Annotated in this window: 55 protein-coding genes, 1 tRNA gene and 1 pseudogene (2 of these 57 cut by a window edge); 35 read left to right on the forward strand and 22 right to left on the reverse strand. The window is 66.5% G+C overall.

What is annotated here, in order from left to right:
* Positions 1 to 888 carry the 3' portion of a metallophosphoesterase family protein gene (locus ACE37B_RS09525; protein WP_409923088.1) on the forward strand. The gene continues 219 nt to the left of window position 1, outside the view, so 888 of the gene's 1,107 nt are visible here — the last part of the coding sequence; its start codon lies off the left edge, out of view; its stop codon occupies positions 886 to 888.
* A 43-nt stretch (positions 889 to 931) separates the two neighbouring features.
* Here the strand turns inward: ACE37B_RS09525 and ACE37B_RS09530 are convergent, their stop codons facing one another.
* The 3 genes from ACE37B_RS09530 to ACE37B_RS09540 are packed head-to-tail and all read right to left on the reverse strand — an operon-like array spanning position 932 to position 6,057.
* On the reverse strand, positions 932 to 2,296 hold the full coding sequence (locus ACE37B_RS09530; protein ID WP_409923089.1) for an EamA family transporter: 1,365 nt from the start codon (positions 2,294 to 2,296) through the stop codon (positions 932 to 934).
* Positions 2,297 to 2,326: 30 nt separating this feature from the next.
* Entirely contained in the window at positions 2,327 to 5,743 is a 3,417-nt protein-coding gene (locus ACE37B_RS09535) for a GNAT family N-acetyltransferase (protein ID WP_409923090.1), read from the reverse strand.
* Positions 5,740 to 6,057 carry a hypothetical protein gene (locus ACE37B_RS09540; protein ID WP_409923091.1) on the reverse strand — a complete coding sequence of 106 codons (318 nt, stop codon included), beginning with the start codon at positions 6,055 to 6,057 and terminating at the stop codon, positions 5,740 to 5,742. The genes ACE37B_RS09535 and ACE37B_RS09540 overlap by 4 nt, the downstream gene beginning before the upstream one ends.
* 374 nt (positions 6,058 to 6,431) lie before the next feature.
* Between ACE37B_RS09540 and ACE37B_RS09545 the strand changes: the two genes are divergently transcribed.
* The 10 genes from ACE37B_RS09545 to ACE37B_RS09590 all read left to right on the forward strand — a co-directional run bounded on the left by ACE37B_RS09545 (position 6,432) and on the right by ACE37B_RS09590 (position 17,070).
* Positions 6,432 to 7,793 carry a DNA recombination protein RmuC gene (locus ACE37B_RS09545; protein ID WP_409923092.1) on the forward strand — a complete coding sequence of 454 codons (1,362 nt, stop codon included), beginning with the start codon at positions 6,432 to 6,434 and terminating at the stop codon, positions 7,791 to 7,793.
* 80 nt (positions 7,794 to 7,873) lie between these two features.
* Positions 7,874 to 9,262, forward strand: coding sequence for an exodeoxyribonuclease VII large subunit (xseA, locus tag ACE37B_RS09550; RefSeq protein WP_409923093.1), 1,389 nt, complete (start codon positions 7,874 to 7,876; stop codon positions 9,260 to 9,262).
* The gene (gene xseB, locus ACE37B_RS09555) at positions 9,255 to 9,479 is read left to right on the forward strand and encodes an exodeoxyribonuclease VII small subunit (protein WP_409923094.1); all 225 of its coding nucleotides are present in this window, start codon (positions 9,255 to 9,257) and stop codon (positions 9,477 to 9,479) included. The genes xseA and xseB overlap by 8 nt, the downstream gene beginning before the upstream one ends.
* 70 nt (positions 9,480 to 9,549) lie before the next feature.
* Positions 9,550 to 9,930, forward strand: coding sequence for a hypothetical protein (locus tag ACE37B_RS09560; protein ID WP_409923095.1), 381 nt, complete (start codon positions 9,550 to 9,552; stop codon positions 9,928 to 9,930).
* A 114-nt stretch (positions 9,931 to 10,044) separates the two neighbouring features.
* The gene (locus ACE37B_RS09565; RefSeq protein ID WP_409923096.1) at positions 10,045 to 11,106 is read left to right on the forward strand and encodes a polyprenyl synthetase family protein; all 1,062 of its coding nucleotides are present in this window, start codon (positions 10,045 to 10,047) and stop codon (positions 11,104 to 11,106) included.
* A 76-nt stretch (positions 11,107 to 11,182) separates the two neighbouring features.
* A complete protein-coding gene (crtI, locus tag ACE37B_RS09570; RefSeq protein WP_409923097.1) occupies positions 11,183 to 12,661 on the forward strand; it encodes a phytoene desaturase family protein in 1,479 nt (492 codons plus the stop codon).
* A complete protein-coding gene (locus ACE37B_RS09575; RefSeq protein WP_409923098.1) occupies positions 12,661 to 13,581 on the forward strand; it encodes a phytoene/squalene synthase family protein in 921 nt (306 codons plus the stop codon). The genes crtI and ACE37B_RS09575 overlap by 1 nt, the downstream gene beginning before the upstream one ends.
* Positions 13,578 to 14,492 carry a carotenoid biosynthesis protein gene (locus ACE37B_RS09580; RefSeq protein WP_409923099.1) on the forward strand — a complete coding sequence of 305 codons (915 nt, stop codon included), beginning with the start codon at positions 13,578 to 13,580 and terminating at the stop codon, positions 14,490 to 14,492. Before ACE37B_RS09575 ends, ACE37B_RS09580 begins: the two co-directional genes overlap by 4 nt.
* Positions 14,489 to 15,940, forward strand: coding sequence for a phytoene desaturase family protein (locus ACE37B_RS09585; protein ID WP_409923100.1), 1,452 nt, complete (start codon positions 14,489 to 14,491; stop codon positions 15,938 to 15,940). The genes ACE37B_RS09580 and ACE37B_RS09585 overlap by 4 nt, the downstream gene beginning before the upstream one ends.
* Positions 15,937 to 17,070, forward strand: coding sequence for a glycosyltransferase (locus ACE37B_RS09590; protein WP_409923101.1), 1,134 nt, complete (start codon positions 15,937 to 15,939; stop codon positions 17,068 to 17,070). Before ACE37B_RS09585 ends, ACE37B_RS09590 begins: the two co-directional genes overlap by 4 nt.
* A gap of 132 nt (positions 17,071 to 17,202) precedes the next feature.
* On the opposite strand, the gene ACE37B_RS09595 is transcribed toward ACE37B_RS09590, so the two are convergent.
* Positions 17,203 to 17,811 (reverse strand): glycerol-3-phosphate acyltransferase, encoded by a 609-nt coding sequence (locus ACE37B_RS09595; protein WP_409923102.1) that lies wholly within the window; start codon positions 17,809 to 17,811, stop codon positions 17,203 to 17,205.
* A 21-nt stretch (positions 17,812 to 17,832) separates the two neighbouring features.
* Here ACE37B_RS09595 and ACE37B_RS09600 point away from each other — a divergent pair, with 21 nt between their 5' ends.
* The 7 genes from ACE37B_RS09600 (at position 17,833) to mobF (ending at position 24,346) form a co-directional block, all read left to right on the forward strand.
* A complete protein-coding gene (locus ACE37B_RS09600; protein ID WP_409923103.1) occupies positions 17,833 to 18,528 on the forward strand; it encodes a spheroidene monooxygenase in 696 nt (231 codons plus the stop codon).
* 36 nt (positions 18,529 to 18,564) lie between these two features.
* Positions 18,565 to 18,640, forward strand: a tRNA-Thr gene (locus ACE37B_RS09605).
* Between the two features lie 97 nt (positions 18,641 to 18,737).
* Positions 18,738 to 19,862: a tyrosine-type recombinase/integrase gene (locus tag ACE37B_RS09610; protein WP_409923104.1), complete on the forward strand. Its 1,125-nt coding sequence runs from the start codon at positions 18,738 to 18,740 to the stop codon at positions 19,860 to 19,862.
* Between the two features lie 17 nt (positions 19,863 to 19,879).
* A complete protein-coding gene (locus ACE37B_RS09615; protein ID WP_409923105.1) occupies positions 19,880 to 20,128 on the forward strand; it encodes an addiction module protein in 249 nt (82 codons plus the stop codon).
* Entirely contained in the window at positions 20,125 to 20,445 is a 321-nt protein-coding gene (locus ACE37B_RS09620) for a type II toxin-antitoxin system RelE/ParE family toxin (protein WP_409923106.1), read from the forward strand. Before ACE37B_RS09615 ends, ACE37B_RS09620 begins: the two co-directional genes overlap by 4 nt.
* A gap of 146 nt (positions 20,446 to 20,591) precedes the next feature.
* On the forward strand, positions 20,592 to 20,966 hold the full coding sequence (locus ACE37B_RS09625; protein WP_409923107.1) for a helix-turn-helix domain-containing protein: 375 nt from the start codon (positions 20,592 to 20,594) through the stop codon (positions 20,964 to 20,966).
* 86 nt (positions 20,967 to 21,052) lie between these two features.
* On the forward strand, positions 21,053 to 24,346 hold the full coding sequence (gene mobF, locus ACE37B_RS09630) for a MobF family relaxase (protein ID WP_409923108.1): 3,294 nt from the start codon (positions 21,053 to 21,055) through the stop codon (positions 24,344 to 24,346).
* Between the two features lie 475 nt (positions 24,347 to 24,821).
* Here mobF and ACE37B_RS09635 read toward each other — a convergent pair whose 3' ends face one another.
* Positions 24,822 to 25,814, reverse strand: a complete 993-nt coding sequence (locus ACE37B_RS09635) for a hypothetical protein (protein WP_409923109.1) — start codon at positions 25,812 to 25,814, stop codon at positions 24,822 to 24,824.
* A gap of 79 nt (positions 25,815 to 25,893) precedes the next feature.
* On the opposite strand from ACE37B_RS09635, the gene ACE37B_RS09640 reads away from it, so the two are divergent.
* Entirely contained in the window at positions 25,894 to 26,079 is a 186-nt protein-coding gene (locus tag ACE37B_RS09640; protein WP_409923110.1) for a hypothetical protein, read from the forward strand.
* Between the two features lie 154 nt (positions 26,080 to 26,233).
* Here the strand turns inward: ACE37B_RS09640 and ACE37B_RS09645 are convergent, their stop codons facing one another.
* The gene (locus ACE37B_RS09645; RefSeq protein ID WP_409923111.1) at positions 26,234 to 27,130 is read right to left on the reverse strand and encodes a hypothetical protein; all 897 of its coding nucleotides are present in this window, start codon (positions 27,128 to 27,130) and stop codon (positions 26,234 to 26,236) included.
* Between the two features lie 896 nt (positions 27,131 to 28,026).
* Between ACE37B_RS09645 and ACE37B_RS09650 the strand changes: the two genes are divergently transcribed.
* The 8 genes and pseudogenes from ACE37B_RS09650 to ACE37B_RS09685 form a co-directional block, all read left to right on the forward strand.
* Positions 28,027 to 28,746, forward strand: coding sequence for a hypothetical protein (locus ACE37B_RS09650; RefSeq protein ID WP_409923112.1), 720 nt, complete (start codon positions 28,027 to 28,029; stop codon positions 28,744 to 28,746).
* A 423-nt stretch (positions 28,747 to 29,169) separates the two neighbouring features.
* Entirely contained in the window at positions 29,170 to 29,724 is a 555-nt protein-coding gene (locus ACE37B_RS09655) for a hypothetical protein (protein WP_409923113.1), read from the forward strand.
* A gap of 84 nt (positions 29,725 to 29,808) precedes the next feature.
* Complete coding sequence (locus ACE37B_RS09660; protein WP_409923114.1) at positions 29,809 to 30,324, forward strand: RNA polymerase sigma factor; 516 nt, start codon at positions 29,809 to 29,811, stop codon at positions 30,322 to 30,324.
* Entirely contained in the window at positions 30,321 to 31,058 is a 738-nt protein-coding gene (locus ACE37B_RS09665; RefSeq protein ID WP_409923115.1) for a hypothetical protein, read from the forward strand. Before ACE37B_RS09660 ends, ACE37B_RS09665 begins: the two co-directional genes overlap by 4 nt.
* Positions 31,059 to 31,257: 199 nt before the next feature.
* A complete protein-coding gene (locus ACE37B_RS09670; protein ID WP_409923116.1) occupies positions 31,258 to 32,988 on the forward strand; it encodes a peptidoglycan-binding protein in 1,731 nt (576 codons plus the stop codon).
* Entirely contained in the window at positions 32,985 to 33,680 is a 696-nt protein-coding gene (locus tag ACE37B_RS09675) for an ABC transporter ATP-binding protein (RefSeq protein WP_409923117.1), read from the forward strand. Before ACE37B_RS09670 ends, ACE37B_RS09675 begins: the two co-directional genes overlap by 4 nt.
* A 35-nt stretch (positions 33,681 to 33,715) precedes the next feature.
* Complete coding sequence (locus ACE37B_RS09680) at positions 33,716 to 34,888, forward strand: ABC transporter permease (RefSeq protein ID WP_409923118.1); 1,173 nt, start codon at positions 33,716 to 33,718, stop codon at positions 34,886 to 34,888.
* Positions 34,889 to 34,998: 110 nt separating this feature from the next.
* Positions 34,999 to 35,218: pseudogene (locus tag ACE37B_RS09685) on the forward strand (transposase); the annotation flags it as partial.
* Between the two features lie 120 nt (positions 35,219 to 35,338).
* On the opposite strand, the gene ACE37B_RS09690 reads toward ACE37B_RS09685, so the two are convergent.
* Both ACE37B_RS09690 and ACE37B_RS09695 read right to left on the reverse strand, forming a co-directional pair.
* Entirely contained in the window at positions 35,339 to 36,256 is a 918-nt protein-coding gene (locus ACE37B_RS09690; protein WP_409923119.1) for a hypothetical protein, read from the reverse strand.
* Positions 36,247 to 36,591 carry a hypothetical protein gene (locus ACE37B_RS09695; protein ID WP_409923120.1) on the reverse strand — a complete coding sequence of 115 codons (345 nt, stop codon included), beginning with the start codon at positions 36,589 to 36,591 and terminating at the stop codon, positions 36,247 to 36,249. Before ACE37B_RS09695 ends, ACE37B_RS09690 begins: the two co-directional genes overlap by 10 nt.
* Before the next feature lie 899 nt (positions 36,592 to 37,490).
* Here ACE37B_RS09695 and ACE37B_RS09700 point away from each other — a divergent pair.
* On the forward strand, positions 37,491 to 38,138 hold the full coding sequence (locus ACE37B_RS09700) for a class I SAM-dependent DNA methyltransferase (RefSeq protein ID WP_409923121.1): 648 nt from the start codon (positions 37,491 to 37,493) through the stop codon (positions 38,136 to 38,138).
* Between the two features lie 126 nt (positions 38,139 to 38,264).
* Positions 38,265 to 39,200, forward strand: a complete 936-nt coding sequence (locus tag ACE37B_RS09705; RefSeq protein ID WP_409923122.1) for an HDOD domain-containing protein — start codon at positions 38,265 to 38,267, stop codon at positions 39,198 to 39,200.
* 298 nt (positions 39,201 to 39,498) lie between these two features.
* Here the strand turns inward: ACE37B_RS09705 and ACE37B_RS09710 are convergent, their stop codons facing one another.
* The 5 genes from ACE37B_RS09710 to ACE37B_RS09730 form a co-directional block, all read right to left on the reverse strand.
* Complete coding sequence (locus tag ACE37B_RS09710) at positions 39,499 to 40,245, reverse strand: hypothetical protein (RefSeq protein WP_409923123.1); 747 nt, start codon at positions 40,243 to 40,245, stop codon at positions 39,499 to 39,501.
* Between the two features lie 84 nt (positions 40,246 to 40,329).
* A complete protein-coding gene (gene fliL, locus ACE37B_RS09715; protein ID WP_409923124.1) occupies positions 40,330 to 40,833 on the reverse strand; it encodes a flagellar basal body-associated protein FliL in 504 nt (167 codons plus the stop codon).
* A 231-nt stretch (positions 40,834 to 41,064) separates the two neighbouring features.
* On the reverse strand, positions 41,065 to 41,982 hold the full coding sequence (locus ACE37B_RS09720) for an OmpA family protein (RefSeq protein ID WP_409923125.1): 918 nt from the start codon (positions 41,980 to 41,982) through the stop codon (positions 41,065 to 41,067).
* Positions 41,983 to 41,991: 9 nt separating this feature from the next.
* On the reverse strand, positions 41,992 to 42,774 hold the full coding sequence (locus ACE37B_RS09725; protein ID WP_409923126.1) for a motility protein A: 783 nt from the start codon (positions 42,772 to 42,774) through the stop codon (positions 41,992 to 41,994).
* A complete protein-coding gene (locus ACE37B_RS09730; protein WP_409923127.1) occupies positions 42,771 to 43,058 on the reverse strand; it encodes a flagellar FlbD family protein in 288 nt (95 codons plus the stop codon). The genes ACE37B_RS09725 and ACE37B_RS09730 overlap by 4 nt, the downstream gene beginning before the upstream one ends.
* A gap of 215 nt (positions 43,059 to 43,273) precedes the next feature.
* Between ACE37B_RS09730 and flgN the strand changes: the two genes are divergently transcribed.
* The 3 genes from flgN to flgL are packed head-to-tail and all read left to right on the forward strand — an operon-like array spanning position 43,274 to position 46,075.
* Positions 43,274 to 43,765 (forward strand): flagellar export chaperone FlgN, encoded by a 492-nt coding sequence (gene flgN, locus ACE37B_RS09735; RefSeq protein ID WP_409923128.1) that lies wholly within the window; start codon positions 43,274 to 43,276, stop codon positions 43,763 to 43,765.
* 2 nt (positions 43,766 to 43,767) lie between these two features.
* Complete coding sequence (gene flgK, locus ACE37B_RS09740; protein WP_409923129.1) at positions 43,768 to 45,129, forward strand: flagellar hook-associated protein FlgK; 1,362 nt, start codon at positions 43,768 to 43,770, stop codon at positions 45,127 to 45,129.
* Between the two features lie 55 nt (positions 45,130 to 45,184).
* Positions 45,185 to 46,075 carry a flagellar hook-associated protein FlgL gene (flgL, locus tag ACE37B_RS09745; RefSeq protein WP_409923130.1) on the forward strand — a complete coding sequence of 297 codons (891 nt, stop codon included), beginning with the start codon at positions 45,185 to 45,187 and terminating at the stop codon, positions 46,073 to 46,075.
* 113 nt (positions 46,076 to 46,188) lie between these two features.
* Here flgL and ACE37B_RS09750 read toward each other — a convergent pair whose 3' ends face one another.
* Genes ACE37B_RS09750 through ACE37B_RS09760 form a run of 3 tightly spaced genes read right to left on the reverse strand, consistent with a single transcriptional unit; the run spans position 46,189 to position 50,039 of the window.
* Positions 46,189 to 46,533 (reverse strand): hypothetical protein, encoded by a 345-nt coding sequence (locus ACE37B_RS09750; RefSeq protein WP_409923131.1) that lies wholly within the window; start codon positions 46,531 to 46,533, stop codon positions 46,189 to 46,191.
* Positions 46,526 to 47,893, reverse strand: coding sequence for a hypothetical protein (locus ACE37B_RS09755; protein WP_409923132.1), 1,368 nt, complete (start codon positions 47,891 to 47,893; stop codon positions 46,526 to 46,528). Before ACE37B_RS09755 ends, ACE37B_RS09750 begins: the two co-directional genes overlap by 8 nt.
* Positions 47,868 to 50,039, reverse strand: coding sequence for a flagellar biosynthesis protein FlhA (locus ACE37B_RS09760; RefSeq protein ID WP_409923133.1), 2,172 nt, complete (start codon positions 50,037 to 50,039; stop codon positions 47,868 to 47,870). The genes ACE37B_RS09755 and ACE37B_RS09760 overlap by 26 nt, the downstream gene beginning before the upstream one ends.
* A 145-nt stretch (positions 50,040 to 50,184) precedes the next feature.
* On the opposite strand from ACE37B_RS09760, the gene fliW reads away from it, so the two are divergent.
* Positions 50,185 to 50,652, forward strand: coding sequence for a flagellar assembly protein FliW (fliW, locus tag ACE37B_RS09765; RefSeq protein WP_409923134.1), 468 nt, complete (start codon positions 50,185 to 50,187; stop codon positions 50,650 to 50,652).
* Positions 50,652 to 50,909, forward strand: coding sequence for a carbon storage regulator CsrA (csrA, locus tag ACE37B_RS09770; protein WP_409923135.1), 258 nt, complete (start codon positions 50,652 to 50,654; stop codon positions 50,907 to 50,909). Before fliW ends, csrA begins: the two co-directional genes overlap by 1 nt.
* A 90-nt stretch (positions 50,910 to 50,999) precedes the next feature.
* Here csrA and ACE37B_RS09775 read toward each other — a convergent pair whose 3' ends face one another.
* The 3 genes from ACE37B_RS09775 to ACE37B_RS09785 all read right to left on the reverse strand — a co-directional run bounded on the left by ACE37B_RS09775 (position 51,000) and on the right by ACE37B_RS09785 (position 53,965).
* Positions 51,000 to 51,821, reverse strand: coding sequence for an SDR family oxidoreductase (locus ACE37B_RS09775; RefSeq protein ID WP_409923136.1), 822 nt, complete (start codon positions 51,819 to 51,821; stop codon positions 51,000 to 51,002).
* Positions 51,818 to 52,744, reverse strand: a complete 927-nt coding sequence (locus ACE37B_RS09780; RefSeq protein WP_409923137.1) for a DJ-1/PfpI family protein — start codon at positions 52,742 to 52,744, stop codon at positions 51,818 to 51,820. The genes ACE37B_RS09775 and ACE37B_RS09780 overlap by 4 nt, the downstream gene beginning before the upstream one ends.
* Positions 52,745 to 52,957: 213 nt before the next feature.
* Positions 52,958 to 53,965, reverse strand: a complete 1,008-nt coding sequence (locus ACE37B_RS09785) for a helix-turn-helix domain-containing protein (RefSeq protein ID WP_409923138.1) — start codon at positions 53,963 to 53,965, stop codon at positions 52,958 to 52,960.
* 138 nt (positions 53,966 to 54,103) lie between these two features.
* On the opposite strand from ACE37B_RS09785, the gene ACE37B_RS09790 reads away from it, so the two are divergent.
* Positions 54,104 to 55,015, forward strand: a complete 912-nt coding sequence (locus tag ACE37B_RS09790; RefSeq protein ID WP_409923139.1) for a diacylglycerol/lipid kinase family protein — start codon at positions 54,104 to 54,106, stop codon at positions 55,013 to 55,015.
* 36 nt (positions 55,016 to 55,051) lie between these two features.
* Here the strand turns inward: ACE37B_RS09790 and ACE37B_RS09795 are convergent, their stop codons facing one another.
* The 3 genes in view from ACE37B_RS09795 to ACE37B_RS09805 are tightly spaced (at most 21 nt apart) and all read right to left on the reverse strand, a layout consistent with a single transcriptional unit that may run on beyond the window.
* Positions 55,052 to 56,188 carry a flagellar biosynthesis protein FlhB gene (locus ACE37B_RS09795; protein ID WP_409923140.1) on the reverse strand — a complete coding sequence of 379 codons (1,137 nt, stop codon included), beginning with the start codon at positions 56,186 to 56,188 and terminating at the stop codon, positions 55,052 to 55,054.
* A gap of 3 nt (positions 56,189 to 56,191) precedes the next feature.
* Positions 56,192 to 56,944 (reverse strand): flagellar biosynthetic protein FliR, encoded by a 753-nt coding sequence (locus tag ACE37B_RS09800; protein WP_409923141.1) that lies wholly within the window; start codon positions 56,942 to 56,944, stop codon positions 56,192 to 56,194.
* Positions 56,945 to 56,965: 21 nt separating this feature from the next.
* Positions 56,966 to 57,094 carry the final stretch of a flagellar biosynthetic protein FliQ gene (locus tag ACE37B_RS09805; RefSeq protein ID WP_409923142.1) on the reverse strand. Its footprint extends 144 nt past the window's final position, so only the last 129 of its 273 coding nucleotides appear in the window; its start codon lies beyond the right edge, outside the window — the gene reads right to left on this strand; it ends in the stop codon at positions 56,966 to 56,968.

The following is a 57,094-nucleotide window of genomic DNA, read 5'->3' on the forward strand; positions in this document are numbered from 1 at the left end:
CTGCCGGGTGAGCTGCTCTGCCGCTTCGCGACCGTCAACGACGTCCACTTCGGCGAATTGAGCGCCGGTCAGATCGACGATCTGCCCGAGGGTCCGATCAGACGAAGCGAGCCGGGCAGCGACCCCTATCCCGAGGTGATGAACCGAGCCGCCGTCGCCGAAATGCTGGCGATCGATCCGGCCGCCGTCATCGTCAAGGGCGACCTGTCGGTCGACGGCACCGACGACGAGTGGGCGGCATTCGAAGCCTGCTACCGCGAACCGCTCGGCGACCGGCTGCACGTCGTGCGCGGCAACCACGACGCGTACCGCCATCAGCATGCCTACGCCGGTGATCAGCGAATCGATCTCCCGGGTCTGACCGTGGCACTCCTCGACACGGCGATCCCCGGAGCGACGACCGGGGCGTTCCGACCGGAACAGTCGGAATGGCTCGACGACGTCGCCCACAACGCGTCGAATCCGATCATGGTGATGGGACACCATCAGCAGTGGATCCCCACGTCGAGCGAGAGCGCAGCGGCTCGCAGCCCCGACTACTTCGGGCTGCATCCGGACGGATCCGACCTCCTCGACGAACTCTGTGTGCGACATCACAACGTCCTGGCGTACTCGGCGGGCCACACGCATCGACACCGCCGTCGTGGCATGCGCCGATCGGGCGCACTGAGCATCGAGGTGGGGTGCACGAAGGATTTCCCCGGCACGTGGGCCGAGCACCGGGTCTACGAGTCTGGCGTGCTCCACGTCGTCCATCGCATCTCCGAACCCGCCGCGCTGCGTTGGAGCGAGTCATGTCGGGGCCTGTACGCGGACTTCGGCGTCGACTACGAAACGTACGCGCTCGGCGCGCTCGACGATCGCTGCTTCGTGATCGCGCTGCGCTGAGTCGAGCGTCGAGCGACTCGCGGTGGCCCCACGGCCAGCCCCCTCACAGCACCAGCAGTGTGACCGCGCCGCCGGCGAGCACGAGGCCACCGAGCTGGACCCGCGTGATGCGCTCCTTGCCGACGAAGCGGGCGAGCAGCACGGTGATCGCCGGGTACAACGAGGCGAGTACGGCACCGATCGACAGCAGGCCAGAACGTGTCGCCAGCACGAAAAACACCGCGGCTGCAGCGTCGAGCAGGCCAGCGAGAATCACCGTGCGTCGCGAGTCCCGATGCGGCATCACCGCCGACAGCGCGATGATGGCGCCGGCCGCGAACATGACCACCGAGATGAAACGCGCACCGACGAGCGGCCAATGGCCGGCCTCTTCCGACGTCCGGGCGATGAAGACGAAGAACAACCCGAACCCGAGGCCGGAGAACAGCGCCTCGATCACCCCCGGACGACCGAGCATCTTGCGAAGGCCGCCGCGCACGCCACCTGCACGCTCCTGGGCGATGCCACCATCGGACTCCACGACGGACGTCGTCGGAGCATCTGTCGGCGTGGTCACCGTTGCGGCCGTTGCGGCCAATGCGATCGTGGAGGCCGCAGAACCGAGTGCGAACGACGGCACGGGGGTCGATGGCGTGCGTCCCTGTGGGCTGAGCTCACTCGCAGACGCCGGTGAGACGTATGGGCGACCTGTGATCCGAGCGATCTCGAACGCATCGCGCTGTTCATGCACGGCGACGGCGAACTCGTTGAGCGAACGGTACGCGACCGGCGGCGTCACGTTGACCGGACCGCCGACGGGTGCCGACCACGACGCCGCAGCGCCCGCCGGCGCTCCGGCAGGAACCAGGCTCGGCTCCGGCACCACCGGCGCCTGGAACTGGGCTTCCATCGCAGCGATCGTGAGATCGTCGATCTCCACGATCGGCCCGCCACCGGGTGGTACCGGCGTCCGACCATCGACGTCGGGATCGACATGACCATCGACGAGCGTGGCTGCCTCGGGGCTCAACGAGACGAGCACGATCGCGACGAACGCGAGGAGGATGCCGAACATACCGAGCGTGCTCAGCGACTCACCTTGCAGCACTCCGGCGATCACCGGGATGATCGCCGCGCCGACCGCAGTGATCGGGGCGACGACCGACATCGTGCCCTTGCCGAGTCCGCTGAAGAGCAGCATCGCTCCGAAGCCGCCGCCCAAACCGGCGGCGAGCCCCCAGAGCAGATCGTTGACCCCCGGCGAACCGGTCTGACCGGGCATCGTCGCGATGACGATCAGCGCGATCAGCGACGCGAGGTGCGTGAGGATGACCACCGACACCGCCGACGAACGACGGCTCGCGTGACCACCTGCGTAGTCGGAGGATCCCCAACCGATCGCTGCGGCGAGGGCGAACAAGATGGCCATGTCAGCAGTGTCCCAGATCGAGTCCGACGATCAGGCCGACTCGAACAGATCAGCGGACGGATTCGGACGGCGTCGGCGTGACGCTGGGGCAACCCCTTCGGCGCCGGCTTCGGCAACCGTGAGATCGGGGGTGCCGCCGTTGACGGCATGCTCCGGAATGGGTTTGGGTTCGGGACGAGCGGTCGCTCGAGACGAGGCGACCAACTGCATCCGGCCTTCGTTGTGGTTCGACGTCAGGATCTTCTCGGCGGCGACACCCGCCATCCAGTCCAAGCCGTCGAAGCGAGCATCGACCATCGCACGTTCGAGCACGGCCGATTCGATGATGCGGCCGGGCGAGTATCGATGGAACTCGCTGTTGAAGTGTCCGTCGAAGACCCGATAGGCATCCTCGTCGAGGATCGCGACCACGTAGCCAGCGATCTCGCCATCGATCACCATCGACGAGATCTCGACCTGACCGGTCGCGCCGTGCGCGAGGATCAAACGACGCCAGAGTTCACCGACGTTCGGGTCGTCGAGATCGGAGTCGCGGCCGGTGTCATGGTCGCGTTCGACGTGGATCGTCTCGAGATTCGGCAGGAGCTGGATGATCTCGAACTCCGTGCGAGCGACGTTCATCTCGACGTTGCGCCCGTCGGTCTCCAGGCGATTCCACGCCTTCCTGATCTGGCGACGCATGTTCCGCGACAGGAAGTCACCGACCTTGGGTTCGTCACCGAACATCACCTGCGGCACCCAGAGGTCGGGGGCCATCTCCGCGTTGGGAAGCTGCTGAGCGAGCAGGCGGGCCACCGGGTCTCCCTCCGGAAGCTGCTGGAACTGCAGCGTCCACGGTCCGAGCTTGGCGAGTTCGTCCTTGATTCCCTTGGCGAGCAGCTTCGACGCGCGCTCGCTGCGTGACGGGAAACGAGTGCAGGCAACGGTGCCGTGGCCCATCGACACGACCTCGCTGCCGCCGAGCGTCTGGCGACGCGCCAAGAGCGCGGCCGCCTCGACCTGGCCGGTCACGCGCTCACGAACGAGGACCACCATCGGCGACCAGTCGTCGTAGACGTCGGCCCAGGTCTCCATCCATCGGGTGCGGGCCATGACCGGAACCCCGAGATCGGAGTGCAGACTGCCGATCTGGTGCACGATCTTGCGCAGGTCGGCAAACGATTCGATCACTTCGACGTCGAGCGGTGCGTTTCGGCGAGCTTGCGCGGTGTCGCGGACGGCCGTGAGCTTCTTTTCGATGTCGGCCGCGCTCATCGGACGGGCGAAGTGGTATCCCTGACCGTAGGTGCAGCCGAGTTGCTGAATGCGCGCCTTCTGGTCGGCGTTCTCGATGCCTTCGGCCACCGTTGCCACGCCGAGGTTGTGAGCGAGGTCGACGACGGCCTTCACGAGAGCGGCCGACGTCGACGACGTCTCCATCTCGGCGACGAACGACCGGTCGATCTTGATCGTGTCGACCGGGAAACGTTTGAGATATGACAGCGACGAGTACCCGGTGCCGAAGTCGTCGATCGCGACTTTGACCTTCATCGCCTTGAGCTGGTCGAGTGCACGAGACCCACGATCGGTCTCCTCGATGAGCATCGACTCGGTGATCTCGAGGGTCAGTGCCTCTGGCTCGAGGCCCGAGGCCGACAACGCATCAGCGACGTCTTCGAGCAACTTGGGGTCGTGGAGTTGACGCACCGAAAGGTTCACCGCAATGTTGCGCGGCGCGGTGTCGGGGTACTCGCGACGCCAGCGCATCACTTGCGTGCAGGCTTCGCCGAGCACCCAGCGTCCGATCGGAACGATCTGCCCCGTCTGCTCGGCGAGCTGGATGAAGCGATCGGGCAACACATAGCCGCGGGTCGGATGATTCCAGCGGATCAGCGCCTCGACGCCTCGAACCTTCTCGTCCTGCATGTCGACGATCGGCTGATAGTTGAGTTCGAACTGACCACGTTCGAGCGCGACCTGGAGGTCGGTCTTGAGATCGAGGCGTTCGATCGCCTCGAGGTGCATGCCCTGCTCGAAGAACTCGAAGCGACCCTTGCCCTTGTGCTTGGCGCGATACATCGCGACGTCAGCGGCGCGCAGGATCGTCTCGGCCCGCTCGATGTTGGCCCGACGCTCGACCGCGATGCCGACCGACGCCGAGATCATGATCTCGCGGTCGTCGATGATGATCGGCGATTCGAGGCTGTCCTGGACGCGCTGCGCGACGGCGACCGCGTCCTGACGGTCGACTGCGCTCTCGAGCAGGACGGCGAATTCGTCACCGCTCAAGCGGGCGACGAGGTCGTTGCTGCGGACACAGTCGGTCAGCCGGCTGGCCACCGCGACCAGCAACTCGTCGCCGACCTGGTGACCGAGACTGTCGTTGATGAACTTGAAGTCGTCGAGGTCGACGAAGAGCACCGAGACCACGCCGTCCTTACGTTGCGCGACGAAGCTCTCGACCCGTTCGCCGAACAATGCGCGATTGGCCAGGCCGGTCAGCGAGTCGTGAAGCGCATCGTGACGCGCCTCTTTCTCCTTCAGCTGAACCACGGTCACCAAACCCATCAGGCGCAGCAGCACGAGCGAGAACATGATCATCGACGCCGTCGTCGTGAGCACCTTGTCGAACGGCTCACCCCACATCAGATCGATCATCGGGACCGCGAGCACCACGAGGAACAACACCGCGAGCCGAGGGCGCGTGATCGCACCGGGAGTCACCGGGCGAGGGGCGATCTGCTGGCCCATCGAGGGGTGCAACGCGCCTGCAGCGATGAGCGAGTAGAACCCGAGCCAGAACGCGTCGGCGAAGCCACCGGTCTGGAAGTTGCCGGCGACGTTCAGGATCCCGTAGATGGTGTCTGCGACCATCAGGCTGAACAGCCCGGTCACCATCAGCGCGAACGTGGGCTGGCGAAGTTGGGCCGCGGCGACCAGGCGAGCGGCCACCGCGACCAGCGCGACGTCCATCACCGGGTACGAGATCGAGATCAGCTGCTCCATGAAGCTGATGCTGTTGCTCTCCAGATAGGTGTCCATCACGAGGATGCCCAGCACAGCGAACGTCGCCACGGTGATCAGCGCCGCGTCGATCAGGCCAGCGACATCTCGACCGGGCGAGACCGAGCGCAGCAGCATGATCAAGCCGACGATCATGATCGGGTACATCCCGAGGTAGAACGCATCAGCGATCGACGGGAACGGCGCGGTGTCCGTCGAGAGTTCGAGCAGGTAGTAGACGATGTCGGCGGTGAGGAACGACGAGAGACCGGCGGCGACGAAATACCAGGCCCGCTTGTTCGCGGGCTGGTGACGGCGAACGCCGTACAGAACCGCCACCACCGCCGAGAAGCCGATGCCGTTGTACAACACGATCTTCGACAGACCGGGCGATCCCCAGATGAAGTAGACGGCCGCTACCACTACGACACCGGCGAGATACAGCTTCCAGAGGTTCGACTTCACGGAAGGGCTTTTCGGACCCGATCCAACGCACCTTGAACAGTTTCGTCACTCACTCCGACGACACCGAGGCCGACCTCACCCTGCGCAGTTCTGCGCTGCACGTCGTCACCCTGGGTCGGCGACACGCCACGCCGAATTGCGGAGAACTTGACGGTCCTCGACGGCGGCAGCGGGCACGCAGGCCCGCACAGGTCGTCGCGACGAGTGTTCGCGGCGGCGATCAGAAGGACCTGTAGCAGCGCCGACGTGGAGTGGTTGCTCGTCGAGAAGACGACGACGCCGTTGCCGACGTGGATGCCTGCGGCGCCCGCCAACACCGCCGTGCCCGGTTTGCGGTCGGAAACGTCGTCCGACGTCGGACGACGTCGGACGCCACGACACGGTCCCCGGTTCCGCCGCGCCGCCAGAGGCTCCTGGCGACGGTGTGACGACCGCGGCGAACAAATGGCCGGCCGAGAGGTCCTGCGCGTGATTCGGCACGAACCGGTACCGACGCCCGACTGGGTCGTCTTCGGTGAGGTACACCTCGCCCAGAACGAGCGCGGGAGGGCAACGACCACGCCTGCTCCCAAGGAGGCCCCGATGAACTGCCGCCACTTCGTCAGCCCATGGAGCGACAGCGACCTCCAGTACGCGTCCGACCCTGTGACGTCCAACTCTGTGACAGGGGGTCGTCATGATCGGTCGCATGGACCTCGTCGCAGTCATCATCGCCGTCTGCCTGGCCCTCGGTATCGCTGCCGCGGCTGGCGCGATGGGGCGGCGCCAAGCCAATGCCGACGCCGCCCGACGCGAGATCGAACGTCTCGACCAATTCGCAACCAGCGGCGAGTCGATGCAGGCAGCGATCGGCGCCGCGGTCGCCGACGCGATCGAGCGAGTGCGACAGCAGGCCGTCGCAGAGCGCGACGCCGCGGTCGCTGCGGCGCTGCAGCAGTCAGCGGTCCTGCAACGAGCCCAGTTCGAAGCCACCATCGAACAGCACACTGCGTCGCTCCAATCGGCGGCCGGCCAGGTCAGAGAGCAGACGACGGCCGAACTCAGCTCCAAGAAGGATCTGATCGACTCGCGGCTCGACCAGTTCCAGGGCGACATGCGATCCGAATTGACGCGCGTCGCCGAGATGCTCACCGCCCTCAACGAGAACAGCGCTCGCAAGTTCGGCGAGGTCGAGACGTCGCTGCGAGCGCATGCGCAGATCACCGCGTCCCTGTCGGAGTCGACGCAAGCGTTGCGCAGCGCGATCGCCAACCCGCAGGCGCGTGGGCAGTGGGGCGAACGGATGGCCGAAGACGTCTTGCGGCTCGCCGGTTTCGTCGAGAACGTCAACTACGCCAAGCAGACGCAGATCGCAGGAGCAACCGGACGTCCCGACTACACGTTCCCGATGCCGAAGGACCACGCGCTCTACATGGACGTGAAGTTTCCGATGGCCTCGTACCTGAGGTACCTGGAGGCCGACAACGACACCGAGCGCGACGCACACCTGCGCCGATTTCTGAGCGACGTGCGCGCTCGGGTCAAAGAACTGGCCCAACGCGAGTACGGCGCCGAAGGATCGGCGCCGTCGGTCGACTACGTGTTGCTCTTCATCCCGAACGAACAGCTCACCGGCTTCATCCACGAGCACGACCCCGACCTGCTCGACCACGCCATGCGCCAACAGGTCGTCATCTGTTCACCGCTCACGCTGTTCGCGTTCTTGGGCATCATCCGCCAGGCCTTCGACAACTTCATGATCGAGCAGACCAGCGATGAGATCCTGCAGCTGATCGCCACGTTCGGCACGCAGTGGGCGAAGTACACCGAGCAGGTCGAGTTGGTCCAGCGTCGATTCGCTGCCGTCGACACGGCGTTCGACCAACTCGCCACCACTCGACGACGCGCCGTGGAGCGTCCACTGCGCAAACTCGACGCGCTCCGTCGCCAACGCGACCTCGCCATCGACACCGGGCTCGACACCGGGCTCGACACCGGGCTCGACGAGACGGGCGGCTCCGACCACGATCTCACTCCGTTCGACGGCGCTGCGCGGTCACGTGGCAGATGAGCGTTCCAGGCGCGCGAGCGCACTGCGGATCGGTACCGGACGGCGGTGATGGCGTCGTGCGCTCTAGTCTCGGTCCGGTCATGTCCCAGCCTGCCTTCGACTTCCCCGACGCGGAACCCGACACCACCGTGGCCGACCTCACGATGTCGGTGTCCGAACTCGCGGAGGCCATCAACGAACAGCTTCGCCACGGCTTCGGCGGTGGCGTCTGGGTGCGCGGCGAGATCGCCGGCCTGAAGCGCAGCGGTCCGCACGTCTACTTCTCACTCGTCGAAGGCTCCGAGCGAAGCCGCGCCAAGATCGACGTCAAGCTGTTCGCACCCGCCATCAAACGACTCACCCCAGCGCTCAAGCGCAACGGCATCGACCTGCGTGATGGGCTCAACGTCCGTCTCCACGGGTACCTCGACTTCTGGGCCCAGGGCGGCAGCGTCGGCCTGAAGATGGACGACATCGACCCGGCCTTCACACTCGGCGACATCGCACAGTCACGCGACCAGGTGCTCCGGCGACTGGTCGCTGGTGGGCTCGTCGATCTCAACCGCCAGCACCCGATGCCGGCGGCCCCGCTGCGAGTCGGCGTGGTCACCAGCCTCGAGTCGGCAGGGTGGGCAGACTTTCGCCACGAGCTCGAAGCCAGCGGTTTCGCATTTCACCTCACCGTCGCCGACACTCGCGTTCAGGGCGACGGCGTCGAGCGCCACATCGCCGGCGCGATCGGCACACTCGCCCGCGGCGCTCGAGCCGGCATCCTCGACGTGATCGTCGTGATTCGAGGCGGAGGCGCTCGCACCGATCTCGCGGTCTTCGACAGCGAGATCATCGCCCGAACGATCACGGAGGTGCCGATTCCAGTGCTCACCGGGCTGGGGCACGAGATCGACCGCAGCATCGCCGACGAGGTCGCGCACACGGCACTGAAGACGCCCACGGCCTGTGCCGGCGCACTGATCTCTCGCGTCGCCGAGTTCACCACCGCGGTCGACGCGACCTGGCAGGCCATCGTCCGGCGAGCCGGTGACGATCTGGCACGGCACGACCGGCGTCTGCTCGACGTCAGCAACCGCATCGTCGCTCGGACCCAGTCTGCGATCGACCGATCTCACGAGCGACTCGACCATCGCCGCGACGTGCTGTGTTCGCTCGCTCCGAGCGGTATCGAGCGAGCGTCTGCGCGCCTCGACGGAGCAACGACCCAGCTCCTCGACCGGACCGAACGCACGCTGGAGCGAGCCACCAGCCGCCTCGATCTGCTCGCCGCCCGAGTCGCCGCCGTCGACCCTGCCGTGCAGCTCGCACGCGGATGGTCGATCACACGCGATCATCGGGGTGCGGTCATCCGGTCGGTCGACGCGCTGCGCGTCGGTACCGCGATCACCACCACGTTCATCGACGGTGAGACGACGAGCGTCGTCGACGCCGTCCGCCACACCACCACTGCAACCGAAAGCGACGCCGACGATGACTGACGACATGCACTCGAAGGAAACCCCCGGCTACGCCGACGCGCTGCGAGAACTCGACACGATCCTGCGAGAACTCGAAGCGTCCGATGTCGACGTCGACCGACTCGCCGAGCGGGTCAGTCGAGCAGCCGAACTCATCGCGGTGTGCCGCGACAAGATCAGCACGGCGCAGATGCAGATCGATCAGGTGACCACCGACATCAACGCGGCCGCCGACTGACGAGCGCAGCTGGCGGACCTCGATGGTCAGAGAACCCGCGTGGCGCTCGGCAGTCTGCGAGAATTCGACGGTGCACGGTGGCGAGACCTCCCCTGACCGTCATCTGTTGCGAGCGCTCGACGAACTCGATCGGGCGATCGCTGCCAACGTGACCCGGAGCGAAGAGATCCGCAAGCGGGTCCGCCATCTGCACCAACGCGTGGCGGCCGGCGAACGTGTCGCCGATCTCATCGAGGCGGAGGACCAGCCGCGCACGGTCGAGATGCTGACCGAGAACATCGACACGCTGCACGGCATCGGCAGCCAGCTCCGGGCGGCGCAGGCTCGAGCCCTTCGCGACGAAGGGTTGACGATCGCAGCGATCGCCGAATTGTTCGGGGTGACCCGCCAGCGTGTGTCTGCGCTGCTCCGCCAGAAGTCGGCCGAAGTCGGCCGCAACGACGCGCACTGATCGCACTCCCGACGCGCTCGACCCGACACGATCGCACTCCGGCCACGCTGGGGCACGCTCGCAGTCACAGCACCACCCAGCGCACCTGTGCGGGCGCCAGTATCCTGCTCGATCATGCCTGCGAGCGCTCCCGCTTCACTTCTCGAGCTCGCCACACGGGTCGAGCACCGCCTCGACGACTTCCTCGCCTCGGAGCGTCGACGCTGGTCGGAGTTCGACGCCGACCTCGCCCATCCGATCGAAGAGATCCGGCGTCTGGTCCTGTCGGGCGGCAAGCGACTTCGGCCGGCGTTCTGCCACTGGGGCTACGTCGGCGCCGGCGGCGGTACCGACGACGACATCGAGCGCGACGCGGGAGCAGCGTTCGAGCTGATGCACGCGTTCGCGTTGTTCCACGACGACGTGATGGACGATGCCGACTCCCGCCGCGGTCAGCCCACGACGCACGTCGTCAGCGCCGCCGAGCACGCTCGCCGAGGCTGGGCGGGCGAGTCCCGCCGCTTCGGAGAGGGCGTCGCCATCCTCGTCGGCGACCTCGCGTTCGTCTACGCCGATCAGTTGCTCGAGGAAGCATCGCCCGCTGCGGCTCGCATCTGGAACGAACTGCGCATCGAACTCAACATCGGCCAGTACCTCGACATCCTCGGCGGGGTGAGCCGAACTCGCGACGTGACGACGGCCGAACGCATCTGCCGGTACAAGTCGGGCAAGTACACGATCGAGCGACCGCTCCACTTGGGCGCCGTGCTCGCCGCACCCGACCGGGCCGACGAACTGCTGCCACACCTCAGCAACTACGGCCTTCCACTCGGCGACGCGTTCCAGATGCGCGACGACGTGATGGGCGCCTTCGGCGATGAAGCAGTCACCGGCAAGCCCGTCGGTGGCGATCTGATCGAAGGCAAGCCGACGCCGCTCCTCGCGCGAGCGTCGCGGAGCGCCACGCCGGCCCAACTCGCCGTGCTCGAACTCGTCGGCGACCCGGCAATGAGGCCCGACACCGTCGCACGAATTCAGCAGGTCATCGTCGACACCGGCGCCCTCGACGAACTCGAGCAGCACATCAGCGACCTGACCGAGTCAGCAGTCACATCGCTCGACAACGCACCTATCACCGATGTCGCCAAAGATGAACTGCGGGCGTTGGCCGAGTTCGTCAGCCAGCGCACCGTTTGATCATGCAGACGCTCACCTCACCCCACAGGTCATCGTGCCAGGCACCATGCCACATCGTCCGGTGCAAGGGAGCGCGATGAACGTCGTCGTCATCGGAGCCGGACTGGGCGGGTTGTCGGCCGCCGCGCACCTGTCCAAGAGCGGGCACGACGTGACCGTCGTCGAACGCGAGGCGATCCCGGGCGGCCGCGCCGGCATGATCCGATCACACGGTTTCAGCCTCGACAATGGTCCGACCGTGCTGACCATGCCGAACCTGCTCGAGGAAGCCTTTCAGGCGGCTGGCGCGAACATGTCCGACTACATCACGATCAAGCCGGTGGACCCGATGTACCGGGCCTGCTACGCCGACGGCTCGACGCTGTTCGTCCGTCATGGTCGCGAGGCGATGACCGAGGAGATCCGCCAGTTCTCCAACGCCAAGGAAGCCGAGTCGTTCGGACGCTTCTGCGACTGGCTCGACAAGCTGTACCACGCCGAGATGAACTCGTTCATCGACGCCAACTTCGACTCACCACTCGACCTGGTCAAGCCGTGGCGCGACGGACTCGCGCTGGTGAAACTCGGCGGCTTCGGCAAGCTCGGCAAGAAGGTGGCGTCGTTCTTCGACGACGAACGCCTCCAGCGGATCTTCAGCTTCCAGTCCATGTACGCCGGCCTCGCCCCCTACGAGGCGCTCGCGCTGTACGCGGTGATCACCTACATGGACTCGGTCGAAGGCGTGTTCGTCCCCGAGGGCGGCATGCACCAGATGGCGGCTGGCCTCGCCGACGCGGTCGCGGCGGCTGGCGTCGAGTTCCGTTACTCCTCGCCCGTGTCGAAGATCGAACGCCACGCCAACGGTGTCGTCCGCGGCGTGAGGATCGGTACCGGCGACGGCAGCGAACTGCTCGAAGCCGATGCCGTCGTCTGTAACCCCGACCTGCCGGTGGCGTACCGAGAACTGCTCGACGATGTGAAGATCCCGCGGGTGGCCCGCAACGGAAAGTATTCGCCGTCGTGTCTGCTCTGGGTCGCCGGTGTGAAGGGGCTGCCTCCGGCCGAGGCGTCGCACCACAACATCCACTTCGGCGAAGACTGGGACGGCTCGTTCGAGGCACTCATCGAAGACGGCGTCCGCATGCCCGACCCGTCGATCCTCGTCACCTTGCACAGCCTCGATGACCCGACGCTCGCGCCAGATGGTTGCACGAGCCTCTACGTCCTCGAACCCACCCCGAACCTGAGCGGCACCATCGACTGGTCACGCGAGCGCGACCGCATCGTCGACAGCGTCAAGGCCAAGACGGCATCGCTGGGCTATCCGACCGACGTCGTCGTCGAGCAGGTGTACGACCCGCAGGATTGGGAGCGGATGGGGATGGAGCAGGGCACGCCGTTCGCGCTCGCCCACACCTTCTTCCAGACCGGTCCGTTCCGCCCGAACAACGTGAACAAGCGGGTTCCCGGACTGGTGTTCACGGGGTCGTCGACGCTGCCGGGTGTGGGCGTGCCGATGGTGCTCGTGTCGGGCAAGCTCGCAGCTGCCCGGGTCGACGCCTACGATCGTCGTTGATGCGTCGCACCTTCTTCTCTCGTCGCCCTCCGACGCCGACGACCCAACTCGTGCCCGACGGGCCGGTGACGCTCGACGAGAGCTACGAGTTGTGCCGCGAGTTCAACAAGCGGCACGGCACCACCTACTACTGGTCGACGAAGGTGCTGCCCAAGGTCAAGCAACATCACGTGCATGCGCTCTACGCCTTCGCCCGCTACGCCGACGACATCGTCGACGAGATCCCGTCGCAGGGCGGCCGAGACGTGCCGATCGAGACCCGGGCCGCCGCGCTCCAGTCATTCGGTGATCGATTCTTCGAGGACCTCGCAACCGGCCGCTCCGAGGATCCAGTGCTCAAGGCCGTCGTTCACACCGTCCGAGCCTTCGACATCGACATCGAGGCGTTCCGTCGGTTCCTGCGCTCGATGACGATGGATCTGACCGTCGAGACGTACGAAACCTGGGACGATCTCCTCGTCTACATGGACGGCTCGGCCGCGGTGATCGGCGAGATGATGCTGCCGATCCTCGAGCCGAGCGACTACGACGTGGCGTTGCCGCACGCTCGCGACCTCGGCAACGCGTTCCAGCTGACGAACTTCCTTCGCGACATCGACGAGGACCTCGATCGCGGGCGCCAATACGTCCCGCAGCACGACGTCCGCACGTTCGGCGTCGACCTCACGACCCGGGAGGTGACGCCCGACTTCGTCCGTCTCATGCAGTTCGAGATCGAACGCTGCCGCGAGCTGTATCGGTCGGCCGAGATCGGGATCTCGATGCTGCCCGAGCGGTCCGCCAAGTGCGTCGGCGCGGCCCACACCCTGTACGGACGGATCCTCGACAAGATCGAACAGCAGCAGTACGACGTCTTTTCGTCGCGAGCCTCGGTGTCGACGACGGAGAAGGCCCGCCTCGTCGCATCGCTCCTGCGATGAGCATCCAACCGGTGCCACCCGAGCGACAGAGTGGGTCAGACCCACTCTGTCGCTCGGTCCTCGATCGCGTCGCCGCCGGAGCCGCCGTGATCACGACCGCCGGAATGATCGCCACCCCGCTGTTGCCGCAAGCCGGTCGAGGGCGACGCTGGCTGTCGTCGGTCGTGGTCACGGCGATGTTCACCACGACGACCGCAAACGCAACACGTCGATGGGGCACCGGCCGAGCAGTTGGCGCGGCGACGCTCACCGCTACTGCGACGGCTGCCGTCGAACGCGTCGGCACGCGCACGGGGATACCGTTCGGTCGCTACTCGTACACCTCGGCGCTTCGCCCACAGATCGCGCACGTCCCCGTCATCGTGCCCCTCGCTTGGTTCGGCATGGGGCTCCCGTCCCGGGAAGCCGCCCACGCGGCGCTCGGAGCGAGGTCGACGCCGACAGGTCGGGTGCTGCTCGGCTCCGCGGCGATGACCGCGTGGGATCTCTTCCTCGACCCCCAGATGGTCGGCGAGGGATATTGGGCATGGGCTCGCCGCGGCCGATACCGCGGGATCCCCCTCAGCAACTTCGTCGGCTGGTTCGTGACCGGGCTCGGCATCATGGCCGCCCTCGAGGCACTGCTGCCGCCACGCCACGCCACCGAAGCCACCACGGGCAACACGGCCACCACGGTCACCGACGCCACCACGGTCACCGTCTCGGGCTCGTCGGACGCCGACGCCACCCGTCCTCGTCCGAGCCCGGTTGGCGACGCTCGCCTGATCGGGGAGTATGGATTCATGTCGGTGATGCAGACGCTCGGATTCGCCCGATTCTTCCGCGACCCGCTGGTCGCCGCCGTGGGTGGCGCGGCGATGCTGCCCATCGCGGCCGCCGCAACCGTCAACCGGATGCGGGGAACCCGATGACGGTGCGCGCTGCGGTGATCGGCGGAGGCGTCGGCGGGCTGGCCACCGCGATCCGACTCGCCACCAGCGGACACGACGTGACCCTCGTCGAACGCAACCCGCGAGTCGGCGGCAAGCTCGCCACGTTCGAGCGAGGCGGCTTCACGTTCGACATCGGCCCGTCGCTGTTGACGATGCCCCACGTGTTCGAGGACCTGTTCGCGCTCGCCGGGGTCTCGCTCTCCGATCGCCTCGAGTTGGTGCGCCTCGATCCACAGTTCCGATACTCCTGGCGCGACGGTTCCCACCTGGTCGTCCGCGACGACCCCGAGCAGACCACTCGCGAGTTCGATGCCTTCGCCCCGGGGGCGGGCGCGGCGTGGCGCGAGTTCGACGATCGAGGGCGCGCCATCTGGGACACGGCCGAGCGGACGTTCTTCGCCGGTCCGATGACGGGCTTGAGCGAGCTGTGGTCCCGCATGGAGTCGCCCAGGGACCTGCTCACGATCGATCCGCTGCGAACCTTGCGGACGGCGGCGCGCGCCACCTTCGACGACCCGCGCCTCCAACAGTGGGCCGGCCGGTACGCGACCTACTCGGGGTCGTCCCCCCTCGAGGCGCCGGCGACGCTCGCCTGCATCCCGCACATCGAGTCGCGCTTCGGCTGCTGGTACCCGATGGGAGGGCTGGGCGCGCTGCGAGACGCACTCGAACAGCTCGCCGTAGAGACAGGCGTGGCGATCCGGGCCGGAACCGCTGTCGACGGGATCACCTCCACGCCCAAACGGGTCACGGGTGTCGCCCTGGTGGACGGCAGCTTCATCGACGCGTCGGTCGTCGTAGCGAACGCCGACGCTCGACATCTCTATCGCGACCTGCTGCCCGATCCTCGTGCGCTCGCTCGCGTCCGCAAGGCCCGGCGCTCGACCAGCGGATTCGCGCTCTGCATCGGCGCTCGCGGCCGGACCCCCGACATCGAGCATCACAACATCTGGTTCTCCGACCACGCCGAGCACGAGTTCCGAGAGATCGCCGCGCGGCAGTTGCCGAGCGACCCGACGATCTACGGCTGCGTCTCGTCGGTCACCGACGCATCGCAGGCACCCGACGGCGACGAGAACTGGTTCCTGCTCGTCAACACCCCTCCCGGCATCGACGTCGACACGGTGGCCTATCGGGATCTGGTGCTCGACCGCCTCGCCTCGCACGGCGTCGACCTGCGTCGGCGGATGCGGTTCTGTGCTCGACTCGCTCCGATCGACATCGAGCGTCTGTATCGATCCCCCGGAGGCGCGATCTACGGCTCGTCGTCGAACGGCATGCGCGCTGCCTTCGCCCGGCCGGCGAATCGCGGAACGAAAGAGGGCTTGTACCTGGTCGGTGGGTCGAGTCATCCCGGCGGGGGGCTTCCCCTGGTCACGATGAGCGCTCGGATCGTCGCCGACATGGTCGAACACGACGTCGCATGACGACGAAGACCGCGAGGAGATCGAGCCCCCGTCGGATCGTGCGCTGGGCATCGGTGGCGTTGCGACTCGGCGCGGGTGCCGTCGCCATCTCCCGTCTCGCCACCGCCGCTCGAGCCGCCCCGCCCGTCGCAGCAAGGCGTATCGGTTTGTGTCAGACACAAACCGATACGCCTTCGATCGGGGTCGTGATCCCGGCGCGCGACGAGGAAGCCAGGATCGGCCCGTTGCTGCGCACCATCGTCGGTGCGCCAGGGGTCGCGCAAGTGATCGTGGTCGATGATCAGTCGAGCGACGCGACGGAAACGATCGCCCGCGAGGCCGGTGCCACGGTGCTCCCCGGCACCCCCCTCCCCGATGGTTGGGCTGGCAAGGCGTGGGCACTTCAGCAGGGCATCGAAGCGGCGACGACGGCCTGGGTCGTGACGCTGGACGCCGACGCTCGACCCGACCCCCGCCTTCCCGCCGCGCTCGTCGAGCGAGCCACGACGGACGGCATCGATTTCCTCACCGTCGGCGGCCGCTTCGAGTGTCCGACCGCGCCCACACGCTGGTTGCACGCGTCGATGTTGACGACGCTGGTGTACCGATTCGGCGCTCCCGGCACCACGACCCGGCCGGATCGGGCGATGGCCAACGGTCAGTGCATGACGCTCGACCGACGACGCTTTCTCGATGTCGGGGGTATGGCACTGGTGCGAGGCGAGGTCGTCGAAGACATCGCCCTGGCTCGACGCCTCGCGACCGCCGGCTGGAACGTCACCTTTCTCGACGCGCCCGATCTGTTGCGTGTCCGCATGTTCGAGTCGTTCGCCGACACCTGGCGCGGCTGGGGCCGCTCGCTCGCGCTCCCTGGCGTCGAACCCCGAGGACGACAGGTTCGTGATCTCGCCGTCGTCCTGCTCGCCCAGGCGTTGCCACTTCCACGACTGCTCGCCGGCCGAGGGGACGCGATCGACATCGCGATGGTCGCCGTGCGACTCGGCACGCTCGTGGGAACGCGCACGGCCTACGACCGAGCCGACGGCGCCTACTGGCTCAGCCCGCTCGCCGATCTCGCATCGGCGTGGTCCATCGGGGCCGGCATCCGACGGCGCGGCCGCCAAACCTGGCGCGGGCGCTCCTACTCCTGACCCCCCAACCCGTTCTCGACCCGATCCCGCGCCGTCTCATCCCGTTCTCGACCCCAGTTCGCGCCAGCGTCTGGTGCGAACTGGGGTCGAGAACGCAACGTGACGTGGAGGCCGGGGCGGGCTGGTGGGTGATCAACTGGGCTCGTGGCGGCGTTCGGCCAAGGCCGCTGCTGCGAACCGAAGCCCGATGAACGTCATCAACACGCCCGTCGCCGCGGTCCGATACGGGCCATCGACAACCAACTGGACGAACGGGAGCGCGATCATGCCCGCCCGCGCCGCCCACGCGAACGACCGCGATGCAGTGAACACGATCAGGAGCAGGCCGATCGAGAGCGCCGTTGCCACCGGAGTGGCCATCACGACCGTGCCGACGAACGTGAGAATGCTGCGACCGCCGACGAAGCGGGCGAACAACGGGAATGCGTGGCCGACCATCGCGGCGCCACCGGCGACGTAGGCGATGCCCCACACCCCGTCGCCGGCGAGGAGTACTCCAAGCCCGGCAGCGGCGAGACCCTTCGCGACATCGCCGACGAAGACCGGCACCGCCGCCATGCGACCGAGGCTCTCACGTGCGTTCCAGAACCCTGGGTTCCGGTCACCGACCTCACGGAGGTCGATCGCGGCGCGTCGTCGGGCGACCAGGTTCGCGATGGGAATCGATCCGAGCAGATAGCCGACGACACCAGCGATCACCACGTCGAGCGGTGTCGAGCTGAAGTCGCTGATCGCGTCCATTGCTGCCAGCATGTCGGATGCATGGCTCGCATCGCTTCTTTTCATCTGATCAGCGAGCCACGATGGAAGACGCCGCTCGCACTGGCTCGGCTCGGCGTCGATCGGCCGCAGCTCGATCGAGTCGACGGCCTGCGGTTCTGGCGCCTGCTCGGCACCGGCCGCGGCGCCGACACCGGGCCCGGCGCCGACCTGTCACGGACGGCGCTCTTCGCGGTCTGGGACGACGTCGCTGCGCTCGACCGCTTCGAGCAGACCCATCGGATCGCCGAGCGCTGGGCGAAGGCGCAGGAGGCGTGGCACGTGCGGTTGCGGCTGATCGGCGGACACGGGCGATGGCGCGGCATCGATCCGCTCGAGGGTCTCGAGCGCGGTGAAGCGAGCGGCCCCGTGGCCGTCATCACCCGCGCCGACGTGCGCCGCCAGGCCGGGCGCGCCTTCGGACGAGCGGCTCGCGAGGTGGACACCGAGCTGCATACGGCGCCGGGTCTGATCGATGTCGTCGGGGTCGGTGAGGCGCCGATCGGACGGCTCGCCACCTTCAGCCTGTGGGAGTCGGCCGCCGACGTCCGTCACTTCGCGTACTCGATGCCACGTCACCGCGAGGTCGTCGCCGAAACTCGTGACGGCGCATGGTACTCCGAGGAGATGTTCGCCCGCTTCGAACCATTCGCATCGGGCGGTCAGTGGGGCGGTCGTGATCCACTCGCCGGCCGATAGCATCGCTGGCGCTACATCCCTCGGGATGCAGCTGTCGCCCAGATAGCTCAGTCGGTAGAGCAACGCACTCGTAATGCGTAGGTCACGAGTTCGATTCTCGTTCTGGGCTCCACGAAACACCAGGTAGATCGGTGTTTTCGCAAACTGACCGGTAGCGCTGCCAGCGCCAACCAAGCAGCTAACCAAGAATTTGGTCTACGATTGCCCTCATGAAGGGCTCACTGCGTGAGCGCCAGCCTGGCAACTGGGAGCTGATCGTCCAGCTCCCACGCGACCCCGAGACCGGTCTGCGTAAACAGCTGAGCCGCACTCACTACGGCACGAAGCGCGAAGCGCAGCGGGCGCTCGCCGCACTCGTGGCCAAGGTGTCGGAGGGCAAGATCACCTCGACGGCCAAGACCCTCGGGCAGCTGCTCGACTCGTGGATCGACCACGTCGACGGGTCGCTGTCGCCCACGACGGTCCGCGAGTACCGACGCCTGGCGGAGCGGTTGATCAAGCCCGACCTCGGCCAACTGCGGCTCGGACGGGTCACGACGAAGCGGCTCGACGACTACTACACCATGCTCTCGAAGGCGCGCGGGCTCTCCCCCGCAACGATCCGCCACATCCACGCTGTGCTCCGCGGCGCATTCGGCCAGGCGGTCAAGTGGGGCATCGTGTCGATGAATCCGGCGGCCGCTGCGTCGCCACCGAAACTGCGCCGGCGCGAGATCAACCCGCCGGCGATCATCCACGTGAAGCGCATGCTCGAGGTGGCCGACGAGGACGACGCCGAGTACGGAGCCCTGCTGCGCGTGCTGACCGCCACCGGCGCGCGGCGTGGCGAGGTGTGCGGGCTGCGCTGGTCAGACCTCGACCGCAGCACCGGCACGCTGTCGATCACGCGGTCGATCGCCTCGGTCGCCGGCGGCACGGTCGTGAAGGACACCAAGACCCATGCATCGCGTCGGATCGCCCTCGATGACGCCACGCTCTCGGTGCTCGACGACCAGCGTCGCCGACTCGAGGAACGCGCCGCCGCATGCGAGGTCGAACTCGACCCCGACGGTTACCTGTTCACCGAGTCGGCCGACGGCGCCGACCCGCTCCACCCCGACACGATCACCGGTCGCTTCACACGAGTCCGCAAGCGGGCCGGCCTCGACGGCGTCCGACTCCACGACCTCCGACACCTCCACGCCACCCAGCTGCTCGCAGCAGGCGTGCCGGTCCGCACCGTCAGCGGCCGCCTCGGACACGCCAATGCGGCGACCACGCTGAACGTCTACGCCCACTTCCTCGAAGCCAGTGACCGGCAGGCCGCGGACGTCATCGGCGGCCTCCTCGATTGACGTTGTATCGTTGCGACATGTCCGCCCAGACCGACGCGCTGCGATCCGAAGTGCTCTCGCTGCCCGAGGTCGACCGGGCACAGCTGGCTGTGGAACTTCTCGACAGCCTCGATGATCGGCCAGTCGAGACCGACCCGGCCGAGCTCGAGCGGCTCTGGGCCGACGAGACGGCTCGACGAGCGAGCCAGATCGACTCCGGCGAGGTCACCACCGACTCCTGGGACGACGTCCTCGCGAAGGTGGACCGCGCCCGACGTACCCGGTGACGCGCGACATCCGGTTCCACCCGCTTGCGACCGCCGAGGTGGTGGAAGCGCAACTCTGGTACGAGGACCGTGTGGACGGGCTCGGCGGCCGGTTCCTCGACGCGGTCCGAGCCGCGACCGATCGCGCAGCGCGCTGGCCGGACGCCGGAACCCCGACGCGCCGAGGCGACAGCGACGACCCGGTCGAGCGAAAGGTGGCTCTGGCCGGCTTTCCCTACGTGGTCGTCTATCGAGCCGCCACCACGGAACTCCAGGTCCTCGCTGTTCATCACGAACGACGGCGCCCGTTCTACTGGGCCGCACGCGCCAACGAGTGACGCGGCGGGGCAGAACTCGACAAATCGTGTAACGAGGACGCTCCTCGACGGCCTTCGGTACGTGACCGGATGAAGATGGCGGCCTACCGGGTCGTCGCGATCAGTCCGGTCCACGAGTGGGGTGACCCGCTGAAGGACCAGATTCGATGCCGACTCGACGACAACTCGACCCCACCGCTCCGACCGGCGAACCGCCCGACTTACTGACGGTCGCGGAGACCGCCGCCGTCCTGCGCTGCGGGTTGACGTTCGTCTACGAGTCGATCCATCGCTACCGCGCCACTGGCGACGGCGACGAGATCCCGGGACTGAAGGTCGGTCGCAGCCTGCGTGTTCCACGCGTGGCACTCGAGCGCTACATCGGCGCGCCGATCTCATGGCCGATCGCCGATCACCCGATCATCGATCCCGGCCTCTGCGCCGCCGTCAGCAACGACACCCCGCCGCCGTCGCACACCACCACGCGCCATCCGCGCCGACGCACCCGCCGGCCCGCTGCCCCTCGTCTCTTCGAGGACTGACCCGTTCCCGGATCACCAATGAACACCACCCGATCACTTCCCACTTCTTCCAACAGACAAGTGCCCAATCGCCTGGGCGGGCAGTGATGCTCCGGGTCCGCACGATCTACGCCCGATCGGCCGCCGCTGCGGCGCAGTACTACACGCGCTACCTCACCGAGGCGCCAGGGGAGGTACCCGGGAGGTGGCTCGGCCGACAAGCGGCCGACCTCGACCTGATCGACGATGTCGTCGCCGACGACCTGCAGGCGATCCTCGAAGGCCTCCACCCCAGGAGGGGGAAAGCGCTCGGCCGCGAGCTTCGCGATCGGGAACTCGCCAATGGAACGACCGTGAAGGCAGTCGCCGGATTCGACGCCACCTTCTCCGCACCGAAGTCGCTCAGTGTGTTGTGGGCACTCACCCGCGACGAACGACTGCTCGACGCCCACGACGTCGCAGTCAACGCCACGCTCGCCCACCTCGAACGCTTCGGCTCGACCACCCGAGTCCGCTGCGCCGACGGCCGACTCCACCCGGACTCACGAGGTCTCACCATCGCCGCGTTTCGCCAGACGACGTCCCGCGCCGACGACCCGCAGATCCACACGCACTGTGTGATCTCGGCGAAGGTGCAGACCGAACCGGGCAGATGGCTGGCTCTCGACGCCCGGTACTTGAAGCGCCACCAGCGAATGCTCGGCGGTCTCTATCAGTCCGTGCTTCGCAACGAGCTCACCAACCGTTTCGGCATCGACTGGGGCCCGATCGATCACGGCCAAGCCGAGATGACGGCAATGCCCGACGACCTGCTGTCCGTGTTCTCGAAACGCGCCGACGAAATCGGCGACGCCCTCGCCGTCAAGATCGAGGACTTCGCGACCCGCCAGGGCCGAGACCCCAACCAGTGGGAACTCGGAGCACTGAAGCGCGAGGCCGCTGTCGACACGCGCGCCCACAAGTCCGGCAAGGGTGTCGCCGACCTGATCACACGGTGGGACGACGAAGCCGCGTCGGTCGGCTGGGACGCCCATGGTCTCGTCCAGGTCTTCAGCGCTGAGCGAGTCGACCACACCGAGCCACCACCGACGATCTCGGTCGAGCAACTGGTCGACGCCCTCTCGTCATCGGGCTCGACCTGGAACCGAGCACAGATCGTTTCCGCTCTCACGGACATCGCTCGGCCCGACCCGACACTCACCGGCACGCAGTGGGCTGAGCGCATCGAAAACTGGGCCGATGCCGTCATCGCCCACTGCACCGAACTCGACCCGATCGACGCCAGCACGCCTCGCCGCAGGTCCGATGGACGTTCGCTGCGGCACGAACCGGTCAGCCCGCACATCACCACCGAGGCGATCCTCGCCGAAGAGGAACACATCGCCTCGTGGGCGCTCGCCGCGCACGCCGACGAATCTCGGCCGTCCACCACGGTCGATGTCAGGCACCTCGATGTGCTCCAAGCCGACGTCGCCCGAGCAGTCGCCGGCCTCGACCAACTGGTCCTCGTTGCCGGCCCGGCTGGCACCGGCAAGACCACCACCCTCCGGGCCGCGATCGACGACCTCGACGGCCGTGGGCGATCAGTGTTCGGGGTAGCGCCGTCGGCCAAGGGTGCCCGAGTCCTCGAACGAGAGACCGGCATCGCTACCGACACCCTCGACAAGCTCCTTCACGAACATCTCCGTGGCGACCGGCCGCCGCTAAAGCGGTACCGACTCACCACCGGGACGACGGTGATCGTCGACGAGGCTGGCATGGTCGGCACCCACTCTCTCGCCAAACTCACCCGCCTCGCCGAGAGCAACGGCTGGCGCGTTGCGCTTGTCGGCGACCCCTACCAACTCCAGGCCGTCGGACGCGGCGGCATGTTCCACGAACTCACCCTCACCGGACGCGTGCATGAACTCGACCGCATCCACCGCTTCACCGAGCCGTGGGAAGCCGCTGCATCACTCAAACTCCGCCGCGGCGACCGCCGCGCGCTCGACGACTACTTCGCCCATGGCCGAGTCATCCCCGGCACCCTTGACGAACAACTCGCCACCATCACCGACCAATGGCGCTCGTCGCACGCCGCCGGCGAGACCCTCGCCATCACCGCGTCGAGCAACGATCACGTCGACCACATCAACCACGTCATCCAGCGCGCACGCGCCGACGCCGGTGACATCGACACCAGCTCCCTCGCACCGATCGCCGGCGGCGAATTCGCCTGCGTCGGTGACGTCATCGTCACCCGGCGAAACGACCGACGACTCGTCACCACCACCGACGAGCTCGTCCGCAACCGCGAAACATGGACGGTGACGCACATCGCCGACGACCGCACCATCACCGCGCTGTCCAACGAGGGAACCGGCACGGTCATGCTCCCCGCCGGCTACGCCACCACTCACGTCCACCTCGGCTACGCCGCCACGGAACACGGCAACCAAGGCGACACGACGACCACGGCGATCGAACTCGTCTCGGACCACACCTCCCGTCGCGGCCTCTACGTCGGTGCCACCCGCGGACGCTCCCAAAACCTCATGCTCGTGGTCACCGAGTCCCATGACCTCGACGAGGCCCGCGACACCCTCGAACGCGTCCTCGCCAACGACCGAGTAGACCTGCCAGCCATCGCCCAACGACGAGCACTCGCCGAGACCGTCCGGCCGGCAACACCGCGCCAGGAGACGAGACACCCACGTTGCACGATCCCACCCTGGGTCGATGCCCTGAGCACGACCATGACGGACCGTCTCGTACGAGCCCATGCCGCCGATCAGCGGATCGATGAGATGGAGAACGCTCTCAACCACGAACTCGGGATGTGGCGCCAGCGACTGACCCACGCCGAACATCTTCTCGACCCTCACCGTCTCGCCCTCGGCGAAGCGCGCGAAGGTGTCGAGGCTGCCCGTCGCCAAGTTTGGTCAGCGACTCAGTCATCGGAGACACGGAGAGGCGTCGGACGTCTCGGCCTTCGTCGCGCGGCCGCACGTGCGAGCGAGCAACTGACGCAGTCGGAGGCCCACCTCGCGCGAGTTGAGAGCGACGTTCGCCTGGAGATGGAAGCAGTCACCACTGCGGACGACGAGATCAGGCGCATCGAGGACGCGCTCCGGCGACTCCCGCTCCGTCGCACCCTCAGACGCGACAACCTCAGCACCCATCAGCTCCGCCAGACCGTCCAAGCGATCAGCACCTGGCATCGCTGGGCAAACGGCGACCCCGTCGATCCCGGCGAAGTGGCCACCACGCTCAGCACCCTGGCAAAGTCGCGCTGCCTCGACCAGGAGGCGGCGAACTCGCTCTTTGCACCCCTCAGGGACTGGGCAGCCCAGAACGGACTCGATGTCAAACCCCGTTCGCCACAGCGTCGTCAACCACGCGAGTTCGGCATCGAACTCTGAGTGCCTCGATCCGCCGAGAGACAGAGCACGAATCGCCCCGCGCCACGTGGCCAGCACCGCGCCCGGGCCCGATCCGGACGACGCCGTGGCGCTCTTCAACGGTGATTATGCGCTACCCGATCGGAGACCTGACCCCGCACAGTTCGCCGGTACTGCCACGCGGTTCTGTGCTGGCGGGACCGTGATTATCGCTCGGCTTCCAGCGGGTGTCGCGGTGCTTCCAGATCGGCTGACGGCGGAGAACTGACCGCAGCGAACGGTTCGTCCGGGCTCCTCTTCGAGGGAACCTTGAAACGAATCAGCTCCGGAGTGTGTCGGCGGGTGGTGTGTGAGCTGCTTTGAGGGCGGGGATGAGGTCGGCGGAGGGTTCCGGTGATGATGCCGATGATGGGGGCGGTGATGAGAATGGTGGGGTTGATAGTCGGTGGCCCGACACGGCCATCTCGACGGGCAAACAGCGTTCCTTCAAAGGTCATCATCCCGCTTCTGCATCGACGTCGAGTCCGCGGTCAGCAGCGAGCGAGGTCGCCACGTCTGCAAATACGGACTGTTGGACTGCGTAGAGCGCTTGAGTACATGGCAGCAAGTCAGTCGCCAGTCTCCGCTCGCGGTCTTGGGCAGAGGCAAGGTCCTCGGGCGGTCTTGACCTGGCTTCCTCACTCAGCTTTGCGACTACTGCATCAAGCGACTCTGCCACCACGCCAAGGTCAGCCGCGCATGCCGACCACTCAATGCTCGCTCGCTTGACACGATCGTCGGTAGCGGTGATTTCGGAGGCATCTCCGAGTACTGACATCAACTCGACAACGCCAAGCTGCTCATACGCGGTGTCACGACTGCCTGCCGCGCACTCATCGACGGTGCTGTACCAAGCGCTCGCTTCCGATTCGCTCATCGTGCCCAGCGCGTCAGCGTTGGGGTCATCGACAATGGTCAGAGCCGGAAACGGATCGGTAGAGATGCCAAACCCATATTTTGCGGCGTCCGCTGGGTCGGTCAAACTGAAAGCGCTACCGCTGTTTGCGCCGGTGTAGCCGACGGGCGAATAATCGAACCCCGCAAGTTCCATGCACCGGCCGATGACAGCCTGCTCGGCATCGAACACCACCTTGTCGAGCCGGGTGCGATCCGACTGTGTGAGTGTTCCGCGTATGTCGGCGGCCACCCACCCGTAAGGGTCAGAGGTATCGACTGCCGAGTCGTTGCTGCATCCGGCAATGGTGAGTGCAGCAACGACGAACGGCGCCCACTGGTTCAGGAACCCACCTGCCAGCCCCAGTTGTAGATGCCTTGGCCTGTCGGGCAGTTCCTTGTGCTGGTCTGGCTCAGCGTCCTCCAGCTCGCGCCACCGGCGGTTTTGCAACGGTTGACGGCCCGGCTGTGACAGTTCGGTCCCGTCGCCGTGGTCAAGGTCGAGTTCGATGAGGCCAAGAAGGCCTGCCCCGTGGCAGTCCCGCATCCGGTTCACGGTGTGATCGCACCGGCGCCAGCCGACACCGCAACTCCACTCAGGAGTCCGATGGCTGCCGCTGCTGCGATCCGACGAAATGCCTTGGTCATGGCTGTTCCTCCAATACGTCCAGGCGTGGCCGATTCGCCACATCAACAAAGTGTCCGCATGCCTCCGCTCGTTACAACGGGCCGGGCTGGAGCTGTCGGCCAACTCCGCCGAGCATCCCACGACGATCCGCCGCCTCCTCCACGTCGCCGCCAACATCCCCCGACTGGCGTGATCACCACTGACCATGAACCCACCTAGTCATCGAGGCCATTTACCGGGTCCGCACCACGTTCCGAACACTCGCTGTGCCGCGGCCCCAACGCCCAAGCAGCCCCGAAAGCTCCGGGCCAAGGACGGCCGTGCCGTCTGGCCGTTGTCAAGATCGCTCAGTCGAGGTATCCCTCGTACTGATCGACCTGCGACAGAAGAGATTCCCGTACCTTTTGCACGAGTCCTTGATCCTGGTCGATCTCGATCGACCAGTAGTGCTTTAGTGCGCCGCTCAGCACCGCATTGAACGGGGTGCTGCATGCGAGGAAGGCTCCCTCTCGTGGCTTCAGTACCTCGAGCTCCGCGCCAGCAGTCTCGCGGCTGACCGCACCGCTCTTGTACTGCTGAAGGATGGTCTGCACCTCCTGCTGCAGCACAGACTCAGGCTCAACGGGTAACCCGTCCGGTCCCGTTGCGCCACCGAATCCTGTCGATGCGATGCACTCCTGCCTTGCACGTTCGGCCTCAATGACAGCGCTATCGCCCTCAACCTCTGCCACCACGTCCTGGTTGAGCTGGTCCAGCAAGTCGAGCCACACCATGTTCGGGTTGGGTAGTTCCTCTGATGCGCTGTTGAAGCATTCCACCCAGATTGCATGGGTGACCTGGTCGTTGATGATCGGCTCCTCTGGCTGTGCGGTACTGAGGTACTGAATCGCGTAGGTGACTGGTCGATCCGCATCTACGTCCGCGGACTGGCGTTGCCCTTGGTAGATCCTGAGGGCGACTGAACCATCGGCGCCGCGATCATCCATGCATTGGCCGGCGACATCAGCCCGAGCGGCCTCGACGGCCCAGAAAACCTCGCCGGTGTCGTATCCCGCGATGAACTCGCCGATGCTCTCATCGTCAGTCTCGTCCGGTGACGTCGCCATGACCGGGTCCTCGGGGCGCGCCTCCTCAGGAGGCGCTTCGCTTGAAGCTTCCGACGGCAACTCCTGGCCGCCGTCGCACGAAACCACGGTAGCGAGAGCAGACGCCGCGGCGAGAATGCCCACTTTCAGGTTCTTCATGGCGTTCCTCCCGTTGGAACCGGCGTTGTTGCCGGCAAGGAACAGTGTCCGTGAACACCCTTCCGTTACAGCCGCTACACGAGCCGATCATCGCCTCCGCAGCACATGATCGTCGGTGTGATCGCCATCGCTGTCGGGCCGCGCGATGCACCTCAGCCTCTGACGCGACGCCACCCGACTCACCCCGACGGTGGATGACACCTCCCGTCCGTCGGGCAGATGCCGCGCCACAAATCCGACGTGACAGAACACTCTGCTCCATCGGGCAACGAGCGATCGACGAGCAATGTATCGCCGAGGACCTGCTTGGAGATCGCGACTCACGAGAGTACGCAAGCGACTGAGGACGGGTCATCGGCCGGAGGGCCGCCGTTAGTTCTCCCAACCCATTGGCTTGCGGGTGGCGGCTACGCACCCAGGTCGGCTCCGAAAATCTGTAATCGCTGTGCAGTCTTGGACACTCCTCAATATCGGCGCCAATGCCGTACATCAACACGAGGAGAAATCATGAAGAACACACCCGGCTGGCGTTGCATCATCGGCCCGTACTCGGTCTAGGGGTGCGCTCGGTGAGGTCTGGCTGGCCCGTTGCGACCGTCCGCTCGTGTGGACCGTCGCGACGGAGTCACACGCGACAGAGAAGGCCATCACGAGGCCATGGCGATGACTCTCTGAGCATGAAGAATCGGCTGATCGCACGAAGCCGGCGAGTCGGTTGGCCAGGAGTCGCCGCCATAGTCCTTTCCGTGTCCGCGTGCGGCGGGGAAGCTGGGGACGCTCGCGATCCGTTGCCACCCCGTGATCAGATTGCGTCGACGTCCTCGACAGCGTCCGGACTTGAAACAACCACGTCAAGTGCAGACGCCCCAGAATCAAGGTCCGAGGTACCGCCTGGCGTGGAGGCACTGCCCGGGTCGGATCAGAACGAGCAGCTCATCGACCTAGTCATCGCCCTGCTCGGCGTGGCCGATCCGAAAGACGCTGTCAGCGCGTTCGCCCCGACACCAGACCAGCAAGAGGTCAAGGAATGCGTGCAAGCGGCTGGATTTGAGTTCTTCATTTACGTCCCCCTCGCCAACGACCCGAGCGTCACCATGCCTGCGGATGACTACGCAACGACATGGGGACTCGGGATCACTGCTCAGGCCCTCGGTACTTACCCGCAGCCATCAACGGAGGATATCGACTACCTCGCGACGCTGTCGGAAGGTCAGCGTGAGGCGTACGAAGCAGTTGTCGATGAGTGTGTCGATGCCGTTGGTTTCGACCGGAGCCGCAATCCTGCAATCCAGTCTGCCGCGGAGCAGTTTCGGGGCACCTTGACCGTCGACCCTCGCCTGCAGTCCGCGACGGAAACCTGGAGCCGTTGCATGTCGACGATGGGATACGACTACGCATCGCCGGACGCAATGCGCCAGGATTTCTACTCAGCCGTCGTGGATCCCGACGTCGACCTTGAAGCGGTTTTCGAGCTGGAGGTTCAGACGAGCCTCTCCAATCTGACATGCGAGCCGGCGTATCGCACGGTCTACAGAGACCTCGTGGTTGAACGGTTCGGCGACTTCTTCGACATTCTCGATGATCCGTTGCCGCCGGGTGACGGAGCGAACGGCTAGCGGTACTCCGTTGGTGATCCGACGCAACGTCGAGCGGACGCCCATGGTTTATGGTCGGGTGGTACCTGGCTGACGACATCTACTGGCGTGCTTCGAAGCATGCCGTTGACGCCTCGCAGCGCACCGGGTCCAACTGCGCAAACACGCAGCTCGGATGGTGTTCGTGTCTCATCGGCTCGTGGGGTCGAGACCGCCGTGTTGGTCGCGTGGAACATTGGGGCTTCGCTTCGGGTATCGCCAAGACCGGCCGAAGGGCTGCCCGGTTTCGGAGTTCTGTAATCGAACGCGTTGGGCGGACACTGGTGGTTGATGGTCGGGGTGGTGCCTGAATCGACGAAGCCTTCGGCAGCGTCGAGGATCACCTTCACGGTCATCGTTCAACTCCGATTACACGACCGGGAGGGCTGATTTATGAGTCGGTTCATGATGTACAAATTCGCCGTGGTGTTGGCCGCCGTGGCGGTTGCTGGCGCCGGGCCGAGCGGGCTCGTGGAGGCGACGCCTCCGGACCAGGCGGGGGATCCGTCGCAGGCGGTGCTTGAGGGTCGGGTCGTCGATCTTGCTGACGGCTGGGGTTCAGCGGGTGCGTGTGCAGAGCTCGGTGAGCGTGTGGAGTGTTACCGGACGGAGCCCGAGCTTCTGGCTGCTCACCCTGCGTTGGTCGCTGGCGTTGCGTTCGGTGTTGACTCCAGGATGGTGGCGGCGAGTTCGTGTTCGTCGTCGCTTCGTTTGTATCGGTCGACGGGGTATGGCGGTAGTGCGCTCTATCTGACGACACGCTCGGTGGTCCAGAACTTGTCGTCGTTTGGATTCGACAACGACACCAGCAGTTACCGAGTGGGGGCGTGTTCGGCGGCGTTCTACTCGGGTGCGAACCTGGCAGGGTCGCAGTATCCGGGCTCGACCGGCGCGAACGCCTCGGCGTCGTTGATGGCTGGTGGGTGGGACAACGTGGTGTCGTCGGTCATCATTTTCTGATCGACGACCACTTCGTGCGGGGCCTTTGGCGTGCCACCTGGCTGTAATCCCTCTCTCCCTGTGGACACCTCTACCGTGAGCGGTGTGCACGCCGACGGTGACGCTGAGAGGAGGGCGCGATTTGAGGAAGTGTTCCGCGCCCATCATCGGTCGGTGGCGCGCTTTGTCGCCGCCCGTTATCCAACGGTCGACGGAGGTGACCTGGTGGCGTTGACGTTCGAGGTGGCGTGGCGGCGCCTCGATGACGCTCCGCTCGACGCGGTGCGTGGCTGGTTGTTCGGCATCGCCCGGAACCATGCCCGCAACGCCATCCGCCGTCGCGGTCGTCAACGTGTGTTGGGCGATGTGTTGGCCAACGAACCGGTTCGCAGGGTGGCCTGGTTGCATGACGATCGTTTGCCGGTGGAGACAGCGGAGCGGCTCGCCGCAGCGTTGGGCCAGTTGTCGGAGAGTGATCGGGACGTGATCGAGTTGGCGGCGTTCGAGGGTCTGAGCGGCGCGGATCTCGGCGCGGCGTTGGGTGTGTCGGCTGGGGCTGCGAGCGTTCGGCTGCATCGTGCCCGTGGTCGGCTCGGCGATTTGTTCGAGGCGGGACGATGACTGGCCAGGATCCCTTTGAGCTGCTGGTGTCGCTGCGCAGCGACGACACCGATGACTACATCAAGCCGGGTGACGACCCGACCGCGGACGCCCTACTGAAGCGGATCATGGACGGCACAATGGTCGCATCGCCGATGCTCCGTCCGGGCCGTCGACGTCGCCGGGTCGTTGCCGGCGCGGTAGCGGGTGTGCTGGTGGCGTCGGGGGCGGTGGCGGCGGCCGCGGTGTGGTTGGATCAGCCGGCGGACCCGGCCACGTTGTCGTGCTACTCCGAGGCGTCGTTGGATCCCGAAGTACAAGTCGGCCTGCCGATCGATGCCGAGTTGACACCAGTTGAGCAATGCGCAACCTTGTGGAGCGATGGCACGCTCGCCTCAGGCGACGCTCCACCGCTGACGGCGTGTGTCACTTCTGACGGGATCACGGCGGTCATCCCGGGCGATGACGGGACGTGCACCTCTCTGGGTCTGGCCCGCCGCGATCCCGGCGTCGATCCGGGTGAAACGGTGGCGGCGCGAGTCGTGTCGACGATTTCGGACCAGTACCCGACCGACTGCGTCGACTCTGTCGACCAGGCGGTGGCGATCGTGGAGGAGATTCTTGCCGACGTCGAAGCTGACGGATGGGAGATCCGCCCTACGGGCGCAATCAGCGACGAGCGGCCGTGTGCGTACGCCGCTGTCGATGCCTCGACGCAAGTCGTGTTGATCGTGACCGCGGCCGGAGCACCGTGATCAGGCGATGTCATCTCGGTGACCCCGCGGCGGCGAGCGGTCGGGGTGGTGACTCGACGCCCGCAGCCGCGAGGTCGTGGCGTCGCCGCGGCGACACCACGAATGTTAAGTGTCCGCGCGGCCCGGCCGGCTACACGGAGCCTCGACGAAACATTGTGGCTCGAAGGTGTGTGACCAAGTTCGACGCAAGCGAGGCGAGATGATCGACGCCGAGACCGGTACGACCCCGGTGACGGATGCTGCGACCGCCAACGTCGACGAACCCCACCTGCCGTTCTCGACATCATCGAGGGTTCGTCGGTGGGGTTCGAGTAGCACATTGTGGTTGGTGGCGGTCGTCGCGTTGTGCGCGGGCGCTGCTGGTGCGTGGTGGTTGGCGTCGTCGTCGCAGTCGCCCGAGCAGGCCGCTGCGCGTGCCGATGCACCGATGTCGTCGTGGGTTACGGCGACGGTGGAGCGGCGGGTGCTGTCGGCAACGGTGATCCAGCGCGGTGACGTGGCCGCTGAGGTGTCGGTGGCGGTGGAGCCGCCGGTCTCGGTGGAGTCTCCGGCGGTGGTGACCATCGCACCGCCGCCGGTCGGCGGAGAGGTCGTCGAAGGCGACGTCGTCGTGGAGGTATCCGGCCGGCCGGTGTTCGTGCTCGACGGAACTGCTCCGATGTATCGCTCACTGCGGCCAGGGATGAGCGGTGCCGATGTTGTTCAGCTTCAGGTGGCGCTTGCCCGATTGGGGTACGAACCAGACGCTGATGGGGTGTTCGGTGAGGCGACGAAGGCGGCGGTGACTACCTGGTACGGCGACGCCGGGTATGAACCGGTCGCGGCGTTCGACACCGCCGCAGCGGACACGGCGTCGGCCAATCAGTCGGTGGATGACGCAACGGTCGCCCTCGACGTGGCGGCGGCGGCTCTCAGGCAGGCCCAGCAAGGAGCGTCGACGTTGGAGGTGACCCAGGCCGAGGCTGCGGTCGATCAGGCCGAGCGGAGCCTCGGCGAGGCGCGTGCGCAGCGGGTCAACGAGGTGCGCTTGGGTGAGGAGACCTACAACGCGGCGATCCGCGAACGGGATCGCTTGGCACAGAACCCGGAAACTACACCGAGCGAGTTGGAGGCGGCAGAGCTGCAGATCCTTCAAGCCGCCGCCCAGCTCGACTCAACGCGGCGCTCGACGGCGGACGCTGTGACTTCAGCGGAAGAGGCGCTGCTGATCGCCACGCTCTCGCGTGACACGCTGCTTGCGCCTGCTGACCTGACCGAACTCCAACGAGGCGTGGACAGCGCGTCGGGGGCCCAGGCGCAGGCACAGGCGGCGTTGGCGGCGGTGATGTCGCAGAACGGGCCCACCATTCCGCTCGGTGAGGCCCTCTTCGTGCCGCAGTTGCCGGCCAGAGTGCGCACATCCGCAGGCACGAATTTCGATCCGGCCGGCGACACGGGCGACGGCGGGTCGGGGCCCCTGGTGGAGCTCGCTGGCGGCCGGTTGGTCGTGACCACATCGATGCGCCCAGGTGATGTCGACCTTGTCCGCGTCGGGATGCCGGTGTCCCTGCTCGATGAGACCACCTCGACCGAATATCCAGCGACGATTACCTCAATCGTGAAGGATCCGGTTCCCGGGCCGGACGGACAGCTCGTCCACCCCGCCGTGATCACCCCCGACGCCCCGCTGCCCGACGGTCTGGTCGGCGCCAATCTGCGTGTCACGATCACCGCAGCGTCGACCGAGGACCAGGCACTCGTGGTGCCGTTGGCCGCGGTCACCTCCGCCGCCGACGGCACGACACGCGTGTCGCTCGTCGACTCGGTGAACGACGAAAACCCGATCGACGTCGTCGTCGACGCCGGGCTGTCAGCCGACGGCTTCGTGGCCATCGTCCCCGTGACGCCCGAGGCGGTAAGCGTCGACGATCTCGTGGTGGTCGGCCGGTGAACGCTCGACCACCAGCAGTGTCGGTGCGCGGACTCGAGCGACGCTACGCCGGGCCACCCGACGTCGTTGCGCTGCATCCGTGCGAGTTCGACGTCGACCACGGCGATTTCGTGGCGATCACCGGGCCGTCTGGTTCAGGCAAGACCACCTTGTTGTCGCTGCTCGGCCTCCTCGACACCCCGAGCGCTGGCAGCTACCTGCTCGACGGTGCCGACACCGCGTCGCTCACCGATCGGCAACGCACGGCGTTACGCGCCTACCGGATCGGATTCGTATTCCAAGCGTTCCATCTCGTCGGCTACCGCAGCGTTACCGACAACGTCGAGCTCGGGCTCACCTACCAAGGCGTCAACCGTCGACACCGCCGCCGCGCCGCGCTCGAGGTCATCGACCAAGTCGGGCTGACCCATCGACGCGACGCATCGTGCACCACCCTGTCAGGAGGCGAGAAGCAACGAGTCGCAATCGCACGCAGCCTCATCCGTCATCCGACGTTGATGTTGTGCGACGAACCAACCGGCAACTTGGACACCGCCACCAGCAACCAGGTGCTCGACCTCATCGAACAAGTCCACCTCCACGGCGTCACGATCGTCATGATCACCCACGACCCCGACGTCGCCGCCCGAGCGACCCGCCGTCTCACGATCACCGACGGCGTCGTCGCCGAACCAAGCCCACTGATCGCATGACGAGGCAAACCGTGCCACGCTCCCGACTGAGCTGGGTGGACACGATCTCAGAAGCCGCCGCCGCGATCGCTCAACGACCCGTCCGGACGCTACTGACCGCCCTTGGCACCATTCTCGGTGTCGCCGCGTTCGTCACCACGACCGGCCTCGCAGACACCGCCCGCGCCCAGGTCTCGGCCCGTTTCGACGCTCTCAAAGCCACCGAGGTCCGTATCCAAGACGCAGCCCCCGACGGCACCAACCCGTTCCCCAGCGACGTCGACGCCCGCCTCGAAGCGCTCAACGGCATCAACCACGCCGGGCTGACCTACCCCGTCGACGACACCATCGCCCTACAACCGCGCAACACTGCCACCCGACCCACCGGCAACTACCAGCCGATCCCGATCACCGCCGCCACCCCCGGAGCCATGAGCGCGGCCCTCCCCGAACTATCCGCCGGCCGCCTCTACGACCAGTTCCACCAACAACGCGCCGAACGCGTCGCCGTGCTCGGCCGCGTCGCCGCCGACCAGCTCGGCGTCACCCGCGTCGACAACCAGCCCGCCGTGTTCATCGGCGACACCGCCTACACCGTCATCGGCATCATCGACGATGTCTCCCGAAACCCTGACCTCCTTCTGTCGATCACCATCCCCACCAGCACCGAACACCGCGACATCGGCACCGCGTCGCCCGCCTACGAAGTTCTCATCGACACCCAACCCGGAGCAGCGCCGCTCGCGGGCCGCCAAGCACCCCTCGCTCTGCGCCCACAACAACCCGAACGCCTCCAAGCACTCGTCCCGCCAGACCCCCAAACCCTGCGTAACAATGTCGAAAGCGATGTCACCGGCCTCTACTACGCCCTCGCGACCCTTGCGCTCCTCATCGGCACCATCGCCATCGCCAACGCAACCCTGCTCAACACCATCGAACGCCGACCCGAGATCGGACTCCGACGCGCTCTCGGCGCCACCCGCGCCCACATAGTCCGCCAGATCACCCTCGAAGCCGCAGCCATCGGAACCATTGCCGGCATCGCCGGCACCGCCATCGCGGTCTACGCAATCGCCGCCATCTCACACCAACGCCAATGGACCGCCACCATCAACCCGACCATCACCCTCATCGCACCCCTCATCGGACTCGCCACAGGCGCCATCGCCGGCATCGCCCCCGCACTCAAAGCCGCCCAAACCCCACCTGCGGTCACCCTACGAACCTGAGCAGCATCCACCCCATTGAGTTGAGCCTGCGCGCCACGCTTCATCCCCAAGATCGGCCCGCTCATGGAGGCTGAATCACCCTGGGAGGGTCTGTGAAGACCGAAGTGCTCGCCCTCACCTCGCTTCCGCGGGCGCACTGGCAGAAGATCTGGTCGACGAACCCGCTCGAGCGGATCAACAAAGAGATCAAGCGTCGGTCCCGTCTCGTTGGGATCTTCCCGAACGAGGCGGCCGTGATCCGACTCGTCGGCGCCCGAGCTGGCCGACATGCACGACGAATGGCAAGCCGGCGACCGTCGCTACCCCTCCGAAGTCTCTATGGAGCGGCTCTACCCCGAGCGCGAAACTGACCTCAGCGCCGAACTCAAGAGCGGCGACGAACACCGAGGATCAACCTCGAAGCCACATCATTCCGCGGGGCGCGGCCCCATAGGAAGGGGGGAATCCGCTCTACAAGGGCCGCTCGACACCTAAACCGTTGATCTGAACGTGCTCAAGCAATCGATCGACATAGCCCGCCTTGGCTGATTTGACTGCGTCGACGACGCCTTGATTCTCAGCGATCCACCGTTCGGATGCGTCAAGTTCCAGCAAGCCGAGCGTCTGTTCGTACGCCACCGCTGCTTGGCAATTCAGGTCCGCAAGACGCGTATCCACCTGCTCCTGAGTCAATTGCACGCCGACGAACTTCGTCAGGGCGTCGGCGGGCTTGGAGAGAAAGTAGCCCTGCTCAGTCATGCAGCGAGCCCATGACTCATCGAGAGCCACGTACTCCGGAAGGGACTCCAAGGAGGCAATGACTTCGATCTCCGCGCGCTCCACCGTCGCGTCGAGCTGCTGATACTCACCGTCCACAGGGTCCGTAACGAGAAGTGCTGCATCTCGACATCCGTCGGTGGGGTCGTCCTCGTCACCAACGAACGCGGCGCGATACTGGGTATCGCTTTCGACCTGCGAAACCACCTCTCGTGCAGCAGGTGGGAGCTCTGGCTCAATCGGACTGTATCCGTGAGCGCGCACCTCGTCGATCGTCGCAGGGAGGCGCGGAGCGGCGTTCACAGTCTCGAACGGGGCAATGAAGTAATCGAACCCCGCCTGCGCCATACACCGTTGAGCAATGGTCTGCCACGTCTCGTATACGAACCTCTCTTCGTCGTCGGACAGCCGAAGGTCATCAAGGATCGATGGTGCCCGTGGAGGCTGGGCGACAAGGCGTTGTTCGACACCAGCCGTCCCCACATCGCCGTTGGTCGCCGTAGCCGACGGACTACCCACTTGCGTCCGGTCACTGCCTGATTCGTCAGCCTGACACGCCGCAAGCGCGAGAAGCGGCAACGCGGCGAGCCGGCCGAGATGCCTCAGGGGCACGAGCCAGCGACGCCTCGAAGCGACGAGATGTCGACGGAACTATTGTCGAACCAACCCGGATTTGTATCCGCCACTGACGAGCGCAACACGACGTAGCCAGCATCCCGATAGAAGCAGAGGCGCTTCCAGTACGGTCCCGTGTTCCGATTTCGAATCGAGATGACTCGGTCGTCGACCTTGGTTCCATTGCTGTAGTAGTCGTTGGCGAGGTTGGAGTCGTCCTCGAAGGTGTACGCCTGGGGACTGGGCGTGACATACCCGCTGACGTTCTGCGATGTGACACAACCTGAACCCGCAGCGCACCCCGACAGCACCGCTCCCGCCGGTTGCGGCATGACAACCGAACTGAGCGCTGCGAGGACAGCTATTCCTGGAAGGAGTCGACGAGCGTGCATAGTGGTGGTCTCCGTTCTGAAGGTTGCTGCACCTTTGGTGGCTGTGATCCCAGGCCGGGGCCGGGCTGGTCACTGCAGAGGGGTGTCCGCTCGTCGCCGGTCGTTACACGACAACAAGACACACCCTCAGCGTTCTCCCCCTCGGGACGCGATGAAGGGCCCATCAGACACCGGGCCCCATCCTTCAGGTTGCCCACGATGTCCGCCGGTATTCCGTGCCAGGTCGCGGACACTCTGAGTCGGTACAGGAACGGCCTGCCGGAGATCGCCACCGACGGCTGCAGCCCAACACAGATGGCAACGACCTGTGGTCGACCACACACATAACGCGAACGCCATAACCCGACCTCGGCTCACCGGAGACCAGCACATATCGGCCCAAGTAGCGCACCCGATAATCGCACCGCCCACTACGGTTCGATAGACCCGTACGACGCTTGCGACCGCCCAAGGCATCGTCGCAGGGCAGCGCCACAGGCCTCGTGGCTGTGTGCACTCAACCAAGAATCCAACCAAGAAATCTGCTTGGTTGAGGAGGAATCGGCGGCACTCGACGGAACGGACGACTCACAAAACCCCAGCTCAGAGTACCTGCAGGGCAGTCGGCGAAGCGTCAGGATCTCATTCGTAATGCGTAGGTCGTCGGTTCGATTCCGATTCTGGGCTCTGCGAAACACCCGCTCCAGGGAAGTCGTTCGAGCGCTTCCGAGCACTTCCGAGGAGCTCCCTCCGGGCGAGACGTGAGCGCTGCCCCACCGACCGGCAGGTCGGTGAGCCCATCGTGTCAGGCGTTCGGGACGCGCCCGACTCGTCGTGCGTGGTTGGCATAGGGTCGAGCGATGCCAGAGGGCCGGGCCGTGACGAGCGTGAGCGACAGCTACGACCGGATGGCGCAGCAGTACGTCGACCATGTCGGCCGCGAACTGCAGTATCCGTCGCTCGATCGGGCGGCGTTGCGGTTGTTCGCCGAGTTGGTCGGCCCGGGCGCGAACACGCTCGACGCCGGCTGTGGACCCGGGCATGTCACGGCCTTCCTCGCTGCCACGGGTTCGAGCATCTCGGGCATCGACATCTCGCCGGCGATGATCGAGTTGGCCCGGAGCTCGTTCCCCGAGATCGACTTCCGTATCGGTCGGCTCACGGACCTCTCCGTCGACCGCGGGTCCGTTCAGGGCGTCGTTTCCCGACACTCGATCATCCACACCGACCCACGAGATCTCGACGAGGTCGTCTCCGAGTTCGCTCGCGTGCTGGCTCCGGGCGGCCGGCTGTTCGTGTCGTTCTTCGCGGTGCCCGATGGCGGCCACCATGGCCAGCCCTTCGACCACGCAGTCTGCACGGCCTATCAACTCGATACGTCCGCCGTCTCGGAACTGCTGGCCTCCCACGGCCTCGACGAAGAGATCCGCCTGCTGCGTCAGCCGTGCGCTGACGAACGTCGGATTCCGCACGCCACGCTGATCGCTCGCCGCGTCGACCGAGACTGAACACGACGACGGCAGGGCAGGCCGTCACGGCCCACCGGGGCCAGGCATCAGCAGCGCGCCTCGCAACGCCTCGCAGGCGTGGCAGACTCGAATCGTGCGAGCGGCCGATCCTCAGAACGTCGAACGATGCGACGTCGAACGATGCGACGTCGCCGATGGGCGATCCGGCCGCCGCCCATGACCGAAACCCCGAACCTACGACGACTGATCGGGCGCATATCGGAGCTGCCCGTGTTGCCGTCGGTGCTCGTCGAGTTACTCGTGCTCGACCCGCAGGCCGACTCGTACCCGGATCAGGTCACGGAGTTGATCTCGATCGACCCGGGCTTCTCGCTGCGCGTTCTGCGCGCCGCGAACTCGGCGGACAGTGCGCCGATCGCGCCGATCGTGTCGATCAGCGCGGCCATCGCTCGCATCGGAACGGTCCGTGCCGCTCGCCTCGTCCTCGCCGGCGGCGTCGTGCGAGCGTTCGTCCCGAGGGATGCGTGGGAGCGAAGCCTGTGGCTGCACGCCCTCCAGGTCGGCGCGATGTCCCGCGAACTCGCCCACGCCAATCCTTCGCTCGGCGTCGCGCCCGAGCACGCCTACGCGGCTGGCTTGCTCCATGACGTCGGCCGGTTCATCATGTTTCAAGAGGCGCCGGAGCAACTCCGCGACATCGACGAAGGCGAGTGGGGAGACGCCGCCGGTCTCCTCGAGATCGAGCGCTCCGTATGCGGTATCGACCACTGCCAGGTCGGCGCGATGGCGTGCGAGCGGTGGGGCCTCCCCATACCGCTGATCGCCGCTGTCGAACTCCACCACGGAACACCCGGCGAGCCGCACAGCACCGACCCGCTCGTCAAGGTCGTCCGCGCCGCTGACCTCTCGATGTTCCCTTCGTCGATACCCGGCCAGCCCAGCTTCGCCGAACGGTCCGACGCGGAAGTCGACGCGACGCTCATACCGTCGCTTCCTGCGGGTATCGACCACGATGCCCGCAGCCTTCGCCGACTGATCGATCAGGCCGTGATCGAAGCCGACGCCGCCGCGCGGCATCTTCATCTCGCGGGAGATCTCTGATCAGGAGTCGCGCTCCGGGCAACGGACTCGATGAACGTTCACCGCCGGCGAACAATGACTCGCCAACAGCGAGTGCCGCAGTGCAAGGCTTCGGGCTCCGCCCGTCACGATGCCCTGCGCCACGGAGAAGGAACCGAAGTCAGCACGAAGGAACCTGCTGCCTCGGTGAGATGTCTCCCCGGACCGCCCACCAGGAAGGTCATGGTGCCTGGCACGATGACCTTTGGCACGATGACCTTGAGCCCACCAGGAAGGTCATGGTGCCTGGCACGATGACCTTTCGCGGGGGTCTGGAGTGTCAGAGGGTCCGGGGAGCTCGGACGGAGGTGAGCTGCGTGCCTTCTGCTCGTTCACCGAGCAGCGCTGCAACCCGAGCGGGCGACAGCGTGCCGACTCGCCGTGGGCAGTAGGTCGGCCAGTTGGCGATCCCCGAACCGTCGGGGTCATAGAGCAATCGGCCCACGAGAATCGCTTCGTCGCGATCGTCGCCCACCGTTGCGAGACGAGCTTCGACCGCCGTTGCAGCGTCGTCAGCGGCGCGCACCGCTTCGTCGAGTTGACCGACGACGTCGGCGAATTCGAAGGGCGACGATTGCGCGATTCCCTCGAGCACGAAGACGAGGCGGGGCAGCATGGTCCCCGCGACCGGTGCCCGGAGGTCGAAGACATCTGGCGTCGGATCGGCGACGATGTCACGCCACGCGTCGGCTGCGTCGACACGCAACGCATCGAGATGGTCATAGGCCGCTCGCAAGCGAGTCGCGTCGAGACCGGGAGCTCGTTCGAGCAGCTGGTCGACCGTGAGGCCACAACGCAGCGCGTTGAGCACTGCGGTGATGTCTCGGCGACGGACTTCGGCGGTGCCGGTACCCGCCAGCGCGTCGAGGCTGGCGCGGAATGCGGCCTCCTCACGCGTGGTGGCCGGGCGGCGTGATCCCGCCCAGGGCATCCAGGTCGGGGTCGGAACATGGGCCGACGATGCGTCGTCAGGCCGGTCGGTTGGTGTAGTTGTCGAGGCGATGGCGCCGTCGGTCAAGTAGCTCATCTGGACTCCTCCATGAGTCATCTGGTGCTGTTGCGGACTTCGTGTCGGGGGCACCCTCCTGGTGTCCCCACGTCGAGCGGAAGGTCACTGCATGACGAACTCCGTGAAATAGATCGCGACGACGGCGCCGTCGTACTTCTCGGACACCTTCTCGAGGAGTGCCTCACGAGCCTCGTCGCGTCCTTCGATGGTCGAGAGTTCCTCGATCGATGCGCCGACGAACTGACGAAGCACGAGGTCTGCCGCCGGAGCCGTCTTGAACTCGACCTCCTTGCCATGACCGTCGTCGAGCGACACTTCATGGTCCAGGCCGAGCGAGACGGCGACGCGCAGATAGTGGCCTTCGGCGAGGTTGATGTTGACGGCCTCCATGTCGATGACCTTGCCGACCTCGATCTCGGCTTCCTCATCGGTGGCTTCGGCTTCGGCTTCGGTCTCCTCAGCGGGGGCCGCTCCGCCCATCATGCCGCCGACGAAGTAGCCGGCCCCGAGGAGCACGACACACAGTCCGATGACGACAGGCAGCTTGAGGCCGCCCTTCTTTTCTTCTTCGTCCGATTTTCCGCCGGATGACTTCTTGTCAGGCATTGTGCAAACTTCCTGTTCGCGCCGTGGTTGGCTGTGATGATCTGGTCGACGCTGCGTCGAGCGTCGTGGTGGTGACAGTCCGGCGCACCGAGCTGCAGGCCGGAGGCTCACTCGGATTTCTCCGCGTCCCCAGGCACTCGGAGCTCGGCGGGTCGAGCCGGTGCACGGGCAGCAACAGCACCGGCGCGGCGCCGCCCAGGGGCGACCGCTGCGACACTGTGGGAGCCGGCGCTACGCGGTGGCAAGCACGACGATTTCGACGCGTCGATTGCGGGCGAGTGACTCCGCGTCGCTGCCGTCGGCAATCGGACGGGTGTCGGCGTACCCGGCCGCCGCGACGCGGTCAGCGGGCATCCCCTGCTCCTCGACGAGGTAGCGCAGCACCGACGTCGCGCGGGCCGTTGACAACTCCCAGTTCGACGGATACCGCGCCGTCGAGATCGGCCGCGAGTCGGTGTGGCCTTCGACGATGAGCGAATTCGGGAGCTCGCGTAGCGAGTCGGCGATCACGCCGAGGATGGTGATGCCATCCGGTTGCACCGCAGCTTGGCCTTCGAGGAACAGCACGCTGTCGGACACGATGGTCACGACCAGTCCGCGCGATTCGCGTCGGGCGCCCACCACGGTGTTCAACCCGCTGCCGATCGCGTTCTCGCGAATCGTCCGTTCGACTTCGCTGAGGGGATCCCCCAGCACCTCGCCAGAGTGATCGATCGGATCGAACACGACCGGATCGAGCTCGAAGACCTCTCGATCCCCCGGCGACGGCAATCCATCCGCATTGAGGACCTCATCCTCACCGTTCTCGTTCTGCGAGGCGCCCAACGCGTTCGGGTCGCTCTCGGCACTCATCGGAGCCGGACCGTTGCCTTCGAGGATGCTGATGCCCCCGTTCGCCAACGGGCCGCCACCGGTGCCTTCACCGATGTCGAACGACGAGATGCCGCCACTTCCGCCAAGCTCGCGGCGGAACGATTCAGCAGCGATCTCCGTCTTTTCCTCATTCGTGTCGCCGAGGGCCCACAGCACGAGGAAGAGCGCCATCAGCAGCGTCAAGACGTCGGCGTACGGGATGACCCACGCCTCGTGGTTGACGTGTTCTTCGTGCTCCTCTTCGTGGCCGCGCTTCTTTCCCCGTGATTCGCTCATCGCGGACCGCTATTCGGCTCGGGCTTCGCGCAAGGCCAACGCCTCGTGCGGGGGCAGGTAGGTGAGCAGGGTTTCCTCGATGACTCGCGGATTCTGTCCGCTCTGGATGGCGAGCACGCCTTCCATCACCATCTCGCGGCCGGCGACCTCCTCGGCCGACATGTTCTTCATCCGGTTCGCCAAGGGCAGCATGATGCCGTTGGCGATGAACACGCCCCAGAACGTCGCGACGAATGCCGCCGAGATACCCGTTCCGAGCTTGGACGGGTCGTCGAGGTGGCTGAGTGTCGCGATGAGTCCGATGACGGCGCCGATGATGCCGAAGGTCGGCGCGAAGATGCCGTACGACGTGCACCATTCGGCGCCGACCTTGTGGCGGGCTTTCATCGTGCGGATGTCGGTGCGCATCACGTCGGCGACGGCATCGGGATCGTTACCGTCGATCGCCAACTGCAACGCCTTCTTCATGAAGGGGTCCTCGAGTTCGGCCACGTCGGACTCCAGGGACAAGATCCCTTCGTGACGCGCACGGTTGGCGTAGTCGACGATCTTTTCGAGGCTCTCGGCGGGATCGGGAAGCGGCTTCGGGAACACGACCCGCATGATCGACTTGACAGCGTTGGTGGTCGCCTTCATATCGAAGCTCGCCATGGTGGCCCCGAGGCCACCCACGATCACGATCAGAATCGCCGGCACGTTGGTGATCAAGACGACCGGGTTGACGCCTTTGATGAACCCGCCGACGACGGTGCCGACCGCAGCGATGATCAGGCCGATCAGGGTGCCTTTCATGGTGCTTCGTTCTCCAAGATGATGGTGCCGACGGTGACCGACGTCGCGGCGATCGCCTCGTACGGCAGGTTGGCGACAAAGGGTGCCGCCGCCGGAACGGCGGCGAGGATCGAGCTGCGGTAGGCGATGATCCGTCGGGTGATCTCGTCGGCAGGCTCCTGCACGACGTACTCGACGCCGGTGATCAGCCGAACGACAGTGTCGACATAGGAGTCGACGCGCTCGATGTAGTCGGGGTTCAAATAGAACGAGTCGCCGTGGCGAAGTCGAGTGAGGGGGATCATCTGGGGTCGCGATCTGCTGGTTGATCGATTTCTGGCGAGAGGGCTCACCGTGTCTGTGGGAGTGCACAGTCCGGTTGATCCCGACCGGCGCACGATGGTTCCCACCGGCCCCGCCAACCCGCCCACCAACCCTGCACCAACCCGCCCGCCAACCCTGCACCAACCCGCCCGCCAACCCTGTGGCGTGACCGCCGGTACCCCGGACGGTCTGGTGGGTGGAAGCACTCGACGAGCTCTCGCGACGGCTCTGGCTGTTGCACGAACAGATGGAACAACTCGTCTGCGCGCTCGACATCCAGGGGCTCGTGATGGCCAACAATCGCCTCCGCTGGCTCCCGACGGTCACGGAGAACGTCGAGCTCCTGCTCGACGACATTCACAAGTCCGAAGCCGAACGCCTCCCCCACACGCATCGCGCGGCGCGACTCCTCGGCCTCGATGAACACGCGACACTCGCCGAGATGGGCGACGCAGCTGGCGAGCCGTATCGCAGCTCCTGGCGCCGACATCGCCTCAACCTGATCTCGCTCAACGAGGAGATCGAGCAAATCACCGCCACCAACCGCGAACTCGGTCGGCGCGGTGTCGCCGCAGCGCAGGAAATCCTGGCGACCGTGGGCGCCGGTACGCCGATCGACACGTACGACCCTCGGGGCGCCACCGAGCAGCTCGCGCCCGCCTCCCGACGATTCGATCGGACGGCCTGACCATGATCTCAGGGCTCTACACCGCACTGTCTGGGATGAATGCGCACCGCAAGATCCTCGACGTCACTGCCCACAACGTGTCGAACCAGGCGACCCCGGGATACCGGCGCCAACGCGTCGACCTCGCCCCATCGGGTATCGGCCCCGCCGCTGCAGTCTGGGCAGGCCCGGGTTCCCAGCTCCAAGGCGTCGACGTCGTCGACACCCGCCGAGTGATGGACGACATCGCCGAAGGGCGTGCTGCACGCGAACTCGCCCTGACGAGCGACGCGTTCACGATGAGCTCGTCGATGCAGCGGATCGAAGCCGCCTTTCCGGAACCAAGCGAACGCGGGTTGGCCTCCCAGCTCGACGCGTTCTGGTCGTCGTGGGGTGATCTCGCGAACCGGCCCGACGACGTGACCGCTCGCGCCGCTGTACTCGGCCGAGCGGAGAACCTGACGCAATCGATCGGTCAGGCCGCCGTCGACCTCGACAAGGTCGTCGAGACGTCGACCGAACGGCTCGCCCGCATCGCCGACGAGGTCAACGATCTCGCCGGACGAATCGCTGCGCTCAACCAATCCGCTGCCAACGCGTCGGCGCCGGCGAACGACATCCTCGACCAACGCGACCGGTTGATGACCGAATTGACCCAACTGACCGGTGCGGTCGCCCGACCGGGCGACGGCGACCAGATCAACGTCGACATCGGTGGGCGAGCGCTGATCAGCGGCCCCTTCACCGAGCGGGTCGCCGCATCCGGTGGGTCGCTCGTCTGGGAGCGAGGCGGTGACACCGTTCGAACCCCACCGAGTGAGGCCGCCGCGCTGTCTCGCGTGATCTCCGATGTCGTCCCGACGTATCGCGCAGAACTCGACACGATCACGGCCACGCTCGTCGACAACGTCAACACGTTGCACACGACCGGCTACGACCTCGACGGCAACACCGGCCTGAACTTCTTCGACCCTGCGGGCACGACGGCGGCAACGATCGCGCTCTCCGCCGACGTCGCCGATCAACCTCGGGCGCTCGCTGCCGGCGCACCGGCCCCCGGCGTGCCGGGGCCATTCGACGGCGGCATGGCTGATCAGTTGGCCCAACTCGTCGACAGCCCCACCGGCGCCGACGCTAACTATCGGACCTTCGTCGCCGGCCTCGGTATCGACACTCGAGATGCGAGTCGCCGCGCCGACACCCAGCAGATGATGGCCGACCAGGCAATCGACGACGCACAGTCGGTGAGCGGTGTCAGCCTCGACGAGGAGATGGTGAACCTGATCCAGGCTCAGCGCGGTTACGAGGCGTCGGCTCGTGTGCTGACCGCCATCGACCAGATGCTCGGCACGATCATCGAACGCACGGGCCTGGTCGGACGATGATCGCCACCCGCGATGCGTCGATGTCGATCATCAAGGCGTTTCAGGAGGTCTTCCGATGCGCGTGACCAGCGCGATCGCCATGCGATCCACACTTCGCGACCTGTCGAGCGCCTACACGCGCCTGCAGGACAACCAGCTACGTGTCTCCTCGGGCAAGGCCTTCGAGAAGGTGTCGGATGATCCGAACCGTGCCGTCGATGCCCTTGCGCTGCGTCAGCAACTCCGGCGCACCGAGTCGCTGGAACGGACCGCAGATGACACCACCGCCCGATTGCGCTCGTCCGACACCGCGCTGGTGTCGACCCTCGAGATCTTGACCAGGGTCAAGGAACTCACGGTGCAAGCATCGAACAGCGGATCATCGACCCCGACCACGCGAGCTGCGATCGCCGCCGAACTCGGCGGCCTCCGCGAGGAGTTGCTGGCCGTTGCGAACACCGAGTATCTCGGGCGTCCGTTGTTCAACGGCACCGCAGGCGGGCAGGCATACGATCCGTCGACCGGGGCATACCTCGGCAACGCCACCACGTTCGAACGGTCGGTCGCGCCGGGCATCACGATCACCGGCAACATGACTGGTGAACAGGTGTTCGGATCGCAGAGCGATCCGGCCGGCGACCTCTTCGCCGTCATCGACCGTTTGACGGCGTCCATCGCATCTGGCGATGACGCGACGATCCAGGCCGAGCACGCCAACCTCGACGTGGCATCCACCCGAGTCGGAGCGGCCGCAGCCGAGATCGGCCGACGAGCCAGCCACCTCGAGACGATCCAGTCCCGCATGGCTGTCGACCGGGGCGATCTCGTCACGCGCCTCTCGATGGTCGAAGACGTCGACCTGGCTGAAGCGCTGATCTCGATGCAAGCCAGCGAGAACGCGTACACCGCAACGCTGCAAGCAGCGAGCCGGGTGCTGCCACCTTCGCTCGTCGACTACCTGCGCTGATCGAGCGAGCCAGCCGAGCGAGCCAGCCGAGCGAGCCAGCCGAGCGAGCCAGCCGATTGAGCCAGCGAGACGAGGCTCGGGGCGCGTCACACAGCAACGACGATCCGAGCGAATCAGGGAGACGCGACTGTCGTACCCGACGAGGCGTCCGGCGCGGACGAACCAGCCGACGACCCCGTCGCAGCAGACGGTGACGGCGCGACTTCGCCCGCGCCGAGGATGTTGCTGATCACGGTCGTGAGGACCCAGGCAAACACTGCGGCGCCTGCGGCGGCGAGCAACGCGCCGTCGTCAGCCGGCCCCGTCGTCACCGACGTCCAGATCCGGCCACCGGCGACCAGCGCGGCGAACCCGACGGCGATCGCCAGCCGGTACGGGCCGAGCGGTCCCTTGCCGTTCGGACGCGTGACCACGACCTTGAACTGTGGCACGCCCTCGGGCTGCTTGCGCTTACCCACGCTCTCCCCATTCGGCCTGCATCTCGACGAGTGACCCGTCAGGCGCGGAGATCTTGACCTGCATCCGGCGAAGACCGTCACCGCTGGATGCGAGGCGATCGACGCTGGAGAGTTGGTCGGCGAGTCGATCGGTGAGATCGAGGAGCGCCTCGGTGGAGGGCACGCTCGCGGACGTATCGGTCGGACGTGGTGCGAGGGTCGGCGTCGGATCGTCGTCGAACATCTCCGAGGGCATCTCGGTGTGAGCGGCATCCAACTCGACGCCGGCACTCGCAAGCAGGGCGTCGAGGTCGGCGAGCGCATCCTCGGCCGACCGTTCCTCCGGATCGAGTGCGCCGTGGTCTTCTCTCGGCTCGCTCGACACCAGTTCGGTCGGAGCCGGCTCGCTCGACACCAGTTCGGTCGGAGCCGGTGCGGTCGGAGCCGGTTCGGTCGAGACCGGTTCGACGATCGGCGCGGGCGAGTCGAGTGGTGGCGCTACCAGGTCGGTCTCGCTCCCGAGTCGCGGCGCAACGTCGGAGACGGCCGCGGTATCGGACGTCTCCGACGTCTCGGACGACATCGAGCGCAACTCCTGCTCGAGCAGATCGGCAAACGGGTGACGGGGTGCAGCGACGGGCTGCACCGTGTCGTCCGTGCCCGCTTGCCCGCGTGCGGCCGCCTCGACATCGACCACGGGGTCGACATCGATGCCCGTCTCGTGAGCGGACCCGACGTCCGTCCGCATGGCGGCGAGCGACGTCTGCGAGACCGGGTCAGCGAGCTCCGAACGTTGACGTCCGTCGCCGAACTCGAAGTGCGCGTCGTCGCCGAACTCGAAGTGCGCGTCGTCGCCGAACTCGAACGACCGGCGATCCATGCTGGTGGTCGGTGCCGTGTCGAAGCCTTCGTCGCCGACGGCCTGCGCACCGAGTTGGCGCCCCCGGGCAACAGCCCGATCTGTCGCCGAACGTTCGTCCATCGCCACGACGCCCGCGCTGGGGGTGAAGCGGTCACCATCGCGTTCGTCGAAGCGACCCAGCAGCCGGTCGACCGCGTTCGCAGCACCCGCGCCGACGCCATCCTGACGCGAGCTGTCGGCGTTGCGGGTGACGATCACCTCGACACCGAGATCGGTCGCAAAGAATCCGCCGAGCCCACCGCGGCGGATGCGATTCGCTTCCACCACCGTGACATCACCGCCGAGTTCGGTCGCTGCGATCTCGATCGCTTCCTGCAACGAGGAGGCGCGAAAGGTTCGACGGTCAGCTGGCGAAGCTGCAGCCGCAGTGCCCTCAGCGCTCTCAGCGCTCAGCCCGGGCGTGTCGAGGAGCGCCGAGTCGCCGAATCGACGGTCAGGAGATGCGTGCAAGCTGGTCATCGGTCACCCCGTGATCGAGTGTCGCACCCGGATGCGTCGCGTGCGTCGAAGGATTCATCGAAGAAGTCATCGGCACCTCCTGCCCAGAGTTGAGCGGCCCGACCTCCGGGAGAAGCGTCGGCATGTCGATGGTGGCGACCACGGCAAGGGTGAGGTGATCGCTGATCTCGCGGTACGAGATGACGGACACACCCGGAGCGACCTGGCGGACGAGGCGAGCCAACGCCGGTCGCAGGCCCGGCGCGCAGACCACGGTCGCCGGGACGCCGTGCCCGGCAGCGATCGTCGAGACTCGAGCGAACTCGCGCATCATGTGCTCGTGCAGATCGGGGCCGAGTTGAAGCACTGCTCCCGCCTCGGTGACTTCGAACGAACTCGCCAACTGCGCCTCGATCGTCGGGGCGATCGCGATGACCGACAGCGTGCCGTTGATCGCCACGGCGGTGGTGATGGCAGGGCCGAGCGCAGCACGCGCCGCCTCGACGAGCGCGTCCACCGAACGATTCGTGCGAGCACGATCGCCGATCGCTTCGACGATGCGCACGAGGTCTCGAATCGCCACACCGTCGTCGAGGAGCGTCGCAAGGACCGCTTGGACGTCGGCGTTGGTCGCGCCCGACGCGGTGAGATCGGCGATGACCGTGGGGTCGGTCTCGGCCACACTGTCGAGCAGTTCGGTGACGTCGGTACGTGACAACAAGCGGCCGGCGCGGCGGCGGACGACTTCAGCGAGATGGGTCACGATCAACGCCGATCGGTCGACGACGGTGTTGCCGGCCATCTCGGCAGATGAGCGGAACTCCATCGGCACCCATCGGGCACGCAAGCCGAACACGGGCTCGTCGATGTCCTCACCCGGCAGTGCGGCCAGGTCGTCGCCGATGACCAGGATGCGTTCCGGCGGCGCCTCGCCGCGCCCCATCTCGACGCCGTGGACGCGGATCACGTAGGTGTGTGCGGGAAGTGTCGGGTCGTCGCGAGTTCTGATCGACGGCATCACGAACCCGAGTTCCGACGCGATCTTTCGGCGGAGCGCGCCCACGCGATCCAGCAGATCGCCACCGACGGAACCATCGACCAGTTCGACCATGTCGAACGACAGATCGAGCTCGAGGAGTTCGACGCGAGCGTCGAGGGCCATCTGTTGCGGCGTCGGCGGTCCCGCTTCTTCGACCTCTTCGACCTCGACCGTCTCGGCCTCCTCGGGCGCCTTCATCAGCCGCTGTCCGAGGACGATCAGCGTGACGCCGATCAGGAGGAACGGGATCTTCGGGAGCCCGGGCACGAGGATCATCAACAGCACGACGATTCCGCCGGACCGAATGGCGACGCCTTGACGAGTGAACTGGCGCAGCACGTCGGAGCCGAGGTCACCGGTCTCGCCAGCCGACCGGGTCACGATGAGGCCGGACGAGATCGACACCAGCAGCGCCGGGATCTGCGCGACGAGGCCGTCGCCGACCGTCAGGAGGCTGTACTTGGTGACCGCCTCCCCCATGTCCATGCCCTGTTGCAACACGCCGACGATGAGGCCGCCGACGAGGTTGACCATCGTGATGACGAGACCGGCGATCGCGTCGCCCTTGACGAACTTCGACGCGCCGTCCATCGCGCCGTAGAAGTCGGCTTCGTCGGCGACGTCTTGGCGGCGCGTCTTGGCTTCTTCGTCGGTCAACACGCCAGCGTTGAGGTCGGCGTCGATCGCCATCTGCTTGCCGGGCATCGCGTCGAGAGTGAAGCGGGCGGTCACCTCGGCGACGCGACCCGAACCACTGGAGATGACGACGAACTGGACGAGCGTGATGATGAGGAAGATCACGAAGCCGACGACGATGTTGCCGCCGACGACGAACGAGCCGAACGTCTGGATGACCTCACCGGCGTCGCCGTCGGACAGCACCGCTCGAGACGTCGACACGTTCAAGCCGATGCGAACGAGCGTCACGACGAGCAGCAACGATGGGAACGACGAGAAGTCGAGCGCACGTCGAACGTTGGTCGACACGAGCAGGATCAGCACCGCCACCGAGATGTTCGCGACGATGAGCAGGTCGAGCAAGCTCGACGGCAACGGCAGGATCATCACCGTCACCACGAGCACGATGATCGCTGGGAACCCTGCCTGTGCCAGTTTCGAGTTGTTCATCGTGGGGGGAAGGTCCTGCTCGTTCGATCGTTCGGGCTCGGTGCGCGTTTGGCGTTTCTCCGGACGGTCCCCACTGTCCGGAGTCCGAGGTCGTTGTCCTGCAGCCTCCGTACGGCAATACTCGACACCAACCAGGAGGTTGACCATGCAGGTGGAGACGACACGATTCGGCACGATCGACGTGCCCGACGAAGAGATCGTCGATTTTCCCGACGGCATTCCCGGCTTCCGGGGCGCTCGCAAGATGGTGCTCGTCGGCGCCGGTGACCTCATCGGCGTCGAAGGCGGCCATGGTCACCACACCCTGTACTGGCTACAGGACGTCGTCGACCCCGACCTCGCGTTCCTGACGACCGTGCCGTGGGTGGCGTACCCGGACTACGACATCGACATCGATCCCGAACTCATCGGTCACGCCGAGCCCGACGATGTCTGCGTGTTGGTCATGGTCACGATCCGGCGCGACGGCGAACGCGCGACCCTGACGACGAACCTGCTCGCGCCGGTCGTCATCGACACCGCCCGACGGATCGGCCACCAGGTGATCCTCCAGGACAGCGACTGGCCGGTCCAGGCGCCGCTCGCCGAATCGCAACCCGTGAGCGCCGGCTGATGCTGATCCTGACTCGCAAGATCGGCGAGAGCATCGTGATCGGCGACGACGTGGTCGTCACCGTGGTCGAATGCTCGCGTGACCAGGTTCGTCTCGGCGTCGAGGCGCCGCGCAGCGTCTCGGTGCACCGCGAAGAGGTGTACGCACAGATCTCGCGGGAGAACGAGGCCGCTCGGACGATCGACACGACCGGCATCGTCGACTCCGGACGCCGCAACCTGCCCTCCGCGCTACCGATGCGCCCCCGCCGCCACTGACCCCACTCCGCTCGCAGCGCGCCGCTGCCCGTTCCGTGACGCGGCGCGCCACCGCACGCCCGTGCGCAGACCGAGCGCTGTCCGCGTCGGTCAGAGTCCGAACTGGGCTCGCATGCCGGCGACGAACTGCTCGTCTTGCTCGGCCGAGTAGCGGTTCCCGAGGAGCTGCGTGGCGCCGGCACCGGAGATGTAGCGGATCCGGTCGCTTCCGTCGGTCGCTGCGCCGAAGATGACCTCGGCGACCTCGTGCGGCTCCTGATTGTCGTCGGAGGCCTCCTCCTGCAACGCCGCAGCCGCCATGTCGACGAGCGGCTGATAGTCGGGGAACTCGGGTGCGTCGGTGAACACGAACGACCGGCCACCGAAGTCGGTGTTCACGCCGCCCGGCTCGACCAGCTTGACCCGGATGCCCAACATGGCGAGCTCGTAGTGGAGCGCCTCCGACAGCCCCTCCACGGCCCATTTCGAGCCGTGGTACAAGCTGCCGAGCGGGAACGTCATTCGACCGCCGACCGAGGAGACGTTGACGATGACGCCGCTCCGCTGCGCACGCATCGACGGCAGCACGGCCTGGATGGTCTCGACGAGACCGAAGACGTTGACGTCGAACTGCCGACGCAGCACCGACATCGGCGTGGCTTCGAGGGGGCCGTAGGCGCCGTAGCCCGCGTTGTTGAGGAGGACGTCGATGGCGCCGAAACGCTCGATGCCGGCGCCGACGGCTGCGGTGATCGACGCGCTGTCGAGCAGGTCGAGCGTGGTGACGAGCACGTTGTCCCGACCGGCGAGGCCAGCGCCGTCGTCGGTGTTGCGCATCGTGGCCACGACGTTCCAGCCGCGATCGGCGAACAGGGTGGCTGATGCCTTGCCGATGCCGGAGCTGGCACCGGTGACGAGGATGGTCTGGCTCACCGGGCACCTCCACGGGTGCGATCGTCGGTGGCGTCCGCAGGTCGGGTGGCGATGGCGGCGTCGGCGAGCAGGGCCTCGGCGACGATCTTGCCGAGTCGATCACACGCTTTCGGGCTGTCACCGGAGTAGAGCTTGCGGTCGACGTGGGTCGTGCCGTCCACCTTGTCGTTGACGATCCGGATGCCCTGCGCTTCGAGGCGTTCGCACTGCAGCCACGGCAGGTCGCCGGGGAGATACCCCATCGACGGGGACCGCTGGTCGAGCTTGTCGGGGAACGCCGCCATGTCGTAGCCGGCATACGGGTGCGGACCATCGTGACCGACCGTCGCCGCCAACATCGCAGCAGGGCCGTGGCAGACGGCGACGAGGTAGCGGCCGGAGGCCTCGATCCACCGGATCAGTGCTCCGACGTTCGGGTCCTCCGGCAACCCGACCATGGCGCCGTGGCCACCCGGGAGGAACAGCGCCACGTACGGCGAGTCGTCGTCGAGCGCACCGTTCGAGACCAACTCGCGCAGCGACAGTGGCCGGTCGAAGGCGGCTCGATGGTCTGCGAGAAATCCGAGCACCGCCTGGTCCTTGCTCGGTGCCGACCACTCCTCGATGACCGCCGGTGCTCCGGTCGGGGTGACGACGTCGAAGTCGAAACCAGCCGAGGCGAGATGCATGAGCGGGACGGCCGTCTCCTGGGCGTTCTGCCCGGTCGAGAACAGGTTGCCGTTGGTCATCTCGAAGTAGCGTTCCTCGGTGCACAGCACCAGGATTCTCTTGTCGCCGTCGTAGGCACGGCTGCCGTGGTCGACGGGCGCGTAGTCGGTCTTCTTCGCCACGCCGAGCAGCCTGCCGAGCGGAGACGGGATGTAGCCGCGGCCGGTCTCGTCGGGGGTGGGCGCCATGCCGAGCAGTCGCTTGATCGGGTTCATGTGGAGATACTCCTGACTCGTGGGTTGATCGGCGGCGAGCCGATCCTTCTCCGAGCAAGTATGAGCCCAGCGCCTCATGCCCTGACTCGCCCGACCTGCCAACGCGCTCGCCGGACACGTCAACCTCGGTGACGCACGACCGTGCCGGCCTTGTCCTGACGCACGACCCTGACGCACGGGTCGGGCGTCACGGTCCAGGCCGTGTCGGGCCGGCTATCCGGTGGAACGGACGGCGGCCCGCCAGGCTTCGGGGGTCGTACCTGTCCAGCGGTGGAACGCACGGAACAGCGAGTTCGGATCGGCGAACCCGAGCAGGAAACCGATCTCGGTCGCGTTCAGGTCCGTCGACTGGAAGTAGTGCCGTGCGAGTCGTTCTCGTGTCGCGTTGAGCACCTCGAGCCAACTCGTGCCTTCGTCCGCCAGACGCCGTTGCAGCGTCCGAGTCCCGATGCCGAGCTCGCTCGCCACCTCGCCCATCCCCGTTCGACCGCTCGGCAGCAGCACGAACAGGGCTTCCTCCACCTCGTCGCGGACGGACCGGTAGGCGCCGGCCTCCGCTGCCCGCCGCCGCAGACCTGGCTGGAAGGTCTCCCACATCTCGTCGTTGCGGGTGAGGAAGGAGCGGCGAGCATCGAAGGCACTGAACACGACCTCGAACACCTCGCTCACGACCACGTCGCAACCGAAGAACTCCTTGCACGCTCGGAGGTCGGCGACCGGAGCGACGACGCCCACGCGTCTCGGAACGATCTCGTGGCGCGTCGCACGGCGAGCGAGCGCCACGATGAACGCCAGCTGCGACAGGCCGAGCACTCTCGCCACGTCGGGGCGCTGTTTGCACCGATAACGAGCCGTCATCTCGGACGTGTCGACCTCGACGTCGAGCAGGAACGGCCCCACCAGTTCCATGTGTTCGCCCAACCGCGTCAGCGAGGTCGTGAGGTCAGGCGAGCACATCGCTGCGAAGTACGCCGGGTCGAACAGCTCGGCGGACACGACGGCGCCGGCACGAATGGCGACCTCGAGGCCGCCGGCTTCGACTTCGACGGCGTCGAACAGACGATAGAAGTCGTCGACGGTGATCCATGATCCATCCCCGTCGAACAAGTTCGACGGCTGTCCCGCCCGCCGGAGCACGGCGTGTGCGTCGAGCCCGACGTCGCGCAGCACCACATGCCACGGCTGTCCCACGTACACCGGCTTGTCGCGATGTCGTCGCATGATGCTCCTCAAGACACGTGGTGCTGGACGGATGGTGCTGGACGGATGGTGTCCAGCGTAGACACCGTCGGCCACGTCGGCATCGGCCCGCGACGCTCATGGCGGGTGAGGGCGAGTCCGTCGCGTAGCTTGACCCCGATGGAGGCGGTCGACGTCCTGGGCAATGCCGCAGCGAAGGGTGGCCGGCAGCATCTGGATCGAGTCGTCGACAGCTTGGAGCGACGCGGTGTCGAGGCACGGCTGATCCAAGCGTCGTCGCCCGAACAAGCCCGCGCCGGCGCGCAACGCGCGGTCGCCGACGGGACACGGCGACTGATCGCCGTGGGTGGTGACGGCGTGGTGCATCTCGCCGTCACCGCGGTGGCGACGACGAACACCGTCCTCGGTGTGGTCCCGTTCGGGACGGGCAACGACTTCGCCCGAGCGCTCGGGCTCCTCGACGGCGACATCGACGCCCAGATCGATCGGGCGCTCGCCGCCCCGGTCGCCGTCGACGCGATCCGCACCTCGCACGGCTGGGTGGCAACGGTTGCGACGCTCGGCTTCAGCGGTGACGTGACGGAGCGCGCCAACGCGCTGCGGTGGCCGCGAGGTCAGCATCGCTACACGGTGGCGACGCTGATGCAGCTCCCTCGCCTGAGAACCCTGCCGGTCGTGGTCGAGGTCGACGGCCGGAGCGTCGGCGGCGACACGACGCTGCTCGCCGTCGGCAACACGGCGTACTTCGGCGGCGGCATGCTGATCTGTCCCGCCGCCCGACCCGCCGACGGTCGCGTCCAGGTGGTCAGCATCGGGGCGGTGTCGCGACTGCGGTTCCTCCGTGTGTTTCCGTCGGTGTTCTCGGGGCGCCACGTCGAGCGACGCGAGGTCGACGTCGCACAGGGTTCGCGCGTCACCGTGTCGGGAGCGAGCTCGAGCGACGGGTCCGCGCCAGCACTCGACGTGTGGGCAGACGGCGAGCGTCTGGGGTCGCTGCCGATCGAACTCGAGGTCGTTCCGGGCGCGCTGGCCGTGGCCGGCGCCCGCCTCGAACACGGCACCGACGGCTGAGCAGCCGACCAGTGGTCGGTTCGCCTCCGCGGCGCGTCACCGCCCGCGGCGGCGCTTCTTCGGAATCGATTCGAGCAGGGCGTCATCGACCCGCGACGCGCGGGGCAGATCGAGTGGCTTGCGAGCGAGGCGCCGATCGATCTGGCGGACGAAGACCAGCACCTTGGCGACCGCCTCGTAGAGGGCGACCGGGACTTCGTCGCCGACGTCGCAGGCCCGCCACAGTGCTCGCGCCAGGGGCTTGGCTTCGACGCGCGGCACGCCGGCCAGCTCACCCTGTTCGCGAATTCGGGCGGCCAGGGAGCCCGCGCCGACCGCCAGCACTCGAGGCGCGCCACCACGTTCAGGGTCGTAGGCCAGCGCCACGGCGATGTGCGTCGGGTTCGTGACGATGACATTCGCGTCGCTGACGTCGGCGATCATGCGGTTGCGTGCCATCGATCGTTGCATCGACCGCATCCGCCCCTTGACCGAGCTGTCGCCTTCTGCGTTCTTGTATTCGTCCTTCACCTCCTGCTTCGTCATCCGCATGTCCTTCTTGTTCTGGTAGCGCTGGTAGCCGAAGTCGGCGACCGACAGCACGACCATCGTCCACGCGATCACGCGCACGAGACCCAGCACCTGGTCGCCGGCGATCTCGAGCCCGTCGCCGAGCGACAGGCGCCCGCGTCCGGCGAGCGTCTCGACCATGCCGACAACCTGCGGCCAGGCGACACCGATGACGACGCTGATCTTGATGAGCTGCTTACCGGTGTCCCACAGCGACCGAGGCGAGAACAAGCGCTGGAACCCGCTCTTGGGGTTGACGCGTTTGAAGTCGGGTTTGAGCGGCTTGAGCGACAGCAGCGGGCCGACCTGTGCGAACGTCCCGACGAACGCCACGGCGAACCCGACCAGCATGATCGGTGCCGCAGCGACGAATCCCGCCAGCAGGCCGGCGCCGAGGACGCCGACGGTCTCCTCGGCCGTCGACTCCGCCGTCACCTCCCGCAGTTCGTACAGCGAGTTCGACGCGACGCGCGCCATGCGTCCGACGGTCAGCGGGACGACGTAGAGCCCGACGAGCACGGCGAGCCAGGCGCTGAGATCCTGCGACTTGCCGATCTGGCCTTTCTGGCGACTGTCACGCTTCTTCTTCGGGGTCGCCTCTTCGGTCTTGTCGTTCTTCGCCACGGCTCACCCCCCGAACGCTCTGCCACCTGCTCGGATGGCCTGACCGATCAGCGACTCGACCGTCTCGGGAAGTAGCACGATCGTCAGCGCGAGGAGCATGATCGCGATGAAGGACTTCACGGCGAAGCCCATGACGAGGATGTTCATCTGCGGCGCGGCCTTGCCCAGGAGGCCGAGCGCGATCTCGGCGAGGAACAGCGCAGCGAGAACCGGGAGGCCGATCTCGACGGCGGCCGCGAGGAACACTCGGAGCAGTTGCATCAGCTGCTCGGTGAGCTGGCCGAGGTCGAGCGTCCCGAGGGGAACCGCTTCGACCGATCGCAGATAGCCCCGCACGATCAACACGTGTCCGTCGATGCCGAACAGGATCACGATGGCGAGGAGCTGATGGAACCGCCCGATCGGCGACGCCGACGCGCCGCTGATCGGATCGAGCACGGCGCCGAGCGAGAAGCCGACCTGGAGGTCGATCAGTTCCCCCGCCGCCTGGATCGCCGCGAACAAGACGTACACGGCGAAGCCGAGCGCGAGGCCGGCGACGATCTGCGTGAGCAGCGCGACCACGAACGGACCGAGTTGCAGCGATGCGACGTGATCGCCGCCGATCGTCGCAGCGATCGTGAACGAGATCGCCGTCGCCAATCCGACGCGCACGCGCTTGGGGATCGTCGGCGAGTTGAACGGCGGACAGATCGACAACCATGCGGTGGTGCGAACGAGCGCGAAGAAGAACCCGACGATCTGTCCGGAGGGCATCGTCAGGTCCATGGTTGCCGATCAGCCTTCGAGCAGCTGAGGTGTTCGTTGGAACAGCACCTGGCTGAACCCGACGAGTTCGTCGAGCATCCACGGGCCGGCCACTGCGATCACGATCGCTGCACCGATGAGTTTGGGGACGAACGACAG

This window comes from Ilumatobacter sp. (assembly GCF_046290335.1).
Lineage (GTDB): Bacteria > Actinomycetota > Acidimicrobiia > Acidimicrobiales > Ilumatobacteraceae > Ilumatobacter_A.

Excerpts from the sequence above, each read along its gene's own strand:
- fliW (WP_409923134.1), top strand. The coding sequence starts at position 50,185 with ATGCAGGTGGAGACGACACGATTCGGCACGATCGACGTGCCCGACGAA.
- ACE37B_RS09705 (WP_409923122.1), top strand. The coding sequence starts at position 38,265 with ATGCGACGTCGAACGATGCGACGTCGCCGATGGGCGATCCGGCCGCCG.
- ACE37B_RS09585 (WP_409923100.1), top strand. The coding sequence starts at position 14,489 with ATGACGGTGCGCGCTGCGGTGATCGGCGGAGGCGTCGGCGGGCTGGCC.
- ACE37B_RS09760 (WP_409923133.1), bottom strand. The coding sequence starts at position 50,039 with ATGAACAACTCGAAACTGGCACAGGCAGGGTTCCCAGCGATCATCGTG.
- ACE37B_RS09590 (WP_409923101.1), top strand. The coding sequence starts at position 15,937 with ATGACGACGAAGACCGCGAGGAGATCGAGCCCCCGTCGGATCGTGCGC.
- ACE37B_RS09565 (WP_409923096.1), top strand. The coding sequence starts at position 10,045 with ATGCCTGCGAGCGCTCCCGCTTCACTTCTCGAGCTCGCCACACGGGTC.
- ACE37B_RS09665 (WP_409923115.1), top strand. The coding sequence starts at position 30,321 with ATGACTGGCCAGGATCCCTTTGAGCTGCTGGTGTCGCTGCGCAGCGAC.
- ACE37B_RS09615 (WP_409923105.1), top strand. The coding sequence starts at position 19,880 with ATGTCCGCCCAGACCGACGCGCTGCGATCCGAAGTGCTCTCGCTGCCC.
- ACE37B_RS09655 (WP_409923113.1), top strand. The coding sequence starts at position 29,170 with ATGATGTACAAATTCGCCGTGGTGTTGGCCGCCGTGGCGGTTGCTGGC.
- ACE37B_RS09670 (WP_409923116.1), top strand. The coding sequence starts at position 31,258 with ATGATCGACGCCGAGACCGGTACGACCCCGGTGACGGATGCTGCGACC.
- ACE37B_RS09800 (WP_409923141.1), bottom strand. The coding sequence starts at position 56,944 with ATGCCCTCCGGACAGATCGTCGGGTTCTTCTTCGCGCTCGTTCGCACC.
- ACE37B_RS09725 (WP_409923126.1), bottom strand. The coding sequence starts at position 42,774 with ATGAAAGGCACCCTGATCGGCCTGATCATCGCTGCGGTCGGCACCGTC.
- ACE37B_RS09640 (WP_409923110.1), top strand. The coding sequence starts at position 25,894 with ATGCCTTGGTCATGGCTGTTCCTCCAATACGTCCAGGCGTGGCCGATT.
- ACE37B_RS09545 (WP_409923092.1), top strand. The coding sequence starts at position 6,432 with ATGGACCTCGTCGCAGTCATCATCGCCGTCTGCCTGGCCCTCGGTATC.
- csrA (WP_409923135.1), top strand. The coding sequence starts at position 50,652 with ATGCTGATCCTGACTCGCAAGATCGGCGAGAGCATCGTGATCGGCGAC.
- flgK (WP_409923129.1), top strand. The coding sequence starts at position 43,768 with ATGATCTCAGGGCTCTACACCGCACTGTCTGGGATGAATGCGCACCGC.
- ACE37B_RS09695 (WP_409923120.1), bottom strand. The coding sequence starts at position 36,591 with ATGCCGCAACCGGCGGGAGCGGTGCTGTCGGGGTGCGCTGCGGGTTCA.
- ACE37B_RS09580 (WP_409923099.1), top strand. The coding sequence starts at position 13,578 with ATGAGCATCCAACCGGTGCCACCCGAGCGACAGAGTGGGTCAGACCCA.
- xseB (WP_409923094.1), top strand. The coding sequence starts at position 9,255 with ATGACTGACGACATGCACTCGAAGGAAACCCCCGGCTACGCCGACGCG.
- ACE37B_RS09625 (WP_409923107.1), top strand. The coding sequence starts at position 20,592 with ATGCCGACTCGACGACAACTCGACCCCACCGCTCCGACCGGCGAACCG.
- ACE37B_RS09790 (WP_409923139.1), top strand. The coding sequence starts at position 54,104 with ATGGAGGCGGTCGACGTCCTGGGCAATGCCGCAGCGAAGGGTGGCCGG.
- mobF (WP_409923108.1), top strand. The coding sequence starts at position 21,053 with ATGCTCCGGGTCCGCACGATCTACGCCCGATCGGCCGCCGCTGCGGCG.
- ACE37B_RS09755 (WP_409923132.1), bottom strand. The coding sequence starts at position 47,893 with ATGACCAGCTTGCACGCATCTCCTGACCGTCGATTCGGCGACTCGGCG.
- ACE37B_RS09530 (WP_409923089.1), bottom strand. The coding sequence starts at position 2,296 with ATGGCCATCTTGTTCGCCCTCGCCGCAGCGATCGGTTGGGGATCCTCC.
- ACE37B_RS09720 (WP_409923125.1), bottom strand. The coding sequence starts at position 41,982 with ATGAGCGAATCACGGGGAAAGAAGCGCGGCCACGAAGAGGAGCACGAA.
- ACE37B_RS09710 (WP_409923123.1), bottom strand. The coding sequence starts at position 40,245 with ATGAGCTACTTGACCGACGGCGCCATCGCCTCGACAACTACACCAACC.
- ACE37B_RS09575 (WP_409923098.1), top strand. The coding sequence starts at position 12,661 with ATGCGTCGCACCTTCTTCTCTCGTCGCCCTCCGACGCCGACGACCCAA.
- ACE37B_RS09645 (WP_409923111.1), bottom strand. The coding sequence starts at position 27,130 with ATGAAGAACCTGAAAGTGGGCATTCTCGCCGCGGCGTCTGCTCTCGCT.
- ACE37B_RS09785 (WP_409923138.1), bottom strand. The coding sequence starts at position 53,965 with ATGCGACGACATCGCGACAAGCCGGTGTACGTGGGACAGCCGTGGCAT.
- flgL (WP_409923130.1), top strand. The coding sequence starts at position 45,185 with ATGCGCGTGACCAGCGCGATCGCCATGCGATCCACACTTCGCGACCTG.
- fliL (WP_409923124.1), bottom strand. The coding sequence starts at position 40,833 with ATGCCTGACAAGAAGTCATCCGGCGGAAAATCGGACGAAGAAGAAAAG.
- crtI (WP_409923097.1), top strand. The coding sequence starts at position 11,183 with ATGAACGTCGTCGTCATCGGAGCCGGACTGGGCGGGTTGTCGGCCGCC.
- ACE37B_RS09780 (WP_409923137.1), bottom strand. The coding sequence starts at position 52,744 with ATGAACCCGATCAAGCGACTGCTCGGCATGGCGCCCACCCCCGACGAG.
- ACE37B_RS09730 (WP_409923127.1), bottom strand. The coding sequence starts at position 43,058 with ATGATCCCCCTCACTCGACTTCGCCACGGCGACTCGTTCTATTTGAAC.
- ACE37B_RS09700 (WP_409923121.1), top strand. The coding sequence starts at position 37,491 with ATGCCAGAGGGCCGGGCCGTGACGAGCGTGAGCGACAGCTACGACCGG.
- xseA (WP_409923093.1), top strand. The coding sequence starts at position 7,874 with ATGTCCCAGCCTGCCTTCGACTTCCCCGACGCGGAACCCGACACCACC.
- ACE37B_RS09610 (WP_409923104.1), top strand. The coding sequence starts at position 18,738 with ATGAAGGGCTCACTGCGTGAGCGCCAGCCTGGCAACTGGGAGCTGATC.
- ACE37B_RS09595 (WP_409923102.1), bottom strand. The coding sequence starts at position 17,811 with ATGGACGCGATCAGCGACTTCAGCTCGACACCGCTCGACGTGGTGATC.
- ACE37B_RS09600 (WP_409923103.1), top strand. The coding sequence starts at position 17,833 with ATGGCTCGCATCGCTTCTTTTCATCTGATCAGCGAGCCACGATGGAAG.